Origin of the sequence: Bacteroides sp. LFL-34 (genome assembly GCF_027257075.1) — a bacterium.
Taxonomy (GTDB): domain Bacteria; phylum Bacteroidota; class Bacteroidia; order Bacteroidales; family Bacteroidaceae; genus Bacteroides; species Bacteroides ovatus.
In genome coordinates this window covers 1-57,671 of the sequence record NZ_JAPQKZ010000020.1, presented here as the reverse complement: position 1 = coordinate 57,671, position 57,671 = coordinate 1, and the positions used below count along the sequence as shown (strand labels likewise).

The following is a 57,671-nucleotide window of genomic DNA, read 5'->3' as shown; positions in this document are numbered from 1 at the left end:
TGTTCGGCGGTAATGCGAATAACAGCGCGAATGCCGGGCTTTCGTACGCGAATACGAATAACACGGCTACGAATACGAATGCGAATATCGGCTCTCAGCTATACTGATTTTTTTGTAAAGCTAATAAGGACAAAGACCGCGCCGGAAGGCGGAAAATATTAACCATTAACGGGGTTTGGTAGGGAAACCGAAGAACACCATTTAATCAGCAAAGAAATTACTATGAAAAGGTTAGGCAACCTTTACGACAAAATAATAAGTTTGGATAATTTGCACCTTGCGGACGAACGCGCCCGCAAGGGCAAACTACATTCCTACGGCGTAAAGTTACACGACCGCAACAAGGAAGCCAACCTTTTGTCTTTGCACGAAGCACTGAAAGCAGGAACTTACAGAACTTCGGAATATAGTACCTTTACGATATACGAGCCTAAAGAACGCGAGATTTTCCGTTTGCCATACTTTCCCGACCGGATTGTACATCACGCCGTAATGAACATTTTAGAGCCTATATGGGTGTCTATTTTCACGGCGGACACTTATAGCTGCATCAAAGGGCGTGGCATACAAGCGGCGGCAAATAAGTTAAGGCACGTTATCGACAGAGATAAGGCAGGCTGCGCGTATTGCTTGAAAATAGACATACGCAAATTTTACCCTTCCATAGACCACACCGTACTAAAATCCATTGTTCGCCGGAAGATTAAGGACACACGGCTACTCAACCTTTTGGACGAAATTATAGACAGTGCGGAAGGCTTACCGATTGGCAACTACCTTAGCCAATATTTAGCAAATCTTGTACTTACCTACTTCGACCATTGGGTAAAGGAAGTAAAGCGGGTAAGGTACTATTTCAGATACGCCGACGACATTGTAGTATTACATAGCGACAAAAAGACGCTTCACGCTTTGCTGGCAGAGTTTGAAAGCTATTTGGCGGCTAACGTAAAGCTGGAAATCAAACAGAACAAACAAGTCTTTCCGGTGGCACGCGACCACCGCGACAGCTTCGGGCGTGGTATTGATTTCTTGGGCTATGTATTCTATTTGAACGAAACACGGCTTAGGAAGCGTATCAAACAGAACCTTTGCCGTAAGATAGCTAAATTACGGAAACGGAAGAAACCGTTAAGTGAGGATGAATTTAAGCAGACGTTAGCCGCGTGGTGGGGTTGGGCTAAATACAGCGACAGCGAATATTTAATTAACAAGTTAAACAAAATTACACCTTATGAAATCAAGTTCAGACGTTAGACCCGCGATTATTTTACCGTTGGGTAATGGTTCTTACCACTATAACTACAACATAGTGGAAGAAAAGGTAGAAGACCCGGAAACGGGCGAAAAGACCGTTTACAACTACGATACGGTACAGGTTTGGCAGAAGCCGGACTACGAAAACCTTACACGTGCGGTTATCCGTAGCGAAATAGACGAAACCGAAGAATTTTCTTTGATTAACGACTATTACGCCGCACAGTTGGGTATAGAAACGGACGAAGACCGCAAAGCGAAAGCAGTAGCGGACTATAAAGCACACCTTAGCAGGGTTATTGCTATCAAAACTATGGTAAAGAACGATTTATTAACGGAAGGTTACTAATATGTTGGAATTGATACAGCAAGAAGACTGGCACGGTTTGACGGTTTACGTGGCGGTACGTGTAGCCATTGTGCTGATTTGCTGGGTATTCTTGGCGATGGCTACTTTCATAGATATGTACTACGGGCGCAAGGCGGCGAAGGCGGCAGGGGAAGGACTGCGAAGCAGGAAATACCGCCGGACGTTCAACAAAATCGGGGACTACATACGGGTTATGGTATTCGCCCTCATGTTTGACTTTTTAGCCGGATTGTTCACGTGGTACGTCGCTCCATTTGCTACCGTTGTCTATACTATCAGCGCGGTATTGATAGAATTTATTTCCGTACGCGAGAAGCTGCAAAAAATCAAAGTAAACGCGGCGGAAGTACCGGACATAATACGGCAGATTGTGCAGGCGGCAAGCGCAAAGGACGCGGAAAAAATTGTAGAGTTGATAACGAATAAACATTCAGAAAATGGCACGGATTGAAATATTATCCCCCTTTATTTTAAGTTGGGAAGGTGGATTTACCAACCACCCGGCAGACAAAGGCGGAGCAACTAACAAAGGGGTAACTATCGCCACTTGGAAAGCCGTAGGGTACGACAAAGACGGTGACGGCGATATAGATGTGGAAGATTTGCGTTTGATAACCGAAGAAGACGCGGTTAGTCGCGTGATGAAGCCGCACTATTGGGACAGATGGAAGGCAGACCGGATAAAAAGCCAGTCCGTCGCCAACTTGGTAGTGGATTGGGTTTGGGCTTCGGGAAAGAACGGCATTACCGGGGTACAGCGAATTTTAGGGGTAAGCGTGGACGGCATAGTAGGCGAAAAGACCTTAGCCGCGATGAACGGAAGGAACGCCCGCGAACTGTTTGCAGACATAAAACGCGCCCGTATTTCCTTTATTGAAGGAATTATAAAGCGCGACCCTTCGCAGATGGTTTTCAAGAAAGGGTGGTTATCCCGGCTTAATTGTATAAACTACGGAAGCCTTACCCTTAACAAGAAGGGGAAGGACAAAGTTCTAAATTTCACAGACGTATGAGAAGATTTGTTTTAGCCATGCTTTCCCTATTCTTGCTTCTGTTGGTTTTCGGGTGCGCAAGTACCCGAAGTACCCGTAAGGGAAAGCTGGCGGCGGAAAGCCAGCTAACAGCAACTACGGAAGGAAGCCGGAGAACGGAAGACCGGACAACCACCAACACTACGGCTACTACCGGAAGCAACGAGAAGCAAAACATAGTTATAGAGTTTACAAAAGTTGAGTATTACCCGGAAGGACAAAAGCCGAACCGCTTTGCAGAACAGTTTCAAAAAGCCGACAGCGCGTTTAATGAAGACATGCGTAAGGCATTGGAAATGGCAAACGGAGAGCCAACCCGGAAAGCCAGCGAAACGGCAGAAGGGCAATCAGATACCCCCCTGCGGCATAATACGGATTTGTTCCCGGCTATTGAAGGATTGAAGAAACCGCCTAACGTAAAGTCGCTGACTACCGGACGCATCGTTATAAACGGCGATAAGCAAAAAAAGACAGAAACAAACGTTACTACCGCTACGGAAACGGAAGTTACCGAAACGCAGAAGACGACGGCGGAAGCGGAAACAAAGGAAACCGCGCAGACCGAAGAAGAAAAGTACCCGAAAACGAACCCGTTTCTTTGGGTACTTAGCGGGATAGGGTTAGCGGCGGTTCTTGCGGCGGGCTTTTACATTCGCTATAAAATTGTTAAAAATAGAAGGTAAGCCGAGAGTTCCGGCAGCAAAACAGACAAAAAACACCCGGAAAAGTGAATAACGGGTACTTTTCCGGGTGCTTTTTATAAAACTTCCTTATTATAAGTGTTATACGCGGTGCGTACGGGACTCGAACCCGTGACCCCATGCGTGACAGGCATGTATTCTAACCAACTGAACTAACGCACCAAATTTTAATTGGATTAACTCATTTATATTTCTCTCTGCTTCTTAGTGAAAGAAGCGGTGCGTACGGGACTCGAACCCGTGACCCCATGCGTGACAGGCATGTATTCTAACCAACTGAACTAACGCACCAGAATTTCAATTTATTAATCTGCATCTCTCTCGATTGCGGGTGCAAAGGTAGTTGTTTTTTGTAAACCTGCAAGCGTTTTGAGAAAAGTTTTTTTCAAGAAAAAACAAGAAAAATGCTTAGTGTCTCATTTTGAGTACTTTTGTAATGAAAAAAAATATTCGTTTTTCTTCTCTTCGGATAGTGACGGTATCTGATCGTTATAGTGACGCTATCACGATGGAATACCGTCACTATCCGAAGGCAATGGCGTCACTATCCTAAAGTTTGTCATTCTTTTCATTGAAAATAACTCTCGATATCTTTCTATCTGTAAGAAATCACCGTTTTTATATCAACTTTCTGCTTGAATAATTCGTAATTTTGCAATAAATCGTTATTTTTGCGGACTAAAATTAGAAAGGTAGAAAATAATCTGCCTAGAATCGTTAATTAGTAGAAAGAATGATGACAACAGCCAAACTGTTATTGCACTGTCCCGACAAACCGGGAATCCTAGCGGAAGTGACAGACTTTATTACGGTAAACAAAGGAAATATTATCTATTTGGATCAGTATGTAGATCATGTAGAGAACATCTTCTTCATGCGTATTGAATGGGAACTGAAAGATTTTCTGGTTCCACAGGAAAAAATTGAAGATTATTTCAGAACACTCTACGGGCAAAAATATGAAATGGATTTTCGTCTTTATTTCTCTGATGTAAAACCACGTATGGCTATTTTCGTATCCAAGCTGTCACACTGTCTTTTCGATATGTTAGCCCGGTATACGGCAGGAGAGTGGAATGTAGAGATACCTCTTATTATAAGTAATCATCCGGATTTGCAGCACGTGGCAGAACGTTTCGGAATTCCTTTCTATCTGTTCCCTATCACCAAGGAGACGAAAGAAGAACAGGAGCGCAAAGAGATGGAATTGCTTGCCAAACATAAGATTACATTTATTGTATTGGCACGCTATATGCAGGTGATCTCCGAACAGATGATTAATGCTTATCCGAATAAGATTATCAATATTCATCATTCTTTCCTTCCTGCGTTTGTAGGGGCGAAGCCTTATCACGCAGCTTTCCAGAGAGGGGTGAAAATTATTGGTGCAACTAGTCATTATGTAACGACAGAGCTGGATGCCGGACCGATTATTGAACAGGATGTAGTGCGCATTACTCATAAAGATGCTATTGAAGACCTCGTAAATAAAGGAAAGGATTTGGAAAAAATCGTTCTTTCGCGTGCAGTGCAGAAGCACATCGAGCGCAAAGTTTTGGCTTATAAAAATAAAACAGTAATATTTAGCTGATGAAAGTAGCAGTTGTAAAATACAATGCCGGCAATATTCGTTCTGTGGATTATGCTTTAAAGCGGTTGGGGGTAGAAGCGGTGATTACTGCTGATAAAGAAGAACTCCAATCGGCCGATAAAGTTATTTTTCCCGGAGTGGGAGAGGCGGAAACTACCATGAACCACTTGAAGGCAACGGGACTGGACGAACTGATTAAGAATCTCCGTCAGCCTGTATTTGGAATTTGTCTCGGCATGCAGTTGATGTGCCGGCATTCCGAAGAAGGAGAAGTCGATTGTTTGAATATCTTTGATGTGGATGTGAAACGTTTTGTCCCGCAGAAACATGAGGATAAAGTGCCGCACATGGGATGGAACACCATTGGAAAAACGAATAGCAAATTGTTTGAAGGGTTCACCGAAGAAGAGTTTGTCTATTTTGTGCATAGCTTCTATGTGCCGACCTGCGACTTTACTGCTGCTACAACTGACTATATTCACCCGTTCAGTGCTGCGCTCCATAAAGATAACTTTTATGCTACCCAGTTCCATCCGGAAAAAAGTGGTAAGACAGGAGAGAAGATTCTGACAAACTTTTTAAACCTCTAAGATACAAATAGTAAATAGATGATAGAAATTATTCCAGCCATTGATATTATTGATGGAAAGTGCGTACGCCTTTCCCAGGGAGATTACGATAGTAAAAAGGTGTATAATGAGAACCCGGTGGAAGTTGCAAAGGAGTTTGAAGCGAACGGTGTTCGCAGGCTTCATGTGGTAGACTTGGACGGTGCTGCTTCTCATCATGTCGTTAACTATCGGGTGTTGGAACAGATTGCTGTACGCACTTCTCTTGTCATAGATTTTGGTGGAGGAGTAAAGAGTGATGAAGATTTGAAAATTGCTTTTGAGAGCGGTGCGCAGATGGTAACCGGAGGAAGCATTGCAGTGAAAGATCCGGAATTATTCTGTCATTGGCTGGAAATATACGGCAGTGAGAAGATTATTTTGGGGGCAGATGTAAAAGAACATAAGATAGCCGTCAATGGTTGGAAAGATGAAAGTGCCTGTGAACTTTTTCCATTTCTCGAAAATTATATAGATAAAGGTATACGAAAAGTAATCTGTACGGATATTAGCTGTGACGGAATGTTGAGTGGCCCTTCTATCGATTTGTATAAAGAGGTGTTGGCAAAATTCCCTGACCTTTATCTGATGGCTAGTGGCGGGGTGAGCAAGATGGATGATATTGTAGCCTTGGATGAGGCCGGTGTTCCCGGAGTTATTTTCGGTAAGGCATTATACGAAGGACATATCACCTTACAAGATTTGAGAATCTTTCTGTAATGAGCGTATCGGAATAAATAAGATACCTTTATTATAAGGAAGATAAGAATCGAGCTTCAGGAATATAGGTTATAAATTGTTGAACAATAAATAAAATAGGATTGTGTTAGCAAAAAGAATAGTACCTTGTCTGGATATAAAAGACGGACAAACCGTGAAAGGAACGAATTTTGTCAACTTGCGCCAAGCCGGTGATCCGGTGGAGCTAGGTCGTGCTTACAGTGAACAGGGAGCGGATGAACTTGTTTTCCTGGACATTACTGCAAGCCATGAAGGACGTAAGACTTTTACGGAATTGGTAAAACGGATTGCTGCTAATATCAATATCCCATTTACCGTAGGTGGTGGAATCAATGAATTAAGTGATGTAGACCGTCTGCTGAATGCAGGGGCAGATAAGATTTCTATCAATTCTTCCGCTATCCGCAATCCCCGGTTGGTTGACGAGATAGCAAAGAATTTCGGCTCACAAGTTTGTGTGTTGGCTGTAGATGCCAAACAGACCGAAAACGGTTGGAAATGTTACCTGAACGGAGGACGCATCGAAACGGATAAAGATCTGTTCGAGTGGACTAAAGAAGCACAGGAACGCGGAGCAGGAGAAATACTCTTCACAAGCATGAATCACGATGGTGTAAAAGCCGGTTATGCAAATGAAGCACTTGCCGCTTTAGCGGATCAACTCTTTATTCCCATCATAGCTTCGGGAGGTGCGGGCTGTAAGGAGCACTTCCGTGATGTCTTTTTACAGGGAAAGGCAGATGCTGCATTGGCTGCCAGTGTTTTTCACTTCGGAGAAATTAAAATTCCCGAATTAAAATCGTATCTTTGCGGCGAAGGAATTACCATCAGGGGGTGAGGCACCCCGGCCGGGTTTTCCTGCGGATGGATTATATAGTCAGATAAATATAGGAACTGTCTGCAAAAGAATTCCGTAGGCGAATAGGTAGTAATTGTAAATTGGAATAGTAATTAGAACTTATATAAAAATGGAATTGGATTTCGATAAAATGAACGGACTCGTTCCGGCTATCATACAGGACAACGAGACACGTAAGGTCTTGATGCTGGGTTTCATGAATAAAGAAGCTTATGATAAAACGGTGGAAACCGGAAAAGTTACATTCTTTAGCCGTACGAAGAATCGTTTATGGACAAAAGGTGAAGAAAGCGGTAACTTCCTTCATGTTGTATCTATAAAGGCTGATTGCGACAATGATACATTATTGATTCAAGTAGATCCGGTAGGTCCTGTGTGTCATACAGGCACAGATACTTGTTGGGGGGAGAAAAACGAAGAACCAGTCATGTTCCTGAAAGCATTGCAGGACTTCATAGACAAGCGTCACGAAGAGATGCCCGAAGGTTCTTATACGACCAGTCTGTTTGAGTCGGGAATCAATAAGATAGCTCAAAAAGTAGGTGAGGAAGCTGTGGAAACAGTGATCGAAGCAACGAACGGTACTGACGAACGTTTGATCTACGAAGGAGCCGACCTCATTTATCACATGATTGTATTGCTTGCTTCAAAAGGCTATCGCATCGAAGATCTTGCACGTGAACTGCAGGAAAGACATAGCAGTACCTGGAAGAAGCATTAATAAGTAAAGATTAGAAATTAAAAATTAAAACGGGAGTCGGCATGGATGACGGGGCGTTGATACAATATAAGAACGTAGAAATCCATCAACAGGAACTCTGTGTGCTAAGTGATGTAAATCTGGAATTGCACAAAGGAGAGTTTGTCTATTTGATCGGAAAAGTAGGCTCGGGAAAAACGAGTCTGCTTAAGACTCTTTATGGCGAACTGGACGTAATTGACGGTGAAGCGGAAGTGCTGGGTTATAATATGCGATCTATCAAACGTAAGCATATCCCGCAACTGCGCCGCAAGTTAGGCATTGTATTCCAGGATTTTCAGCTGCTTACAGACCGTACTGTATATAATAACCTGGAATTTGTGCTTCGTGCCACAGGCTGGAAAAACAAACAGGAGATACAGGATCGTATTGAAGAAGTGCTTCAACTGGTGGGAATGTCCAACAAAGGTTATAAACTTCCGAACGAACTTTCCGGTGGCGAACAGCAGCGCATTGTGATTGCACGTGCCGTACTCAATTCTCCGGCTATCATCCTGGCGGATGAACCAACCGGAAATCTGGATGTGGAAACAGGTAAAGCCATCGTTGAATTGTTGCACAATATCTGCGAATCCGGCTCATCGGTAGTGATGACGACGCACAATTTGCAACTGTTGAAAGATTATCCGGGCAGGGTATATCGTTGTGCCGACCATCAGATTGTAGATGTGACTGATGAATATATGCCCAGACAGAGAACAATAGAAATAGATTTAAATATAGATAACTAAAACAGTAACGAAAATGAAAGTTTTAAAGTTTGGAGGAACTTCCGTAGGTTCTGCTCAGCGCATGAAGGAAGTAGCCAAATTGATTACCGATGGTGAACAGAAGATTGTTGTTCTTTCTGCTATGTCAGGAACAACAAACACATTGGTGGAAATTTCGGACTATCTGTATAAGAAGAATCCGGAGGGTGCCAACGAGATTATTAATAAGCTGGAAGCAAAATATAAACAGCATATTGATGAGCTTTTTGCAACCCAGGAATATAAACAGAAAGGTCTTGAAGTTGTCAAATCCCACTTCGACTACATCCGCTCCTATACTAAAGACCTTTTCACTTTGTTCGAAGAGAAAGTGGTTTTGGCACAGGGAGAGCTTATCTCTACGGCGATGGTAAACTTTTACCTGCAGGAATGCGGTGTGAAGTCCGTGTTGCTTCCGGCTTTGGAATTCATGCGTACTGATAAGAACGCAGAACCGGACCCCGTATATATTAAGGATAAATTGCGTGCTCAATTGGATCTTTATCCGGATACGGAAATCTACATTACGCAAGGTTTCATCTGCCGCAATGCTTACGGTGAGATAGACAACCTGCAACGTGGTGGTAGCGACTACACCGCTTCTCTGATCGGAGCAGCAGTGAACGCTTCCGAAATCCAGATCTGGACAGATATCGACGGTATGCACAATAACGACCCGCGTATTGTTGACAAGACCGCTCCGGTACGCCAGCTGCACTTCGAAGAAGCAGCCGAGTTGGCTTACTTCGGTGCAAAGATTCTGCACCCTACTTGTATCCAGCCGGCTAAATATGCCAATATCCCTGTCCGCTTGTTGAACACAATGGATCCGGAGGCTCCGGGCACACTGATTTCTAACGATACGGAAAAAGGCAAGATTAAGGCAGTAGCTGCAAAAGATAACATCACTGCTATTAAGATTAAATCCAGCCGCATGTTATTGGCTCATGGTTTCTTGCGTAAGGTGTTCGAAATCTTCGAAAGCTATCAGACATCTATCGATATGATCTGTACGTCAGAAGTCGGTGTATCTGTTACGATAGATAACACGAAACATCTTAATGAGATTCTGGACGACCTGAAGAAATACGGAACAGTAACCGTTGATAAAGAAATGTGTATCATCTGCGTTGTAGGTGACCTTGAATGGGAAAATGTCGGTTTTGAAGCAAAAGCACTCGATGCGATGCGCGATATACCGGTGCGAATGATCTCGTTTGGAGGAAGTAACTATAACATCTCCTTCCTCATTCGGGAGTGTGATAAGAAAGTAGCTTTACAATCGTTGAGCGATATGCTTTTCAACGGCAAATAATTCCACAAATAATACGAGCGCTTTTACCGAACTGATAAAAGCGCTCTTTTTTAACCAACTAAACAAGTTTTTCGAATTATGAAGGGAATATTTCCAATCGATAAATTCCGCACTTTGCAGACACCTTTCTATTATTACGATACCAAAGTGCTGCGCGATACATTGTCGGCTATTAACCATGAGGTTGCCAAATATCCTAATTATTCAGTGCATTACGCTGTTAAAGCAAATGCTAACCCGAAAGTACTTACCATCATCCGTGAGAGCGGAATGGGAGCCGACTGTGTGAGCGGTGGAGAAATTCGTGCCGCTATCCGTGCAGGATTTCCGGCCAATAAAGTTGTTTTTGCAGGAGTAGGTAAAGCAGACTGGGAAATTAACCTCGGGCTGGAGTACGGCATCTTCTGTTTCAATGTAGAGTCTATTCCCGAACTGGAAGTAATCAATGAATTGGCTGCTGCTCAAAATAAGGTGGCTAATGTTGCTTTCCGTATCAATCCGGATGTAGGCGCACATACTCACGCAAATATCACTACCGGTTTGGCGGAAAACAAATTCGGTATCAGCATGCAGGATATGGACAAGGTGATAGATGTGGCGCAGGAGATGAAAAACGTAAAGTTTATCGGGCTTCATTTCCACATTGGTTCACAGATTCTGGATATGGGCGATTTTGTAGCTCTCTGTAATCGTGTCAATGAATTGCAGGATAAATTGGAAGCTCGCAGAATTCTGGTAGAACACATTAATGTAGGAGGTGGTTTGGGAATTGACTACGGACATCCCAATCGTCAGGCTATTCCGAACTTCAAGGATTACTTTGCTACCTATGCCGGACAACTGAAATTACGTCCTTATCAGACCTTGCATTTTGAATTGGGACGTGCAGTTGTAGGACAGTGCGGTTCCTTAATCTCTAAGGTTTTGTATGTAAAACAAGGCACACGGAAGAAATTTGCCATCCTGGATGCAGGTATGACCGATCTTATCCGTCCGGCTCTGTATCAGGCATTCCATAAAATGGAAAATATTACTTCCGAAGAACCATTGGAGGCATACGATGTAGTAGGACCGATCTGTGAATCGTCGGATGTTTTCGGAAAAGCAATTGACCTGAACAAAGTGAAGCGTGGTGACTTGATAGCCCTTCGTTCTGCTGGTGCTTATGGTGAAATAATGGCTTCCGGATACAACTGTCGTGAACTGCCGAAAGGATATACTTCCGACGAACTGGTGTAAGTAAAAAATGAACCACTACAATCAAAATGTGAATGTAGTTTAAAAATATAGGGTGCATGGAACAATTTTAACTGAAAGCTTGTTATTTTTGTAATGAGTTCAAAAAGAAACTACATTAACAACTTAATAAAAAATACGATTATGATTTCAGAAAAATTACAGAATGCAATTAACGAACAGATTACTGCTGAAATGTGGTCTGCTAACCTGTATCTAGCAATGTCTTTCTATTTTGAGAAAGAAGGTTTCAGCGGTTTTGCTCATTGGATGAAAAAGCAATCCCAGGAAGAAATGGGACACGCTTATGCAATGGCAGATTATATCATCAAACGTGGAGGAACTGCTAAAGTAGATAAAATAGATGTTGTTCCTAACGGATGGGGTACACCTCTCGAAGTGTTTGAACACGTTTACAAGCATGAATGTCATGTTTCTCAATTGGTAGACAAGCTGGTAGACGTAGCTGCTGCTGAAAAGGATAAAGCAACACAGGATTTCTTGTGGGGATTTGTTCGCGAACAAGTAGAAGAAGAAGCTACAGCACAAGGCATTGTTGACAAGATCAAGAAGGCTGGTGATACCGGAATTTTCTTTGTAGATTCACAATTGGGACAGCGTTAATGATGCTACTCTGAAAAAATAGTTCTTTATATAGATAGAAGCTGCCTGAATTTCTGTTCAGACAGCTTCTTTTTTTTCACTTATTAGGCTTATATGTTCGAAAATAAACTACCTTTGTATTACGAGTCAGAGAAAAATTAATCCCGATTATTATAAATGAATGGTGTGAATAGAGGAATTTTTAGATTGCTCCCTGTATTTTTATTGCTCTTTTTGGGGGTGAGTAGTTGTTCTCAAAAAGAAGAACGGCGTATTCTGGTTATCCACTCTTATGAGGAGACTTATGCGGCTTATCCGGAATTTAACCGGATGATAGCGGAGCAATTTGAAAAAGAGAAAATTGATGCTGATATTCGTACCGTTTATTTAGACTGTGAATCCTACTGGGAAGAGCCGGAACTTGAGCGGATGCGCTTTCTGGTTGATTCCGTATCGAAAGATTGGCGGCCGGAAGTGATTCTGGTGAATGAAGACTAGGCTACTTATTCATTGATGAAATGCGGAATTCAGTTGGCGAAAGAAGTGCCTGTAGTTTTTGGTGGTGTCAATTATCCGAATTGGGGATTACTGAAACATCATCCCAACGTGACAGGCTTCCATGACAAGATAGCCTTTAATGAGAATATCAGTGTGGCAAAAGAGCTTTTCGGTGAGCACGTTCGTTTGTTTACCATGCTTGATACTACCTATATCGACAGACAAATCAGAAGAGATGCAAAGGAGCAGTTTAAAGGATATAAAGTGACCGGATTCATAGATAATCCCGAACTTTCTCCTGAAGAACAGATACGTTTGGCACAGGAAGAAGGCTATACCCGTTTCATGGCTATTCCTTTGCGTAATGCCAGAAACCATTCGAATGCTACTTTTATGTGGGTTTTGAACAGGAGTTACCGCGATCAATGTTATATCCAGTTGAAACGTGATTACACCACTATTAATATTGGGAGTATCTGTGGTAGTCCTAGTCTGACAGCCATCAATGAAGCCTTTGGGTTTGGTGAGAAGTTGTTGGGTGGATACATCACTTCGCTGCCTATTCAGGTAGAAGAAGAGGTGAAAACTGCCGTTCGCATATTACATGGCGCAAGCCCTTCGGATATACCCATTGTTGAAAGCCGGAAAGAGTATGTCGTAGACTGGAATACAATGACGCAAATTGGTTTGAGTAAGGAAAGTATTCCTGCTAAATATCGTATTATCAATATTCCGTTCAGAGATGAATATCCATTTTTGTGGGGAGCCTTAGTCGCTTCATTTGTTCTTTTCCTGATTTTACTTTTTGCTTCTCTTTGGTGGCTATATCTTCGGGAACAGATGAGGAAAAAACAGGCTCTTATAGCATTGGCTGATGAAAAAGAAACATTGTCATTAGCCATTGAGGGTGGAATGACGTATGCTTGGAGATTGGATAAGGGTTGTTTTGTTTTTGAAGATGCATTCTGGGCGTCGCAAGGGTTAAATCCTAGACAACTATCGTTTAAGGAATTCATGAGCTTTATTCATCCCGATCATTGGGAGGGAGTGAAGTTCAACTGGCGAAATCTGAAAAGTGCTCATAAAAAAATTGTGCAGGAGCTTTGTAACTTCGACGGTAAAGGCTATAGTGGTGGGAGTTTCGTTATACTACTAAACAGCTTTCGGGTGGTGAATATAAAACAGCAGGTTTGCTGCTCAACATACAAGATATAAAAGATCGTGAAGAGGAACTGGAAGCTGCACGCTTACTCGCTGAAAAGGCAGAATTGAAACAATCATTCCTGGCAAATATGAGCCATGAGATACGTACTCCACTTAATTCGATTGTGGGTTTTGCCAATATTCTGGCATTGGAAGATGGATTGAGTTCCGTAGAACGCGAAGAATACATCGGCGCTATTAATAAGAACAGCGAGTTGTTGCTCAAATTGATTAACGATATTTTGGAGCTTTCTCGTATCGAATCAGGCTATATGTCTTTCTCGTTTAAGAAATGTAGGGTGAGAGAGCTGATTGATGACATTTATATGACTCACCAGGTATTGATTGCTCCACGCCTGGAATTCCTGAAAGAAGTGGATAATATACCTTTGGAAATTAATGTGGATAGAGAGCGCTTGATACAAGTTCTAACAAATTTCTTGAATAACGCCAGTAAATTTACGGAAACCGGATATATCAAATTAGGGTATATTTATCTGCCGGATGAGGGGCATGTGCGGATTTATGTAGAAGATACTGGGAGAGGTATTCCACGCGAAGAACAACGGATGATTTTCAGCCGTTTCTACAAACAGAACGAATTTTCACAGGGAGCAGGATTGGGGCTTTCTATTTGTCAGGTAATTATAGAAAAACTGGGTGGAAGGATTGAACTCAAATCCGAAGTAGGCAAGGGAAGTCGCTTTACGGTCATCCTTCCTTGCCGGGTAGTGTCTTGATAAAACTTAATAGGAGGGATTGTCAACCGTGTTATTTTTTGTTTTTCCCTTTCTCCATCGTTCCCAAGTAAATCTCCAGTGAACGGGTGGAAATCTGTATTTCGCGGAAAGATACGCCTAGAGAGGCTATCAACAGAATCAGTGCCAGTCCGAATACGTAAGCAGAAAATAATTGCAGTCCGATATAAATAAGAAACATACTGACTACGCAAAGAAAAAGACTTGCAATACCCAGTCCTTGCATTGTACGGGTCAGGTTCAACCGTTTCCGTAAATTCTCGATTTGAGCTTCAGTGATATCCGAAGGGTTCTCCACGTAGCGGTCACGCAGTTGGCGCACAAGTTGGGCATACGATAAGAAACGGTTGGTGTAAGCCAACAAAATCAATGAAACTGCCGAGAAAAGTAGGGCAGGAGTAGTGAGGGTCAGTTCTTCCATAATCTATTTTTTGTAGTCAAGTAGCGGTTCAAAATTCATTTTATAAAAGAGAATTTAGGTGCAGATAACATAGATTTCACGTATTATACGTTTTTTAGAATGAAGCTTGTTATAAAGCAACTGTGTAAGATACGTGAAATCTGTGTGATCCGTGTAATCCTCGCCTAAAATATAGATTCCGCAAGGAAACCTTGCTTCGGAGTTATTCCGCTTTCAATACGTTGAGCTCTTTACCTACCTTGATAAAGGCAGCGATACACTTGTCAAGATGTGCTTTTTCGTGTCCTGCAGAAATCTGTACACGGATGCGGGCCTGATCTTTCGGCACTACCGGATAGTAGAAACCTGTCACATAGATTCCTTCTTCCTGCATACGTGCAGCATAAATTTGAGACAGTTTCGCATCATACAGCATTACCGCACAAATAGCACTTTGCGTCGGTTTAATATCAAATCCGGCAGCCGTCATCTTATCACGGAAATAGTTTACATTTTCAACCAACTTGTCATGCAGGGCATTGCTCTCTTTCAGCATCTTGAAAACTTCAAGACTTGCACCGATGATACCTGGAGCCAATGAGTTGGAGAACAAATACGGGCGACTGCGTTGACGGAGCAAATCAATGATTTCTTTACGTCCGGTGGTAAATCCTCCCAGTGCACCGCCGAAAGCCTTACCCAACGTTCCGGTATAAATATCTACACGTCCGTGAGTCTTATACAACTCGCTTACGCCATGACCAGTGGCACCTACCACACCGGCAGAGTGAGACTCGTCCACCATTACTAACGCATCGTATTTCTCGGCAAGATCACAAATCTGATCCATCGGAGCTACATTACCATCCATTGAGAACACACCGTCCGTAACAACAATACGGAAACGTTGTGCCTGCGCTTCTTGCAGACATCTTTCCAAGTCTTTCATGTCAGCATTGGCATAACGGTAACGTTTCGCTTTGCAAAGACGTACCCCGTCAATGATAGAAGCATGGTTTAGCGAGTCCGAGATAATGGCATCCTCTTCAGAGAAAAGTGGTTCGAATACACCGCCGTTAGCATCGAAGCAGGCAGCATACAGAATCGTGTCTTCAGTCTGGAAATAGTCCGAGATGGCAGTTTCCAGTTCTTTGTGTATATCTTGTGTTCCACAAATGAAACGGACGGACGACATTCCGTATCCACGGTTGTTCATCATTTCCTGCGAAGCCTTGATTAATCGGGGATGATTGGACAATCCTAGATAGTTGTTTGCGCAGAAGTTTAATACTTCCTTACCTTTTACAGTGATGGCAGCTTGCTGCGCACTTTCAATCAGTCGTTCTTCTTTATAAAGTCCGGCTTCCTTGATTTCAGCCAATGTTTGGCGGAGATATTCTTGCATTTTACCGTACATAGTGTTTGGGTGATTAAGTTATATTGCAAAGGACACAATTTTTCTTGGAATAACAATGTCTTTTTGATTAAAATCTGAAAAAAAAGTGCTTACTTTGCGCACTATTTAAGCTTGATATTCTAAGTCAGAAGAAAAAATGGAACACATTTTGATTATTGGAGCTACCGGACAGATAGGGTCGGAGCTAACGATGGAGCTACGTAAACGTTACGGAAATGCAAATGTAGTAGCTGGTTATATTCCGGGTGCAGAACCTAAAGGGGAATTAAAGGAGTCGGGACCGTCGGCTATTGCTGATGTAACGGACGGCGAGGCGATTGCATCTGTAGTAAAAGAGTATCATATCGATACAATTTATAACTTGGCTGCTCTGTTGTCCGTAGTTGCCGAGTCGAAACCCAAGCTGGCTTGGAAAATAGGCATCGATGGATTGTGGAATGTGCTGGAAGTGGCACGTGAACAAGGGTGCGCGGTGTTTACTCCGAGTTCTATCGGTTCGTTTGGCGCTAGTACGCCTCACACGAAAACACCGCAGGACACCATTCAACGTCCCCGTACCATGTATGGAGTCACTAAAGTAACGACAGAGTTGTTGAGTGATTACTATTTTAATAAATACGGTGTCGATACTCGTGCTGTCCGTTTTCCGGGCATTATTTCGAATGTGACCCCTCCGGGAGGAGGTACGACCGATTATGCTGTCGATATTTACTACTCGGCAGTGAAAGGAGAAAAGTTTGTGTGCCCCATTAAGCAAGGCACTTTAATGGATATGATGTACATGCCGGATGCGCTGAATGCAGCAATCACACTGATGGAAGCTGATCCGGCAAGATTGATACATCGCAATGCTTTCAATATCGCTTCCATGAGTTTCGATCCGGAAACGATATATCAAGCTATCAAGAAGCATGTGCCGCAGTTTGAGATGATTTATGATATAGATCCTTTGAAGCAGCGTATAGCCGATAGCTGGCCCGATAGTCTGGATGATACCTGTGCTCGTGAAGAGTGGGGATGGAAGCCGGCCTACAATTTGGAAAGCATGACGGTGGATATGCTTGAAAAGTTAAGAGAGAAACTGAAATAATGAAAAAACTAATTGCAGGGGTCATACTGCTCGGTATATTGAGCTCTTGTGGAAACAAGAAAACAAATATTGACCCCTTCGCATCTATTACTAAAGAGGTGGATTCAGTCCGGCAGATAGCCGATTCTAGCCACCATGATAAATCGCCGGAAGATCCGCAGCCTATACAGGCGGATGAATCTTTCGATGATTTTATTTACAATTTTGCTTCCGATGATGTGTTACAGCGTCAGCGTGTGAAATTTCCATTGCCCTACTACAATGGAGATAAGAAGTCAAACATTGAGGAACGCAACTGGAAGCATGATGACTTGTTTACCAAACAGCATTATTATACACTGCTGTTTGATAGAGAAGAAGACATGGATTTAGTAGGAGATACCTCCCTCACTTCTGTGCAGGTAGAGTGGATGTTCGTGAAAACACGAATGGTGAAAAGATACTATTTTGAACGTATCAAAGGTGCATGGATACTGGAGGCAATCAACCTGCGGCCCATTGAACAAAGTGATAATGAAAACTTTGTTGAGTTTTTCGGACATTTTGCAACGGATAGTCTTTTTCAGAGTCAGCGTGTGCGGGAGCCGTTGGCTTTTGTAACCAGTGATCCGGACGATGATTTCTCCATTTTGGAGACAACCCTCGATCTTAATCAGTGGTTCGCCTTCAAACCGGTACTTCCTGTCGACCGCCTTTCTAATATTAATTACGGACAGCGGAATGACGATGATTCGCCCACGAAAATCCTGGCGTTGAAAGGTATCGGAAATGGTTTTTCCAATATCCTTTATTTCCGCCGGAAAGCCGGAGAATGGGAATTGTATAAGTTTGAAGATACAAGTATCTGATACAGGTTAAGATGCACTATAACAGTATAACTTATAACTAAAAATATATGTATTCTCTTTTGCCCTACAATACATTCGGCATCGATGTCAGTGCCGCTCGTTTTTTAGAATATTCTTCGGTTGAAGAACTGAAGAAGCTGATTGTGCAAGGTGCCATTGTGACACCTTTTTTGCATATTGGTGGCGGCAGTAACCTGCTGTTTACCAAAGATTACGACGGGTTGATACTCCATTCCCGCATTGAAGGAATCGAAGTGACGGAGGAAGATGAACACTCTGTGTCGGTACGAGTGGGAGCGGGAGTAGTATGGGATGACTTCGTTGCATATTGCGTAGAACATGGATGGTATGGAACGGAGAACCTGTCGCTCATCCCCGGTGAGGTCGGAGCGAGCGCGGTACAGAACATCGGAGCTTATGGCGTTGAAGTGAAAGATCTGATAACAGCTGTGGAAACGGTGAACATTCAAGCTGAAGAACGCGTTTATTCGGTGGAAGAGTGTGGATATACCTACCGCAACAGTATCTTTAAACGCCCGGAAAACAAGTCGGCTTTTGTCACCTATGTCCGTTTCCGACTTAGTAAAAAAGAACATTATACGTTAGATTATGGAACCATTCGTCAGGAGCTTGAAAAATATCCGGCATTGACGCTTTCTGTTGTACGGAAAGTGATAATTGATATTCGTGAGAGCAAGTTGCCCGACCCGAAGGTAATGGGAAATGCCGGCAGCTTCTTTATGAATCCCATTGTGCCGAAAGAAAAACTGGAAGCCCTGCAGCAGGAATATCCCCGGATACCTTACTATGAGCTGGCAGAAGATCGGGTGAAAATTCCGGCAGGATGGATGATCGACCAATGCGGCTGGAAAGGTAAGGCCTTAGGTCCGGCTGCCGTACATGATAAACAAGCGCTGGTGTTAGTGAATCTTGGTGGAGCAAAAGGTAGCGATATTCTTGCGCTTTCAGATGCAGTCCGAGCCTCTGTTCATGAGAAGTTTGGCATTGATATCCACCCGGAAGTTAACTTAATAAATTGAGAAGTAACAAGTGAAAGTAAGAATCATTGGAAGTGGAACATCGACGGGAGTACCCCAAATCGGCTGTACATGTCCGGTTTGTACTTCTACCGATCCGAAAGATAACCGATTGCGTGCATCTGCTATTGTTGAGACAGATGATGCGCGAATTTTGATAGATTGCGGTCCGGATTTCCGGACACAGGTATTGCGTCTTCCTTTTGAGAAGATAGATGGTGTGCTCATTACGCATGAACATTATGACCATGTGGGTGGGTTGGACGATTTGCGTCCGTTTTGCCGGTTTGGTTCAGTGCCTATTTATGCGGAAAATTATGTGGCACAAGGCTTGCGCTTGCGTATGCCCTATTGTTTTGTTGACCATCGTTATCCGGGAGTTCCCGACATTCCTTTGCAGGAAATCTCGGTGGGACAGGCTTTTTCAGTTAACCACACGGAGGTGCTTCCTTTACGTGTGATGCATGGCCGATTGCCTATTCTGGGATATCGTATCGGGCAATTAGGTTATATCACTGATATGCTGACCATGCCCGAAGAATCCTATGAACAATTGGCGGGAATAGATGTTTTGGTAGTGAATGCACTTCGGATTGCCACGCATCCTACTCATCAGAATTTGGAAGAAGCCTTGGCAGTGGCGCAGCGCATTCAGGCAAAGAAGACGTACTTTATACACATGAGTCATGATATGGGCTTGCATGCGGAGGTTGAAAAGAGCCTTCCGGAAAATATTCACCTGGCATTCGACGGATTGGATATCTATCTTTGATTATCGGTGAAATTTTTAGCAAAAGTTTTGTTTTCTTTGTAGAAATTATTATTTTTGCACCTAGCCGATAAACAGCGAATATTATGAAACTTCGTACGATAGTGAAAATAGCGATCACGTCTTCTGTTGTACTTTTGTGCTCAGGTTTCGCATTGTACTCTTTTTTTAGACTGTCGGCGGCCGAAGGGCAGAAAGATTTTGATCTTTATGAACTGGTTCCATCCACCACTTCAGCCGTATTTGTTACCGATGATGTGCTCGAGTTTGTAGCGGAGGTCGATGATCTGACTTGTAGTAAAAATCAGCAATATATTTATGTGTCCAAACTTTTTTCTTATCTGAAACAAAGCCTTTATGCCCTCTCGGAAGATACTCCCCATGGCTTGAGTCGGCAAATGAATCAGATGCTGATTAGTTTCCACGAACCGGATAACGAACGGAACCAGGTACTTTATTGCAGATTGGGAAATGGGGATAAGGAATTGGTAAACAGGTTTGTGCGTAAATATATATCTTCGCTTTATCCACCGAAAACGTTTGTTTACAAAGGAGAGGAAATAATCATTTACCCGATGGCAGATGGTGATTTTCTAGCCTGCTATCTGACGTCTGATTTTATGGCATTAAGTTTTCAGAAAAAACTGATTGAAAACGTTATTGATGCATATAAGAGTGGTAAATCATTGGCAGATGATCCTACCTTTACAGGAGTGCGTGCTCCAAAAAAAAGTGCAGCGACCGCCACAATCTATGCCCGTATGAAAGGGATGATGGGATGGACGGAATTTGACATGAAGATGAAAGATGATTTTATCTATTTCTCCGGCATCACTCATGATGCAGACACTTGTTTTGCATTTATAAAACAACTTCGCCAGCAGCAATCAGTCAAAGGCTTCCCGGGTGAAGCACTGCCCTCCACTGCTTTCTATTTTAGCAGACAGGGGATTACGGACTGGGCGTCTTTACTTTCTTATGGAAATGCGCAGGAGCAGAACGGGGCAGTCCGCACGAGTGAAGTGCAGAATAGAGATAAGGAATTTTCCCGCTATCTGATGGAAAATGCCGGGCAAGACCTGGTTGCCTGTCTCTTCCAGCGTGAAGATACGTTGCAGGATGCAGCGGCAGTCTTGAGCCTGTCTGTGGCAGATGTGACGGAAGCTGAAAGGATGCTTCGTACCCTTGTCAATACTGCTTCGGCAGATGAAGGAAGAAAAACTCCCCGTATTACTTTTGGTTATACTGTAAATAAGGCATACTTGGTCTATCGGTTGCCTCAAACAACATTGTTTAAACAACTGACCAGTTTTGTGGAGGCCACTTTGGATGTGTATGCGGCGTTCTATGACGGGCGTTTGTTGCTTGCTCCTGATGAGAATGCTCTGTCACAATATATTCGCCAACTGGATAAAGGCGAAGTGCTTAATGGAGTAATGGCCTATCAGGCAGGCATGGATCACTTGTCTGATTCATACCACTTTATGTTGATGGCGGATTTTGACCACATATTTCGGCAATCAGAAAACCACGTTCGTTTTGTACCGGATTTTTTTCTGCGTAACGCCGATTTTTTCCATAATTTCACCCTCTTTGTTCAGTTTGCCTGTACAGACGGAGTGGTATATCCTAACATTGTTTTGAAATATAAATCAGAATAAAAAATGACCGTTTGTTTACAATCGTTTTTCTAAAAAAAACTCCCGACAGAATTTAATCCTATCGGGAGTTTTTTATGCTTATTCGTCCGGCGAATGGCTTTCGGTTTAAAATGGCAGATCGTCTTTGGCATCCCCCGGAGTAAATTCCGGCATAGCTGACGGAGGTGGGGGAGGAACGGGAGAACCGGAAGCCATCGGAGCACCTGCACCAACACGTTCTACTTTCCATGCACGGATACTATTGAACCAACGATCGTTCCACTGACGGGCGTCAACGTCGAATGATACAGTTAGTTCTTCGCCCATTTGAATGTTGAACTGCTCAATTTTGTCTGCGCCAAATACGTCGAAGCACATCTTGCGCGGATATTGGTCGTGGTTTTCGATAACGTACTCTTGTGATTTCCACTCGTTGCCGCTAGTTTTTGAAACTCCGCCTCTCGGGGGGAGGATAGCGATGATTTTTCCTGTAAATTCCATTGCGATAATTTTAAATTCTGGGGCGAAGTTACAATTTTTTAGTAATATCCCTCACACAATGCCTGTTTTTTTCTTTTGTTTTATTGGGCAGCCCAAATCTTTTTTCGTAACTTTGTGCGATAGAACATTTAAAACTTAAATACACGAAAATATATGAAATTTATCGTTTCAAGTACTGCTCTTTCCAGCCATTTACAGGCCATCAGCCGTGTGATTAATTCAAAAAATGCGCTGCCAATTCTCGATTGTTTCCTCTTCGAATTGGAAGACGGAACATTGTCTGTGACTGTATCCGACAGTGAAACAACGATGGTGACTACTGTAGAAGTGAATGAAAGCGATACAAACGGGCGTTTTGCCGTAGTAGCGAAAACATTGCTTGATGCACTGAAAGAAATCCCGGAACAACCACTTACATTTGAAATCAATCCGGATAATTATGAAATAACAGTGCAGTACCAGAACGGAAAATACAGCCTGATGGGGCAGAATGCGGATGAATTCCCGCAATCGGCTACACTGGGTGATAATGCAGTCCGTGTAGAAATGGAGGCAAGTGTACTTCTGGGAGGCATCAACCGTTCGGTATTTGCTACTGCCGATGACGAACTTCGTCCGGTGATGAACGGTATTTATTTCGATATTACCACAGAAGACATCACAATGGTTGCTTCAGACGGTCATAAACTGGTGCGTTGCAAGACATTGGCAGCTAAAGGTAACGAGCGTGCAGCCTTCATCCTTCCAAAGAAACCGGCTACTTTGCTTAAGAATCTTTTGCCGAAAGAACAAGGCACAGTGACGATCGAATTCGATGAACGCAATGCTGTATTCATGCTCGAAAGCTACCGGATGGTTTGCCGCCTGATTGAAGGACGTTACCCGAACTACAACTCGGTAATTCCGCAGAACAACCCGCACAAAGTGACCGTAGACCGTCAACAGTTGGTAGGAGCTTTGCGTCGTGTGTCTATTTTCTCGTCGCAGGCAAGCAGTTTGATTAAACTCCGTATGCAGGAAAACCAGATTGTGATTTCCGCACAAGATATTGACTTCTCTACTTCTGCCGAAGAAACACAAGTTTGCCAGTATGCAGGTGCAGCAATGAGCATCGGTTTCAAATCGACATTCCTCATCGATATCCTGAACAATATTTCAGCAGACGAAGTAGTCATCGAACTCGCAGATCCTTCACGTGCCGGAGTAATCATCCCGGTAGAGCAGGAAGAAAACGAAGACCTGCTGATGCTGCTGATGCCGATGATGCTAAATGATTAATAGTAATCACCGCAAAATAACACAGAGTTCTACAGAGCAATAAATACATAAAAACACTCTGTGGAACTCTGTGTTACTCTGTGGTGGAAAAAATAATTAGAAATGAAATTAAACCTGAAAAATCCCATTGTTTTTTTTGATTTAGAAACAACCGGAACCAATATCAACACAGACCGAATTGTTGAAATCTGCTATCTGAAAGTATATCCGAATGGAAATGAAGAAGCAAAAACATTACGTATCAATCCTGAAATGCATATCCCGGAAGCATCTTCTGCTATACATGGCATTTATGATGCCGACGTAGTCGATTGCCCTACTTTCAAAGAAGTGGCGAAAAACATAGCCAGGGACATTGAAGGTTGCGATTTGGCAGGATTTAATTCCAATCGTTTTGATATTCCTGTCCTTGCCGAAGAGTTCCTTCGCGCCGGAGTGGACATTGATATGACGAAACGCAAATTTGTAGACGTACAGGTGATCTTCCACAAAATGGAACAACGCACCCTGTCTGCTGCCTATAAATTCTATTGCGACAAGAATCTGGAAGATGCACACACTGCCGAAGCAGATACACGGGCCACTTACGAAGTGCTGAAAGCACAGCTCGACCGTTACTCCGATCTTCAGAATGATATTGCGTTCCTGGCAGATTATTCAAGTTTCAGCAAGAATGTAGACTTTGCCGGACGCATGGTGTACGATGATAATGGGGTGGAAGTGTTCAACTTCGGAAAATATAAAGGAATGTCTGTAGCCGAGGTTTTGAAGAAAGATCCCGGATATTACAGTTGGATTTTGAATAGTGATTTCACGTTGAACACTAAGGCGGCATTGACAAAAATCCGTTTGCGTGAAATGAGTAATTTGATTACAAAATAATGCTAAAAGGAAAAAAAATAATTCTTGGAATTACCGGCAGTATTGCCGCGTACAAGGCGTGCTATATCATTCGCGGACTGATAAAACAGGGAGCGGAAGTGCAAGTCGTAATTACTCCGGCGGGAAAAGAATTTATTACTCCCATCACTCTTTCGGCTTTGACCAGCAAACCGGTCATCAGTGAGTTTTTTGCCCAGCGTGACGGAACGTGGAATAGCCACGTCGATCTCGGATTGTGGGCGGATGCTGTATTGATTGCACCTGCCACTGCCTCTACTATCGGTAAAATGGCCAATGGAATAGCCGACAATATGCTCATAACAACTTATCTTTCGGCAAAAGCTCCCGTGTTTGTTGCTCCGGCAATGGACCTCGATATGTTTGCCCATCCCGCCACCCAGAAAAATCTGGATATACTGCGTTCCTACGGTAATCACATTATCGAGCCGGGAACAGGAGAATTAGCCAGCCACTTGGTAGGAAAGGGACGTATGGAAGAGCCGGAAAACATCATCCGGGTATTGGATGAATTCTTTGCTTCGAGTGACGAACTATCCGGGAAGAAAGTGATGATTACAGCCGGACCGACTTACGAGAAGATTGATCCGGTGCGTTTCATAGGCAATTATTCTTCCGGAAAGATGGGATTCGCATTGGCAGAAGAATGTGCCCGTCGTGGAGCACAGGTGACATTGATAACAGGTCCTGTGCAGCTCAAAACGAAACATTCCCGTATCCAGCGTGTAGATGTGGAATCAGCAGAAGAAATGTATGCGGCTTCACAGATCTATTTTCCAGATGCTGATGCAGGTATTCTTTGCGCGGCAGTAGCCGACTACCGTCCGGAAACAGTGGCCGACAAGAAGATTAAGCGGGAGAAAGAAGAGGAACTAACCCTCCATCTTCAGGCAACACAAGACATCGCTGCCAATTTAGGAGCACTGAAAGGGAAAAATCAGTTATTGGTTGGCTTTGCCCTCGAAACCAATAATGAGCAGCAGAATGCCGAAGGAAAGCTCGAACGCAAAAACTTCGACTTTATTGTGCTCAATTCGTTGAATGATGCTGGAGCCGGTTTTCGCCATGATACCAATAAAATAAGTATCATCGACAGGAAAGGTCGTACAGACTATCCTCTGAAGCCGAAGACGGAAGTAGCCCAAGACATCATCGACCGTCTGGTAGCCACTCTGTCTTCCGGTTTTTAATTTTTAATCTTTAATTAAAATAGAAGGTGTTACGTTCACTATACATTCAGAATTACGCATTGATAGAAAAACTGGATATCAGTTTTGAAACAGGCTTTTCCGTTATAACAGGTGAAACGGGAGCCGGAAAATCAATTATTCTGGGAGCTATCGGACTCCTGTTAGGACAGCGTGCCGATGTGAAAGCGATTCGCCACGGAGCTTCCAAATGTATCATAGAGGCACGTTTCGATATATCTGCCTATGGTATGCGTCCGTTTTTCGAAGAAAACGAGTTGGAATATGATGAAGAGTGCATTTTGCGTCGTGAAGTGCAGTCTTCCGGTAAGAGCCGGGCATTCATCAACGATACTCCTGCTTCGTTGGCACAAGTGAAAGAGCTGGGCGAACAGCTGATAGATGTACATTCGCAACATCAGAATCTGCTGCTTAATAAAGAAGGATTTCAGTTGAATGTGCTTGATATTCTGGCACATAATGACGCTGCATTGGCGAAATATCGTCTGTGTTATGACGAATGGAAACAGACAGATCGCGAACTCGCTGAATTAGTGTCACTGGCAGAGAAAAGTCGCTCCGATGAAGATTATATCCGCTTCCAACTCGAACAGCTCGAAGAAGCCTGTTTGGTGGAAGGCGAACAGGAAGAACTGGAGCAGGAAGCTGAAACATTAAGTCATGCAGAAGAGATAAAAGCCGGACTTTACCGGGTGGAGCAGTCGTTTGCTTCGGATGAAGGTGGCTTGCTTTCTTATCTGAAAGACAGTCTGAATACACTGAATAATCTGCAAAGAGTATATCAGCCGGCCAAGGAACTTACCGAACGTATGGAGAGCGCTTATATCGAACTGAAAGATATTTCGCACGAAGTCTCTTTACAAAGTGACTCCGTTGAATTCAATCCGGTTCGTCTGGACGAAGTGAATGAACGGTTGAATCTGATTTATTCCTTACAGCAGAAACATCGGGTACAAACCCTTGATGAATTGATAGCGCTAACGGATGAATACCGCAGCAAATTGTCGGACATCACTTCCTATGATGAGCGTATCGCCGAACTGACTGCTCGCAAAGAGGAACAATATAAACAAGTGAAACAACAGGCAGAAGTGCTGACCAAAGCCCGTACGAAAGCTGCTCGTGAAGTAGAAAAACAGCTGGCTGTCCGGTTGATTCCATTAGGAATGCCGAATGTTCGTTTCCAGATAGAAATGGGACTGAAGAAAGAGCCGGGATTGCAAGGAGAAGATACAGTCAACTTCCTGTTTTCCGCCAATAAGAACGGCACCTTGCAGAATATCTCTTCCGTAGCTTCAGGAGGTGAAATCGCTCGTGTCATGCTTTCTATCAAGGCGATGATTGCCGGAGCCGTCAAGCTGCCGACTATCGTATTTGATGAAATAGATACCGGAGTCTCCGGTGAAATAGCCGACCGTATGGCGGACATGATGCAGGAGATGGGCGACCGCAACCGTCAGGTAATCAGTATCACCCACCTGCCGCAGATTGCTGCCCGTGGGCGTGCTCATTATAAGGTATACAAGAAAGATAGCGATACGGAAACCAACAGCCATATCCGCCGTCTCACTGACGAAGAACGGGTAGAGGAAATAGCTCACATGCTTAGTGGTGCCACTCTCACCGAAGCTGCCCTTAGCAATGCCAAATCCCTGCTTGCCCGCAACTGATAAATAGTGAATAGTAAATAGTAAAATAGTAAATCAACCAGATGTTAGATAAAAGTGAAATGATTTTCGGCGTTCGTGCCGTGATAGAAGCCCTTCAGGCTGGAAAAGAGATAGATAAGATCCTCGTGAAGAAAGATATTCAAAGTGATCTTTCCAAGGAGCTTTTTGCAGCTTTGAAAGGTACGCTGATACCTGTTCAGCGTGTTCCGGTAGAGCGTATCAACCGTATTACCCGGAAAAATCATCAAGGAGTGATCGCCTTCATTTCTTCTGTGACTTATCAGAAAGCGGAGGATCTTGTTCCTTTCTTGTTTGAGCAAGGAAAAAATCCGTTTTTTGTTATGCTCGACGGAGTGACCGATGTACGCAATTTCGGGGCGATTGCACGTACCTGCGAATGTGCGGCTGTCGATGCCGTGATTATTCCTGTCCGGGGTAGTGCGTCGGTCAATGCTGATGCCGTAAAAACATCGGCAGGAGCGCTACATACTCTTCCGGTATGCCGTGAACAGAACCTCCGTTCGACTCTGCAATATCTGAAAGATAGTGGTTTCCGCATTGTGGCTGCTACCGAAAAAGGAGATTATGACTATACCAAGGCCGATTATACAGGTCCCCTCTGCATCATAATGGGAGCTGAGGATACAGGAGTTTCTTATGAAAACCTTGCCCTCTGTGATGAATGGGTGAAAATTCCGATGCTGGGCACTATCGAATCCCTGAATGTCTCTGTAGCTGCCGGTATCCTGATTTACGAAGCTGTGAAACAAAGAAACAATGACTGATATGAAGAAGATTTTAATTCTACCTTTGCTGCTTTTCTTCCTGGTACAAGGAAGCATGGCACAAACCCCAAAATGGGTAGAGAAGGCAAAACGTGCAGTCTTCTCAATAGTGACTTATGACAAGAATGATAAAATGCTGAATACGGGAAACGGATTCTTTGTATCCGAAGACGGATTGGCTTTATCAGATTATACTCTTTTTAAAGGAGCTGAACGTGCGGTAGTGATTACTTCCGAAGGCAAGCAGATGCCGGTCAGCCTAATACTTGGAGCGAATGACATGTATGATGTCATTAAGTTTCGTGTGGCTATCACCGAGAAGAAAGTGCCTGCGCTGGTCGTTGCTAAAACAGCCCCGGCGACAGGAGCCGATGCGTGGATGCTTCCTTATTCTACACAAAAAAGTATCGCTTGCGTTACTGGTAAGGTGAAAGATGTTTCCAAAGTAGCCGGAGAATACCATTATTATACATTGAGCATGCATATGAAAGATAAGATGGTGAGCTGTCCGGTGATGAATGCGGAAGGTCAGGTATTTGGTATTGCGCAGAAATCATCCGGTATCGATACGGTGACTACTTGTTATGCGGCGGGAGCAGCTTTTGCCATGTCGCAGAAAATCAGTGCTCTTTCTTTGGGAGACGCTGCCTTGAAAAGCATTGGTATCCGGAAAGGTTTACCTGAAACGGAAGATCAGGCATTAGTATATCTGTTCATGGCCTCTTCGAGCCTCTCGGGCGAGGACTATGAAAAGCTGTTGGATGACTTCATTCGCCAGTTCCCTGCCAATGCAGATGGTTATCTCCGTCGTGCCAATTATTATGCATCTAAAGGTAAAGACGATCAGACCTGGTATGATAAAGCCGTTGCCGACTTTAATCAAGCTCTGAAAGTAGCCCAGAAGAAAGATGATGTATATTATAATATAGGTAAGCTAATGTATGCTTATCAATTATCGAAGCCGGAGAAAACTTATAAAGACTGGACGTATGACACCGCTTTGAAGAATGTCCGTCAGGCAATCGCTATTGATCCGCTGCCAATTTACATTCAAATGGAAGGCGATATACTGTTTGCCCAACAAGACTATGCCGGTGCTTTGGCTGCTTATGAAAAGGTAAATACCAGCAATATTGCTTCTCCGGCCACTTTCTTTAGTGCTGCCAAGACGAAAGAACTGCTGAAAGGGGAACCGAAAGAAGTGGTAGCCTTAATGGATAGCTGTATTACCCGTTGCCCGCAACCGATTACGGCCGACTTTGCTCCATATTTGTTGGAACGTGCGCAGATGAATATGAATGCCGATCAGGCGCGAAATGCAATGCTCGATTATGATGCTTACCATACGGCAGTCAAGGGAGAAGTGAACGACGTGTTCTATTATTATCGCGAACAGGCAGCTTTGAAAGCACGTCAGTTTCAACGCGCTTTAGACGATATTGCCAAGGCCATCGAGATGAATCCGACAGACCTCACCTACCAGGCAGAGCATGCAGTTGTAAACCTCCGTGTAGGACGGTATGAAGAAGCCATTCAGATTTTAAATAATATATTGAGGACTGATCCTAAATATGGTGAGGCTTACCGTTTATTGGGACTTTGCCAGATACAGCTGAAGAAGACAGATGAAGCTTGCGGCAACTTTAAGAAAGCGAAAGAATTGGGTGATCCGAACGCAGATGAATTGATAACCAAATACTGCAAGTAAAAAGATTATCTTCTTGAAGATAAAAAATGAATCCCTGCCAACTCGAAAATTGGCAGGGATTCCTCGTTTTTGGGGACGTTGTATAAAAAACTCTCTCTCTTTTTTATTTTTCCCCACTTCACTTGTTAAGTTCAGGTTGTAGGTTTTAATGATATATGGTTTGATTTCCCTTTTTCCCCTCTTTTATAAGTTAAATGCATGGTTATTGAAAATACTGCATGGCTTCACTTATTTTTTTTAGAAATAATTCGAATTTCTATCTAAAACAGTAAGTAAATTTAAAATCGTGGTTCATTTTATCTATAATCTTACTATATTCCGCACGTTTTTAATAACACGTATGAGATAAGTTATAATTTATGGAAAAAAATCGATTTACTATTTGTGCAAACAATTACATCGACTGTTTGCGACAAGAGGGTCGTTATTCTACGGCCCATGTGTATAAACACGCTATTCGTTCTTTTTCGCAGTTTTGTGGAACTCAATCCATCACGTTTAGTAAGATAAACCGTGAAACTCTAAAGAGGTATAGTAACTATCTGATGGCTTCCCGTTTGAAGCCCAATACGATTTCTACGTATATGCGTATGTTGCGTAGTATCTACAATCGTGGTGTCGATATGCATCAGGCTCCTTATGTACATGGTTTGTTCCGGGATGTTTTTACCGGGGTGGACACACGTCAGAAGAAAGCTATCCCGATCGGCGAACTTCACATGCTATTAAACAAAGATCCTCAATCGGAAAAGCTTCGCCGGACGCAGGCCATTGCCAATCTGTTATTTCAGTTTTGTGGAATGCCTTTTTCTGATTTAGCCCATTTGGAAAAGTCCAATCTGGAGCGGGGGCTTTTGAAGTACAATCGTACCAAGACCGGTACTCCTATGAGTATAGAAGTGCTGGAGTCAGCGCAGAATGCAATTGGGGGATTGTACAATAAATCTGACGCCCGGAGTTCTGGCTATCCTGATTATCTTTTCCGGATATTAAGCGGAGCGTACAAGCGGAATGAAGAAGGAGCCTATCGTGAGTATCAGTCAGCTTTGAGACGTTTTAATAATGAGTTGAAAAGCCTGTCCAGAAAATTAAGGCTACATTCGCCCGTCACGTCGTATACGCTTCGTCATTCTTGGGCTACGACTGCTAAGTACAGAGGTGTACCTATCGAAATGATTAGCGAATCACTAGGACACAAATCTATTAAAACAACACAGATATATTTAAAGGGTTTCGAATTGGAAGAAAGAACAAAAGTAAATAAATTGAATTATTCTTACGTTTGCAATTTTAAAATGCTCTGATTTATATTATTAAAGCATTATGGATTAGGGACTTAATGCTGGTGTTACTTCTTAGGTAACGGAATTATATTCGCTACAAAGATAGGTAAAAATATTAATAGCAAACAAACAATAAACTTCTTTTTTTCCTTTTTCTCTAAAATATGCAACATAAATCTATCTGAACATGAAGGATAACATCTTCATGCTCAAAGGCTTTTTATTACCTAAATTCAAGAATGTTTTATATTGAATGTTAGGTGCCCGCTTTTATATTCCCTCATAATCGTTTTTTTTCTTTTTTCACAGCGATGTGTATTCTATATGTGTGTTGTCCGTTACCTAAGAAGTAACGGATGAACATGGGGTAAAAAAATATGATTTTAACGAAACCGAAATCAGTAAATGCCGGGCCTAGTAGTGGGACAGGGGAAGGCGTAGCACACTCAAAACGCTGGTATGTAGCACTCGTTCGAATGCATCACGAGAAAAAAGTTGCCGAGCGTTTGTCTAAGATGGGAATTGATTCTTTTGTTCCCGTTCAACAACAAATCCATCAATGGAGTGACCGTCGTAAGATGGTTGATACAGTCTTACTCCCAATGATGGTTTTTGTACATGTCAATCCAAAAGAACGTATGGAAGTCCTTTCATTTTCTACGGTCAGCCGTTATATGGTGATGCGTGGAGAGAGTACTCCTGCCGTTATTCCTGACGAGCAGATGGCCCGTTTCCGTTTCATGCTCGATTATTCCGAAGAAGCAGTCTGTATGAATGATACTCCACTAGCGCGTGGTGAGAAAGTTCGTGTCATAAAAGGTCCTTTGAGTGGACTTGTTGGCGAACTTGTGACTGTAGGCGGGAAGAGTAAGATTGCCGTTCGTTTAAATATGCTTGGCTGTGCTTGTGTAGATATGCCAATCGGTTATGTAGAACCCACAAAGATCACCAATGACAACACGAAGAAAATTTAACGTATTTCTATTCATTCTGTTGCTGGGAGTTTTTTCTCCTTTAATGGCTCAAAATATGAGCGACTCCCAAGTTCTTGAATATGTCAAGGATGGCATCCGCCAGGGTAAAGAACAGAAACAACTAGCTTCTGAACTGGCACGTAGAGGTGTGACCAAAGAACAGGCAACTCGTGTGAAGCAACTCTATGAGCAGCAAAACAATGTCAATGCTTCCAATGCAACGGGTACCGACATCAATGAATCACGCCTTCGTGAGGAAATGAAAGAAAACACTTCCGATATGCTGGAAGACCACCCGAGCACTCAAGACCTCGCACTTGGGAACCAGGTTTTCGGACGAAATATTTTCAACACCCGTAACCTTACTTTTGAACCCAGTGTCAATATCGCCACCCCCTTGAACTATCGTCTGGGTCCCGGTGATGAAGTGATTATCGATATCTGGGGAGCCAGCCAGAACACTATCCGCCAACAGATTTCTCCTGACGGCACGATCAACATTCAGAAAATAGGTCCTGTCAACCTGAACGGACTAACTATTGCTGAAGCCAATGACTATCTCAAAAAAACATTAAACAAGATATATAATGGTCTTAATAATGCGAATGATCCCACCTCTGACATCCGTCTGACTTTGGGCAGCATACGTACTATCCAGATCAATGTAATGGGTGAGGTTGTCCAACCGGGTACTTACTCCCTCTCTTCTTTTGCCACAGTCTTTCATGCACTTTACCGTGCGGGTGGAGTCAGTGACATAGGAAGCCTTCGCAATGTGCAGCTGGTACGTAACGGCAAAAATATCGCCACGATCGACGTCTACCAATTTATCATGAAAGGAAACATTCAGGATGACATTCGTCTTCAGGAAGGCGATGTAGTAATAGTCCCCGCCTATGACGTATTGGTTAAGATCGACGGAAAAGTGAAACGCCCGATGCGTTTCGAAATGAAAAAGGATGAAAGTCTATCCACTCTTATCAGCTATGCCGGTGGCTTTGAAGCCGACGCCTACACCCGTTCCTTGCGTGTCGTACGTCAGAACGGACAGGAATATGAAGTAAACACAGTCAAAGACCTTGACTATAGTGTCTATAAAATGCGAAACGGTGATGTTGTGACCGCCGAAGCCATCCTTAATCGTTTCATCAATAAACTTGAAATCCGTGGAGCCGTTTATCGTCCCGGCATCTACCAGTTGAATGGAAAACTGAATACTGTCCGTGAACTGGTAAACGAAGCCCAAGGCCTGACCGGTGATGCCTTCTTGAACCGTGCCGTTCTCTACCGCCAGCGTGAGGACTTGACTACCGAAGTTGTTCCTGTAGACATTAAAGCTATCATGGACGGTACTTCCCAAAACATCATCCTGATGAAAAACGATATCCTTTATATTCCTAGTATTCATGACCTGGAAGACAGGGGCAACGTCGTAATCCATGGTGAAGTAGCCAAACCTGATTCTTATCCTTATGCGGATAACATGACCCTTGAAGACTTGATCATTCAGGCAGGTGGATTGCGTGAAGCCGCTTCTGTGGTTCGTGTAGATGTATCCCGTAGAATTAAGAATCCTCGTAGTACAGTGGATAACGATACTATCGGCCAGATATATACATTCTCCCTAAAAGAAGGCTTTATTGTAGATGGAACCCCTGGCTTTGTACTTCAACCTTACGATGAAGTTTATGTACGTCGTAGTCCGGGTTATCAAGCTCAACAGAATGTGGTTGTTGAAGGTGAAATACTGTTCGGAGGCTCTTATGCAATGACCAGTCGTGAAGAACGTCTTTCGGACTTAATCAATAAAGCTGGAGGTGCAACGAATTATGCCTACTTACGTGGTGCCAAATTGACTCGTGTGGCCAATGCGAGTGAAAAGAAACGCATGGGTGATGTGGTCCGCTTGATGAGTCGACAGTTGGGTGAAGCTATGATGGACTCATTAGGTGTTCGTGTGGAAGATACCTTTAGTGTTGGTATTGACTTGGAGAAAGCATTAGCTAACCCTGGAAGTACAGCAGATATTGTCTTGCGTGTGGGTGATGTAATTTCTATTCCGAAAAATAATAATACAGTAACGATCAATGGTGCCGTAATGGTCCCGAATACGGTTTCTTATATGGAAGGAAAGAATATAGACTATTATCTGAATCAGGCTGGTGGTTATTCTGAAAATGCAAAGAAGAGTAAGAAATTTATAGTTTATATGAATGGCCAAGTGACTAAAGTGAAAGGTAGTGGTAAGAAACAGATCGAGCCGGGATGTGAGATAATTGTGCCTAGTAAGGCTAAGAAAAGGACTAATATGGGTAATATTTTAGGGTACGCTACTACATTCAGCACATTGGGAATGATGGTTGCTTCTATTGCTAACTTAATAAAGAAATAACGAATTCCTTTTATGACTACTTTGATAGAACAAAAATCTGAAAAAGATATAAAACAAAAACGGAATAATCATACGGATGAAGAGATCGAAATTGATTTGATGGGTGTTCTTCGTAGGATTATGGGTATTCGTAAGAAGATTTATAAGGCAGCCGGTATCGGACTGATAATTGGCGTTATTATAGCAATCAGTATTCCTAGGCAGTACACGGTTGAAGTGACTCTTTCTCCGGAGATGGGAAGTGCTAAAGGTGGTGGTCTATCTGGTTTGGCAGCTTCTTTCTTGGGAAGTGACGTTACTATGGGTGATGGCAGTGATGCTTTGAATGCTTCTTTATCTGCAGATATTGTATCTTCCACTCCTTTCTTATTGGAACTTTCCACAATGAAAATACCTGTATTGAAAAATGAAATGATGACCTTGAATGCTTATCTGGATGAGGAGTCTTCTCCTTGGTGGAGTTATGTAATTGGATTTCCTGCTATGGTAATTGGTGGAGTAAAGTCTTTGTTTATTGAAGGTGAGGATGAATTCATATCTTCTGATAAAGTAAGTCAGGGTACAATTGAATTATCAAAGAAAGAGTTGGGTAAGATTGGTGTTTTAAAGAAAATGATTGTTGCCTCTGTAGATAAGAAAACATCCATGACTTCCGTTGCCGTAACCTTGCAAGAACCCAGAGTGGCTGCTGTTGTTGCAGATTCGGTTGTGAAAAAGTTGCAGGAATACATCATTGACTATCGTACTTCCAAGGCGAAAGAAGACTGTATCTACTTGGAGAAACTTTTCAAAGAACGTCAGCAGGAATATTATGCTGCCCAAAAGAAATATGCTGATTATTTGGATTCTCATGATAATATCATTTTGCAAAGTGTTCGTGCCGAACAGGAACGTTTACAGAATGATATGAGTCTTGCTTACCAGATATATAGCCAAGTTGGAAGTCAACTTCAGGTCTCTAGAGCCAAAGTTCAGGAGGAAAAGCCTGTGTTTGCTGTTATAGAGCCTGCAGTAGTGCCGCTGACTCCTTCAGGAACCGACAAAAAGATATGTGTGCTGGCATTTGTATTTCTGTCTGTTTGTATTGTTATATTCTGGCATTTATTGGGAAAAGATATCTTGAATAAGTTTAAAGAAATCCGGGCTTAAATATCCATTAGTAAAGTGTTATGGCATCAACTAACCAGATAAATAAAGTTGTAGAGTCTATTGTAGTTTTGGGAGACCTAATTATCCTGAACCTGTGTTTGTCTCTGCTCCTTTTCTTTTGGAAGAAAGCGTTTATAAATTTGCCGTTTTCTTGTACTGTTTCTTTTATGATGGCTTCTCTTACTCTCTGCTATCTGGCTTGTTTCGGATCTCGTGGGAGGGTTTGGGACAGTAGGGGGATTCGTGCAGATCAGCTCGTATTACGTGTATTGAAGAACATTATAGCCTTTTCTATCTTTTGGGCATGTATTATGACTTTTAGTGGAATTTCTATTTTTTCTCCTCTTTTCTTTGTCTCTTATTTTTTTATTCTCTTTCTTGTTTTAAGTATTTACCGCATTATTATTCGTCATTTGCTGATAGTTTATTGCACGAAAGGTAAACATAGGCGCTATGCTGTATTTATAGGTGGAGGTAATAATATGCAGATGTTATATGAGGAAATGGAGAGTTCTTTGGCATCTTCTGTTTATGAGGTAGTCGGTTATTTTGATATTAAATCGAATGACACTATTTCCTCCCAATGTCCTTATTTGGGTAGTCCTGATGGTTTCTCGGACTTTATGTCCGTACACACAGGAATTAAGCATGTTTTTTGTTCTTTGTCAATGGAGGAAGGACGCTATAACTTTTCTATCATGAATTATTGTGAGAACCATTTACTTTATTTTCATGGTGTTCCTAATGTTTGTAAGGGTTTTCCCCGTCGTATCTGGCATAGTATGGTTGGTAATATGCCAATTTTGAATTTGCGTTATGAACCTCTAGGTAAGATGGAGAACCGTATATTAAAACGGATATTCGATATTGCTTTATCTGGTATTTTTCTGGTTACTGTTTTTCCTTTTGTTTATCTCATTGTGGGAAGTATCATAAAGTTTACTTCTCCCGGTCCTATACTTTTTAAACAAATGCGTACCGGTTTGAATGGCGTCGATTTTGTGTGTTACAAATTCCGTTCAATGAAAGTAAATGATGAAGCTGACAGTAAACAGGCAACGGCTGATGATCCCCGGAAAACTCGTTTTGGAGACTTTCTTCGACGTTCTAATATTGACGAACTTCCACAGTTTATAAATGTTTTTAAAGGTGAAATGTCAATAGTCGGTCCTCGTCCTCATATGTTGTCTCATACGGAGATTTATGCTCGGTTAATTGATAAATATATGGTTAGACACTTTATTAAGCCTGGAGTGACCGGATGGGCGCAAATACACGGTTTTCGTGGTGAAACCAAAGAACTTTCACAGATGGGAGGACGTGTGAAGGCTGATATCTGGTATATGGAGCATTGGACAATATTCCTAGATTTATATATCATTTATAAGACTATAGCAAATGTGGTCATTGGAGAAAAGAATGCGTATTAAGATTGATGATCAATTTAAATTAGTCAAATATATTGAGATAATACTACTTACCCCTGTTTGCAATAGCATATAGAGAACCTATAGAAAATTGTCTATTTTCTATGGGATATTTTTAAAGATATATTTTTAGAAGTAGATATAGAAACAGGGGCTTATAATTTTTTCCTGTATATGAAAGCTGTAATTTTTGCAGGTGGCTTGGGTACTAGATTGTCCGAAGCAACCAATTTAATTCCTAAGCCGATGGTTGAAATAGGAGGAAAACCTATCCTTTGGCATATCATGAAGACTTATAGTCATTATGGTATTAATGAGTTTATTATTTGTTGCGGTTATAAGCAATATGTAATAAAAGAATATTTTGCCAATTATTTTCGGCACAATAGTGATATGACAGTTGATTTATCTAATAATTGTGTTGAAATTTTGGATAACCATTCAGAAGATTGGAGAGTGACTATGGTTGATACAGGGTTGAATACCCAAACAGGTGGTCGCTTGAAGCGGGTACAGAAATATATTGGTGCTGAACGTTTCGTTCTTACTTACGGTGATGGGGTAGCAGATATTAATATAGCAGAGAGTATTAAAGAACATGAATTATCAGAATGTGCCATTTCATTGACGGCTTATAAACCTGGAGGAAAATTTGGTGCGTTACAAATTGACTTGGAAAGTAACAAAGTGCTCTCTTTTCAAGAAAAACCAGATGGTGATCGCAATTGGATAAATGCAGGTTACTTTGTTTGCGAACCTGAAATTTTAGAATATATTCCCGAAAATGATGATACTGTTATTTTCGAGCGTAAACCTCTCGAAAATTTAGCAAAAGATGGTAAAATGCATGCTTATCGTCATACTGGTTTTTGGAAACCGATGGATACACTGCGTGATAATGTAGAATTGAATGAGATGTGGGATAAGGGGCTAGCTCCTTGGAAAGTTTGGTAAATAATGAGTATAGATATATTTAACAATTTCTATAAAGGAAAACGTGTTCTTGTAACTGGACATACTGGTTTTAAAGGTAGTTGGCTTTCTATTTGGCTTCATGAACTTGGTGCAGAGGTAGTTGGTGTAGCGAAAGATCCATATTCAGAAAAAGATAATTATGTTTTATCGGGAATAGGAAAGAAAATTAAAGCTGACTTACGTGCCGATATTTGTGACAGTCAACGAATGAAAGAAATCTTTCAGACATACCAACCTGAAATTGTTTTTCATTTAGCTGCTCAACCTTTAGTGCGTCTAAGTTATGATATTCCTGTTGAAACATACGAAACGAATGTGATGGGAACAATAAACATTTTAGAGGCTATACGAGTAACAGATAGTGTGAAGGTCGGTATTATGATAACTACGGACAAATGCTATGAGAATAAAGAGCAGATTTGGGGATATCGTGAAAATGAACCGATGGGAGGATATGATCCTTATTCCAGTAGTAAAGGGGCGGCAGAGATAGCCATTGCCTCATGGCGCAGAAGTTTCTTCAATCCTGACCAGTATGATAAACATGGCAAGAGTATTGCTAGTGTTCGAGCAGGTAATGTGATTGGTGGAGGCGATTGGGCATTAGATCGTATTATTCCAGATTGCATTAAAGCTCTTGAATCCGGTAAGAATATTGATATTCGAAATACTAAATCTGTCCGTCCATGGCAGCATGTATTGGAACCATTGAGTGGCTATATGCTTTTAACTGCAAAAATTTGGGAAGAACCAACAAAATATTGTGAGGGATGGAACTTCGGACCTCGTGCGGAAAGTATTACCTCTGTATGGGATGTGGCAAATGATGTAGTCAAGAATTATGGTAGTGGTGGGCTCAATGATATCTCCATCCCCAATGCTCCTCATGAAGCTAGATTTTTAATGCTTGATATTAGTAAAGCTAAGTTTCAACTAGGCTGGGAACCACGTATGAATATTCATCAATGTGTTGCTCTTACTGTTGACTGGTATAAAAGGTATACATTTGAGAATGTATATAGCTTGTGTGTTGATCAGATTAAGCAATATTTAATCAAATGAAAAAAGTAATAGTTGTAGGTGCTAATGGCTTTTTAGGGAGGGAATTATGTAAGAAACTGGCATCCAAAGGTATTGCAGTTGTTGCTTTAGTTGCTAAAGGAGGTGATTACTCTTTTGCAAAAAGCTTGCATAATGTCAACTGTATCGAATTTGATTTATCGCGGATTGTTGATTGGGATGGAATTGAGGAGATAAAAGGTGCTGATACAATGTTCTATATGGCTTGGGCGGGTGTTAGCTCAACTTATAAAAATCAAGTCGAAATTCAAGTTTCAAATATATTGTATGGAATACAAGTGATGGAGTTTGCCCATCGTAATGGAATTTCTAGAGTAATTTTTCCAGGTTCTGCATCCGAATATGCTTGTGGTAATGAAGTTATTAATGGGCGCAGTATTCCATCGCCTTCTGATTTGTATAGTGCTTCCAAGGTAGCAACCAAGTTCTTGTGTCAAACCTATGCAAGACAAAATGGTATTTCGTTAATTTGGGCTGTAATTACAAGTATTTATGGTCCTGGTCGTAATGATGAAAATTTGATAACCTATTGTATTAAGACATTGTTAAAAGGTGAAAAACCATCTTTTACAGGGCTTGAACAGCAGTGGGATTACTTGTATATTGACGATTTAATTGATGCGCTAGTTGCTGTTGGTGAAAAAGGAATAGGAGGAAAGACATATCCTATTGGGAGTGGTGAAAATAAACAAATAGTAGAATATGTCAAGATTATACGTGATATGATTGATCCTACCTTGCCTTTAGGAATTGGAGATATACCTTATAAAAATAAAACTATTGATAATCAGATACTTGATATATCAGAATTAAATGAAGATACAGGATTTACAGCAAGGTATAGTTTTGAGTCTGGAATAAAATTGACAATAGATTACTATAAAAATGCGATTAAGTAATTTTGATTATATTATAGCTGGTGCAGGTTTGAGTGGAAGCACATTTGCACGATTGAGGGCTGAAAAAGGCTCTAAAATTCTAGTGATAGACAGGCGATCCACTGTAGCTGGTAATCTTTATGATGAAACTAATATGTATGGCATATTAGTTCAGCAGTATGGACCACATATTTTTCATACTAATAGTGAGGAAGTATATTCATTTATAACTAAATATCATAAATGGAATCCCTTTAAATTAAGGTGTTCTGTTGATATGTGTGGACAACAAACACCTTCTCCTTTCAATTTTAAAACCATAGATCAGTTTTATGCTACAGATAAAGCTGAATTAATTAAGGAAGCTTTGCTATTAAAGTATCCTAATCAAAGTACTGTAACAATCGTGGAATTATTGAACAGTGAAGAGCCTCTTATTAAGCAGTATGCACAAATGCTTTTTGATAATGATTACAGTCTTTATACAGCAAAGCAATGGGGTATTAAAGCTAGTGAAATCGATATCAATGTATTGAAACGAGTTCCAGTTCGCTTAGATTATAAAGAGATGTATTTCTCTGATAAGTACGAGTGTATGCCAGAGGGTGGTTTTACTTCCTTCATTAAGGACCTTTTGGATCACGATAATATTGAATATATAAACAATGAGGATGCACTTAAATATATATCTTTGAATGATCAAGACCATAGGATTGAATTCCATGGTTTAGAAGTGTCCACTAATTGTAAATTAGTATATACAGGTGCTATTGATGAACTTTTTAATTATGAGTTTGGAAAATTACCATATCGCTCTTTAACATTTAAATATGAGACTTTGAATGAGGAGTTATTTCAAGCAACTCCAGTAGTGGCTTATCCTCAGGTTGAAGGATATACCCGTATAACAGAATACAAGCAGCTCCCTAAACAAAATATTTTAGGGATTACAACTATTGCTTATGAATATCCTATGATGTTTGAGGAAGGTAAAGCGGATGAACCATATTATCCTGTTCCAACAGATGATACAGCTATGCTTTATTCTAAATACAAAGCAAAAGCTGGGAATTATGATAATCTAATACTATGTGGGCGGCTGGCTAATTATAAATATTATAATATGGATCAAGCAATCCTTGCAGTATTACGTTTGACATAAATATAAATCAATTGTTAAATTACTTAAGTTATTAATATACTCATATTATAAACAACAAAAACATGTTTAAACTATCTATTTGTCAACCAACTTATAATCGTGTATATTTTATTAAAGATACAACTACCAAGATAATTGAACAAATTCTTTCTGAACATAGAGAGAATGATGTTCAGCTGTGTTTTTCTGATAATGGCTCTACTGACGGAACTAAAGATATCATTGAAGAAATGAAAAGAAAATATCCTACTATTAACTTTAAAATAAATTATTTTGGTGAAAATCGTGGTTTGGATGCTAATCATGAACAAGTAATGAAAATGGCTGATGGAGAGTGGTCTATTCTTAAAGGTGATGATGATTATTTAATGGATGGAGGACTAAATAAGATATTCAATTTATTAGATCAAAATCAAGATGTGGATGTGATTGTATCAAGCCCCATTGGCATGTCTCCTGAACTAAAGCCATTACAACCTATTTATTTCCTTCGTGAAGAAGTAGAGTCTTTAAAGGTGAACTTTAAAGATGAGATGGCAATGCGTAATTATTTTTTATTATGTAACAACATACTAGGATTAGGAACGTTTATTTCGTCAGTTATATACAGAACTGAAGCCGTTAAAAATGTAGAAGCGCCTGTAGCTTTGAAAGGTTGTTTTTATATGAGCTTGTTTTTCTATTGGAACTTCTTATCTAAAGGAAAAACATTGATGTACTCAAAAGAATCGTATTTATATGCAATGATGCCCTATGCTTCTCCCTATGCTTCAGGTGTTAAACGTGATGCCATTGATTTTCGAGCAATCTATGAAGTGGGAGACCGACTTCTTCCTGAAAATCTTAAATATGATTTTTATCAAGTATGTAATCGTATGTATAAATACTATTCATATATACCACGAGATCAAAGAAAAGATTTTGATAAGTATCTAAAGCCATATTTATTAAAAATGAAACATCCAATGGCTAATGAAATTATTAGAAATACATCTTCAATGATTTACCTTAAATTATTTATTGCTTCATTATTGTCAAGTAAACAGGTTTGTAGACTTAAGAACACTTTTAAGTAATTATATATGCTCTTAAATATACAGAAGGATAATAATGATGAGTTCTACAATTTGTGTATGGCGATTTTCATAAAGACTATTTAATTAAATTTTATTTAACCTGTTTTGGAGACTATTGTTAGGTGTTTCTCTCATGTGGATAGTTATTCGCATAGACGAGTTATTACAGAAGAATAGGATTGTAAATGCTTTATTGTTGGGGCACTTTAAATAACATGATTAGCCCCATTTTACTTTAGAATGTCAAATAATTCTGCAGATAATAAGCGTATAATGAAGAATACCGTATATCTATATATACGATTGTTCTTATCAATGGCTATTGGCCTATACACTAGCAGGGTAGTGCTGGAGATACTTGGAGTAGATGACTTTGGTCTCTATTCTTTGGTAGGAGGCTTTGTTTCTATGTTGTCTATTCTGACAGGAACTTTTTCAGGTACGGCTGCTCGTTTTATTACCTATGAAATAGGTATAGGAAATCCTGAAATTTTGAAAAGAACAATATCTACAATTATAAATTTGCTTATTATTATTGCTATTGGTGTATTTATTATTGGACTTGTTGGGGGGACATACCTAATAAGTACATATCTCAATATACCGCCAGAGCGAATGAATGCGGCTTACTTTGTTTTTTATTGTTCTTTATTTGTATTCTCAATGACACTTCTTGCAGTGCCGTATCAAGCAATCATTATAGCTCATGAACATATGAATTTTTATGCCATAATGAGTATATTTGAATCTGTTGCTAAGTTGATTGTAGTTTTGTTTTTGCCTTATGTTTCGTTTGATCGTTTATATTTCTATGCCTTTCTTCTGGCTTTGATAAGTGTGATATCTCGTGTTGTTTATGGAATATATTGCAATCGTCATTTTAAAGAATCAAAATATCATTTTATTCTGGATAAACATATATCCAAACAAATGACTTCCTTTTCTGTATGGATGGGGATTGGAACAGCATCAGGTATTTTAAAAGATCAGGGCCTGAATATTATTATAAATATATTTTATAGCTTAACAGTAAATGCGGCACGTGGTATCTGTATGCAGGTGATGTCTGTTTTTAGTAGTTTTGCTTCAAATATAGGACTTGCAATATCACCACAAATAACAAAATCTTATAGTCAAGGTGATATTAAACGTAGTATCAGCTTGACTTTCGCTTCTGCTAAAGCACAGGGGTATCTTGTTCTTGTAATGATGATCCCATTTTTATTAGAGTCACATTATATACTTACAATATGGTTGAAATCGTTTCCTGTATACACTCAGGAGTTTGTATGTTGGGGAATACTGATAAGCTTTATACATGCGATTACAGGTGCTTTTGGCCCAATTTATTTGGCGATGGGACGTATTCGGAATTTACAGCTGGCAGGCAGTCTCCTTAATTTTATGTATTTGCCTGTTTGTTATCTCTGTTGTGAGAGGGGAATCAATGTTATTATTTGTATGCAACTGGGGTTCGGGCTAGAAATACTTTTATTTTTTATGAGCTATTTCTATCTTAAAAAAGTGATGAGTTTTCCTTTCTGGCATTTTTTGGGTAGAGTTGTTATGCCTATGCTTTTGGTAGGGATAATTACATTATGTGCTGTTTATTGCGTTAGGATTGTATTGAAAGATGAATCTTTTACTCGTTTGATCCTGTCCACCGTAACTTCATTTGTGATCTTCTCTATTTCGGCTTATTTTATAGGAATTGATGATTCAGAGAGAAAAATAGTAAGAGCAGCGTGGGTAAAACGGTTCGGTAAGTATAGGAATAATATAAATAATTTTACTGTATAATGGATGTTGTTGTTATATTTAATGGTTTGGGAAATCAAATGTCTCAGTATGCGTACTATTTAGCTAAGAAGAAAGTAAATCCTAACACAAAAGTAATATTTGATATCATGTCAAAGCATAATCACTATGGATATGATTTAGAACGGGCATTTGGTATAGAGGTGAATAAAACATTGTTGATAAAGGTTTTACAAATTATCTATGTATTAAGTAGAAAATTTAGACTATTCAAGAGTGTTGGTGTTCGAACAATCTATGAACCTCTCAATTATGACTACACGCCGTTATTGATGCAGAAAGGACCTTGGGGGATCAATTACTATGTGGGTGGATGGCATTCCGAAAAAAATTTCATGAATGTACCTGATGAAGTCAAAAAAGCATTTATGTTCCGTGAACAACCTAATGAGGATCGATTTAATGAATGGCTTCAGGTTATTCGTGGTGATAATAGTAGTGTTTCTGTCCATATTCGACGGGGAGATTATATGAATATAGAACCGACTGGTTATTATCAATTGAATGGTGTAGCTACATTGGATTACTACCATGAAGCAATTGATTATATTCGGCAATATGTGGATACTCCTCATTTCTATGTTTTTTCTAATGATTTGGATTGGTGCAAGGAGCAATTCGGAGTAGAGAATTTTTTTTATATTGAGTGTAATCAAGGTGTAAATTCATGGCGTGATATGTATTTGATGAGTGAATGTCATTATCATATTAATGCGAATAGTACATTCTCATGGTGGGGAGCTTGGCTATGTAAATTTGAAGATTCAATTACTGTTTGTCCTGAACGCTTTATAAGAAATGTTGTAACAAAAGATTTCTATCCTGAACGGTGGCATAAAATAAAATCTTGTTGATATGGATAATATTACATCAAGAACTATTGAGCGGTTACGTTTCCCGATGACTGTATTAGTTTTATTTATTCATGTTCTACCATTTGCAGCATCTCAAGGTGGCATAGAATATACATTCCCTTTTAATACCGATTCATGGTCTCATAGGTTTATTTATTTCTTTAATTGGATATTTCCTCGTGTGGCGGTCCCTATGTTTTGTATCATATCTGGCTATTTATTTTTTCAAGGATTGAATACTGTTGATTGTTTTAAGGAAAAGTATAAATTAAAATTAAAATCAAGAGTAAAAACGTTATTGATACCTTATTTATTATGGAATATTATATTTGAAATTTGGAGACTTTTTATGATATCGTCTGATAAGTTGGAACTTCTCCCTAAAAGTTTTTTCTTATTGTGCAAAGAGATTTTTAATTCATTTTGGGGTATGTATGCTCCTTCTGATGCACCTCTTTGGTATGTTCGTGATTTGATGGCTGTTATGGTGTTGGCTCCTATCATTTTTTTTGTGATAAATAAATGTGGTAAATATGTTGTTATAGTTTTGACTTTTATCTGGTTATTAGGTTTGTGGCCTAGATTGCCTATTGTGCCTGGTATAGATATTATACTATTTGTTACATGGGGAGCATATTTTGCCATGAAAGGGATAGAGCCCTTTAGAAAAATGGCATCACTTACAGGATATTGGCCTGTTTATATAATTTCGTTATTATGGGCTGTTTGGGAATATGATGAATTAGCATATAACTTTCCAATTAGATTAAGTATCTTATTAGGGCTATCTTTGGTCTCTGCATTATTCTTATATATTGATAAACATGAAATGAATGTTCCAAAGATACTAACTGCAAGTTCTTTTTTTACATATTGTCTTCATTGGATTTATGTTGCTCCTTTAACATCATGTGTAGTATTTATGATACAACCAGAAAGTGAAATAACAGTAGTTTTAATTTATTTTGCGTGCATCTTTTTGACGTTAATAATATCTTTATTATCATTCTTAATATTGCGTATTCTTTCTCCACGGCTACTATTATTATTTACAGGTAGCCGAGGATAAATATTCTGTTTGATTTAAAATAGTTACATCATGCTGAAAAATATTATTAAAAAGCTAATCGCTTACATATTTCGTCCAGAATATAAATTTGCTAAGAGAGGAGATAAATGTTTTATAGGCTCGAATTGTATAATCAATTCGGCATCTATGATTGAATTAGGCAATCATGTATCTATTGGTCCTAATGCTGTTTTGTATTGTATTTATAAAAAAATAATTTTTGGAAATAATGTTCTTTTAGGCCCTAATGTTACTATGGTGAATGGGGATCATAATATGAGGAAAATAGGAGTTCCAATAATTGATAATAATGAAAAAGAGGCAAGTGATGATGCTGATATCATAATAGAAGATGATGTGTGGATTGGTGCAAATGTTACGATTCTAAAGGGTGTTACAGTAGGTCGTGGAGCCGTGATAGCTGCCGGTGCAGTTGTAACTAGATCAATACCACCTTATTGTGTTTCAGGAGGAATTCCAGCACATGTGTTGAATATAAGATTCACTATAGAACAAGTAAAGCAGCATGAGGGAATTCTTTATAGTGAAAAAGATCGCATGAAGGACGGACAACTACAGCACCTTGCTTCGTTTGCAACAAAGTAATTATGAATATATAAAGAATAAACAGTAGTATATTATGTCAAAACCAAGATTGATCGCATTTTATCTTCCACAATATTACCCTACGAAAGAAAATGATGAATGGTGGGGAAAAGGATTTACGGAGTGGACAAATGTAGGTAGGGCGAAGCCTCTATTTAAAGGGCATTATCAGCCTCGTGTTCCTGCAGATTTGGGATATTATGATTTAAGAGTTCCAGAAGTTCGAATTCAACAAGCGGAAATGGCAAAGAATGCTGGCATTGAAGGGTTTTGCTACTGGCATTATTGGTTTGCCGGTAAACGAATGCTAGATAGAGTTTTTGGAGAAGTAGTAGAAACAGGTAAGCCTGATTTTCCTTTTTGCTTATGCTGGGCTAATCATTCATGGTATGCAAAGACATGGGACCCTAATAAGCCTTCTAAATTATTGATAGAACAAACTTATCCAGGTATTGAAGATTATGAAGAACACTTCTACGCCATGTTGCCTGCATTTAAAGATAGGCGTTATATTAGAATAAATGAAAAAATACTATTTGCCGTCTATGATCCATTGAATATCCCAGAACCGCAATTATTTATTGAGACATGGAATCGGTTGGCTAGAGAAAATGGATTGGAAGGTTTCTATTTTATGGGATTTACTATTAAGGATAGCTTGAAGCAAGAAATCCTTAAGGTAGGCTTTGATAGTGTATTGGTGGATTTTGTATTTGGAGCTAGTGAAAAAAGTGGAACTCTTCCGAATATATATATAAAAAAAATATTAAGGAAATTATTAAGGAAACCAATAACGATTGAGTATAGTCAATATTCTCAATATTTATTAAATAATTACATAGTTAATGAGAATGTTTATCCTTCTATATGCCCTAACTATGATCATTCACCGCGAAGCAAATTTCGTGGAACTATAATCGTTAATAGTACTCCCCAAAAATGGAAGAAACTTTGTCATGAGATGTTTTCAAAAGTATCTGTGCGTTCTGCAGAGGACAATCTGGTTTTCATAAAAGCTTGGAATGAATGGGGGGAAGGAAATTATTTGGAACCAGATTTAAAATATGGGACTCAATTTTTAGATGTGATTAGAGACGTTTTAGAAAAGGTTAAATAGAATCATAAAATTTGTATGTAAGAAAAAGATTGTATAATGCTCTATTCCTGTACACTATTGGGATTGTTAATTCTATGAAAAAGATAATATCAATTATAATTGCTACATATAATGCAGAAAAGACTCTTAAGCGCTGCTTGAATAGCATTGTTTCTCAAAAAAAAGACCAGTTGGAATTATTAATTATCGATGGATGCTCTACAGATCGGACAATGGATATTGTCAGAGAGTTTGCAGAGAGTATTGATGTTATTGTTTCGGAAGTAGATAAAGGGATTTATGATGCGTGGAATAAGGGCATCCGTTTGGCTACGGGGGAATGGATTATGTTTTTGGGTGCTGATGACTATTTATTGGAAGGTGCTATGAATGTATATTGGAATTATCTAAAAAAGCAGACTTTGGATGGTATCGATATAATAACGGCGCAAAGTAAATTAATTGATGCTAAAGGGAAATATAAGAGAGTATTCGGGAATCCATATAATATAAAAGAATTTCGATGTTGTATGAAAATTTCTCATGGTTCGACATTACATAATAGAAAGTTATTTGATGAATTGGGGAATTTTGATATCTCATTTAAAATTTGTGCAGATTACGAATTTTTGCTTCGTAAGAAATTGAATGCTAGGTATATTGAAACACCTACTATAGCCATGCAAGTGGGAGGAGTTAGTAATACAATCAGAGGGCTTTGGGAGAGTTTTAAAGTTAAGCGTTATTGTAAGTCAATTCCTCTTTTGTTGAATGTATATTATTTGACAAAAGGTGTCATTGGATATTACATGCGGAAAATTAAGATAATTAATTAAGATATATTAGTGATGAGAAATAAAATAATAGGATACGTTTCTGCTGAAGACCCTTTCCGAGACAAAAAGGCATGGAGTGGTACGAAATATAAAATAAGGGAAGCTCTCCAAAATGCTGGTTATGAAGTGGTATGGATTTCTTGTAAACCAAGTAAAATATGTTTTATATTTTTGAAAATATTACTTAAAATGCTTTTTGGGAAAAAAGCCATAGTAGAACATAATCGGTATTATTTTAAGCTTTGCGCCAAACATATAAATATGAATAAAGTACGATTGTGCGACTATATTTTCTTTCCTGGTGGGGCGCAAATTAGTGCTTTTGTTAATTTTGAGAAACCGATAATTTATTATACAGATGCAACCTTTCATATTATGATAGATTATTATTGGCATGGTTTGTCCTCATGGTTGATTACTCAAGGGGAACACTATGAAAAAGAAGCGATTAAGAATGCGTTTATTAATATTCGTTCTTCTCAATGGGCAGCAGCTTCTGTTATCAACGATTACGATGGGTGTCTCCAGAGAAATTATGTTCTTGAGTTTGGAGCAAACTTTGATGACAAGGATCTTTTGCATGCTACTCCTTATAAAAGTGGAGCTTTGAATATCTTATTTTCAGGTGTAGACTGGATTCGTAAAGGAGGGGAAGTTGCTGTTAAAACGGTGCAACTTTTAAATAAGCGTGGGATTAACTCTTGTCTGTTCATTGTAGGGCTTTCCGAAATACCTCTAAAATATGCGAATCTTCCATTTGTTCGAATAATGGGATTTCTGGATAAGAATAATCCGGAGCATTACCGAAAGTATGTAGATATAGTGAAGAACTCTCATTTACTTTTATTACCAACTAATGCGGAATGTTCTGCTATTGTTTTTAGTGAGTCCTCTGCATTCGGTTTGCCTATTTTTACTTATGATACGGGAGGGACAGGGAATTATGTAATAGATGGTGTAAATGGTTATAAACTTCCTCTAGCAGCACGCGAACAGGAGTTTGCGGATGCTATTGAAAAGAGCTTGGAATCAAATGAATTTCTTCAATTACATAAGGGAGGAATAACGCTTTTTAATGAAAGACTAAATTGGAGCACTTGGTCAAAGAGATTCAGGAAAATAATGGAAGAAAACAATCTTTAATCCAGAATTATTTACGAATGCATTTAGCCTTGTGTTTAATATGAAAATGCGTCTTTCTATCACATTGAAATTATCGCTTGTTTGGTTTGTGTTGGCAGGAATGGTTCTAGGTCGATATACTGAACCCGCATTTCTAATAATAGCAACTTTATTTATAATGCTCCAACTTAATAAAGTATATGTAAGTACTTCTTGTTTGTTTGTAGGCACTCTTTTTTTCTTTCATTCATTGTCAATGGTTGTGTATAATGGCTATGATACTGGAAAACTATTTCAGCAGATTGTGCTATTGTTTACTTGTGTGTTTTGTTATTATCAGATTTTTCGGTATTGTCAGATACCTGTTTCTGAATGGTTCCGTAGATATGTGAGTTTAGTTTATATTTTGTCCATTATAGGCATTGTTCAATTTGTCATTATGTCAGCGACTCAAATAGATATCTTTCCTTATACATTAGATGGCACGATGACACAGAATACGGGTAGGTTGCATGCAATGTTAATGGAACCAGGATCTTTCACTGCTTTTTCTATACCAGCCGCTGCATATGTTTTTTTGGCTCCGGGATTTATGAAATATAATCGAATGAAGTCTCTAGTCATTGGGATCGCTTTAATACTGACATTGACCACCAGTATGATTGTTGCAGTTGTGATTATCCTATTTCTTAAGTTCTACTACTATTTTAAATATTTAAGAATTGGTCTTGTGGTATGTTTCATTGTGGGTGTGTGTTGGTGTATTAATAATAGGGATATTTTATCATCTTCTGAATATTTCGTGAATCCACAATTAAGAGCTATTCAAGAGAAGATAACACAAACCTTATCTATGGTTGAATATGCGGAGCCTGAAGATTTTGAGCACTTAAATACGAGTTCGTATGTGATATTGACTAATTATTGGATTGCTTTCAATGCTCCCTGTCGCATTTTGGGTACAGGGTTGGGTACACACGCCCAGAATTATGAGCGTATGTATAAATCAGACTTTGGTGGATATGGATTGAATAAAGATGATGCTTATTCGATGTTTGCCCGGCTGTATTCTGAATTTGGAGTGTTAGGACTTTGTCTTTATGCTTTTTTTCTAATAAGGTATTATAATAAGGATAATATTATAAGCCTCTGTCTTATTGTATTTTTTATTTCTTATTTGATAAAAGGCGGTCATTATATGCTCTATGGGACAGCTTTCTTTCATATTGTTTATTATTTTATTTCTCCTTACAAAATAAACTGTTTCAAAAAAATATAGATGCTTAAAAATATAGTAATTGTTAATGATTGTGCACATATAGAGGGAGGGGCTGCAAGTGTTGCCATAAATTCTGCTATTGGGTTAGCGAAACATTATTCTGTATATCTATTTTCTGCCGTTCAGCCTATTGATAGGAGGTTGGAGGAGGTCGGCGTGCGCGTTATATGTATTGGGAAAAAGGACATATTGCATGATGAGAATCGGATTCGTGCAATATCTAAGGGATTGTGGGATAACGAAACAAAGCGAGTGTTTGAACGCCTTTTAGCTACGTTGAGTCCCGTAGAGTCTATTATACATTTTCATACGTGGACAAAAGCGTTAACCGCTTCGCTCTACGCTGTTACAGCCAAAATGGATTTTAAGACGGTGATAACACTTCATGATTTTTTTTGCTTTTGTCCCAATGGAGGGTTTTATGATTATCAACGTAATGAGATTTGCTTTAGGAAACCGATGAGTTATTCATGTTTGACTTGTAACTGCGATGTCCGAAGCTATCCGCAGAAAATATGGCGAAGTATAAGAATGGCGATTCAGAATCATGTAATGGCAAAAAATAAGAAAATATATTTCATATCAATCTCGGCGTTGACTCGAAAGATTTGTATGCAGCTGATGAATGATAGTCGTAAAATATATACGATTGCAGATCCTGTAGAAATAAATGAGAATCAATTACCTAATAAATTATTAAATAACGATGTTTATTTGTTTATGGGCAGATTATCTCCTGAGAAAGGAATTGGGCTGTTTTGTCAAGCTGTAACGGATTTGAATCGGAAAGGAATAGTATTGGGTGAGGGATATTTGAGAAGCGAATTAATGGAAAAATATCCTAATATACAATTTGTTGGGTGGGTTGCAGGTAAAGATAAACAAGCCTACTTTAAAAAAGCAAAAGCTTTGGTCTTCACTTCGTTATGTTATGAAACGTTTGGTTTATCTGTGGCGGAAGCTAGGTCTTATGGAATTCCTTGTATAGTTCCAGATTCTTGTGCTGCAAGTGAACAGGTTATTGATGGAGAAACAGGTTATTTATTCAAAACAGGAAATTTGGATTCTTTAAAAGAGGTGCTTGTCAAATATGAGAATGCTGATATCCAAGTAATGCAAAATAATATTGTAAATAATTTTATTGCAGACGATTGGAGCTTGATATCTCATATAAAGAATCTAGTACAAGTATATAATGAAATAATTACAGAATCGTGAATAAGTTAAAGTCTACTCATTTCTGCTAGGTATATATCATTAAAGGTATAGTGATCGTTTCGGTATTTTTCGTTGTAGGTGTTTTTTCTTAAAAGCAGAAAAACGATTTTCCCCTGTCAGATTTATCAAAGGGAAGATGAATCGCTTTTATCAATTGTTGTTGTACTTTCATATTCTAGTAGTATTGTTACAAAATGTGTGGCTGAATATTGTTTTTTATGATGCAGTGGCTGATTATGGTAGAAAATATATGGAGTATGGGATAGAAAATGGAACAGTAGGTAAGGCATGGGCGTGGTAAGGAGTCATTTTATATTATAGCTTTACACTTTGTTGGCTTTAAACTCTGTACATTGATGCTAAGTGTATTTGATATAAAATTATAGTTGTTGAGCCTCATGGCACCAGCTGGTAGAAATATTTTACAAACATTGCTATGTTTATGCTTTGGTATAATTATTCTCTTTAATATTTATTGAGATGGTTAGGAGAGGATAGAAAGCTCTGGGGAGAGCTGTCTATTTATTTAAATAATGTCGAGCTAATAACAATTTCTTATATTATTTTTAATGATAACAGTTTCTATTGTAACTTATAAAACAGACTTGGTAGAACTTGCTAAGTGCTTAACTTCTTTGCTTTCTCCCTTGATATCTAAAGTGTATATAATTGATAATTCAAGCCAGCAGTATATTGCCGATTTTTGTAAAGAATATGCTAATGTAGAATATATCGGCAGTAGAAATGTGGGGTATGGTGCAGGACACAATCAAGCTTTGCGTAAGGTTTTGAAGTCAAAGAGTAAATATCATTTGATACTAAACTCAGATGTCTATTTTGACCCGAGTGTGTTGGAGCAGTTGGCTGATTATATGGATTTAAATGAAGATGTAGCTCAAGTACAACCTAATATTATATATCCCGATGGAAGAATGCAATATACCTGTAGATTATTGCCAACACCAGTTGATCTTATTTTCCGTCGATTTCTACCAAAGAAAATGATAGAAAAAAGAAATAATCGATATATACTTAAGTTTAATGATCATACACAGGCTATGAATATCCCTCATCATCAAGGAAGTTTTATGTTTTTCCGTATTGAATGTTTCAATAAGACTGGTTTGTTTGATGAACGATTCTTTATGTATCTTGAAGATATTGATCTTACTCGAAGAATACATAAGTATTATCGAACAATGTTTTGGCCAGGGGTTACTATTGTTCATGCTCATCGTGCTGCTTCATATAAAAGTAAAAAGATGCTTATAATTCATATTCGGAATGCGATTAAATATTTCAATAAATGGGGATGGGTATTTGATAGCGAACGAAAAAAATGGAACAAGCGGTTATTAAAAGAATTGTTATGAGTGATTAGGTGATATAATTGATGTGTATAAAAATAAGAAATGGTATAAAATAAAATGTTGAGATGTAATAAACACGTGAGTGTTTCGTATGTGAGATGAAAAAAATGTAGGTCCCTAGCTTCATGCTGTAAACAGTATGATTCTCCTACATTGTGGATTGGAAATCGTACGACGGTACATTTCTGATCTACGCCCTGACATCGGAGGTTAAAGCCGATGTGAATTTCCCACTATATCAACTGTCTGTGAAGATCGTTGATATTTTTATTACTCCCATTATACTGGATAATAATATCGGTTTTCTTTGTTTATATGTTGAAATTTTTGTAACTTTATAGCATATAAAACAGTAATAAAGAAACAATGGAACATTCAGACTTTGTAGTGAAATGTTATAATAAACAAGAGTTGGCCCAGATGTATTTTCCTGATTTGACGATTCGTGCTTCAGTCAATAAACTCCGGAGGTGGATGCGGAGATGCAAGCCGCTGATGAATGAGATACTATCTACTGACTTTCATCCGAAGACAAAGGCATTTTCTGTGAGAGAAGTGCGGCTTATTACCTATTACTTGGGAAAGCCGGGGGAACTGTAAATGATATAAACATAAAAAAGAACTACGGGAGACTGCACTTTCGCGAGCTCCCGTAGTTCTTTTTATATATTCATATACTCTTTTCGACTGTCAAAACAGGGACAAGCCTTATGAATCGAAGCACTAAGTTGATAATGTCCCAGGATTTGCGCATCCGGATACTGATGTTTGAGAATCGTCAACAAGTCAAGTAGCGCGAAGCGCTGCGCCTGTGTTCTCGTATCCGCCGGACGACCTTCTTCATCCAACCCACCTTCATAGCAAATTCCAATACTATGCCGGTTGTACTATTTAACCCTATTTATGTATCTTGTTACTATAATCAATAAAAAAGCCGATTACCATTTCTGATAATCGGCTATGAAATATGCACTTTTAAACTTTGGTTACATAACCTATGGTTTTAAGTGATTAAACTTTTATTTACCTAACTCTTTATTTATTGCATCCTTCAAAAAGCTTTTTACATTTTCCTCTCCAGTTATCCCTTCAATTCTTTGTATGGTAGTTTCTGAAATTTTGGACAATGCTTCACAAACAGGCTTGTAACCCATTTCGCTTGATAAGTCTATGACGACATTAATAGCATAGTTCTTAGCAACAAATTTATCTGTAAAATTAGACATAGCATCCAAAAAAGTTCTAGCTCTTTCAAAGTTATACTCTATATTTACAGTTTCACCTTTCATTAGCTTACTTAATTTTTTTGAGGTAAACTTGTGCTTATCCCAACATAAAATAAGACTAATTGTACTAATCGGAAATCCTCTTAAAGATAAGGAGTTTGCAAATTGCAAAAGTTCATTCTCTGGCTTAGCCAGAGTAGCACCAGCAATATAATCCTCACCTTTCCACTTTTCTACTTCGACATTAGCTTCTGCTAACAACTCTTTTGTTGAAGCTTTAGCATAGCTTTCAAAAAGATATATTTCTTCATCAGAAACACTTTTCTCTATTGCTGCTGAATATCTATGTTGCCCGTCAACAATAACAATATATTTGTCAGCTTCTTCACTAGGAATAGGCTTTCCGTCACTTGTCATTAATGAGCAACCGTCTTTAACAGCTTTTGTGCCTTTGACATACATCAATGGTACAAGAATACCATATTTATCAATAGATGCAGTCTTAGACTTTACATTTTTATTAGACACTTGTCTGTTTCCTTGAATGAAACAAACGTTAATACTAGCATTCTTAATATCTTTTAATGTAGATATATTCATGAAAATATTGTTTTTAATAAAAAATAGACGTTGTGTCTCTGTCTTAAAAAGGTTACAGGTCACGAGTTACCCCAATGGATAACATTTAAAGTGCTTTTGACACAATAAAGCGTTGCTGCTAGTGACCTTTTTAAGTTAAGCATTTCAAAGAGCGCATATTTCGGGGTGCAAAATTACATATTATTTACAATATAACAAGACTAAGGATAAAAAAACAGCAAATGAATTTCTTCAAATGCTGTTTTACTCAATATTTACTAATAATTCATTTGTTTATTATTATATCATACCAATCTTTTAGTCTTATTGGTTCATTTAAAATAGCTTACTCAACTCCTCCAAAGTACAAGGAGTGCCTTTTCGTATTTATCATTTTTCATAATGCATAAAATAAGGATATTCTTGCATTAATAATATGATTAACATAGGTTCTTCCCATTCAATATCTAAAATTCCTTCTTGATACCATTTCCATACATTTTTACCCGATTTATCATTTTTCCAAACTTCCATATTGAATTTGAATTCTGGAATAACTCCCTCTAATACGAGTTCTTTATATAGTATATTCATTGCCTCCATATTTCGGTTATAGGAGTATTGCCTTAATATTCTATATAGTATTTTATAATTAATGTTTTCTTTCATTTATCATTCTCCTTATTGTTTAAAGTCCCCACTCCAATAGGTAAAATAGTCTTGTATATATCTTTATTATTCCAATCTGGTGGTTGTAATTTACTAGTATCGCCTTTTTATAAATCTTAGAAAATAATCATATCTTTGCATAGATAATCATAAACATAGCCCCTCGCAAACATTATGAGATAATTAATAGTCCACGAGATTAATTAGTTATTCACGGTTCTAGCGGGAACTGGATTACTTTTATTTCTACAAAGTTACTAATTTTTAATAAGTTAACCCAATGATATGTGTTAAAATTAGTTACCACGCTTAATTGTTTAATATCTTTGTAAGCTCTTTTAAATTATGTTCTAAAACCTTCCTATTAGCAATAACCCCAACCTCATTAACTATTATTGCATCTAACTCCGCATTATCTGGATTATCTGCTAAATACTTGTACTCTTCTATCATGTCCCAATTTAAATGTGGGACAGTTAATATAAACGAGACTTCTTTATTTATCCCAAGTGAGCAAGCTGCATCATAGGGATGCTTTGATGTTATATATATCCATTTGTTCATATTTATTCATTTCTTATATTCTTGGAAAGTCATCTATTATTGGTCCTCCACCTAACTCATTCAATATTTCTCTCGGAATATACTTAATAAGCTCCCAATCAGACCTATCATTCTCTCTTCTAAAAGCATATTCGCTTTCCTTATCGTAACATACCATTATAGTACTGTGCCCGTTCCTAAATAGTGCCATAACATTAACCTGCTTATTCTCTATAGTTATTGCCCCACATTTTAATATAGGATGCTTTTGCACTCTAATCCATTTATTTGTTTCATTCATAGCCATTTACCATAGTGTTAATGATAGGAATACCTAATCTTCATATATAATACCTTCAATTTCTGGTAAATATCCATATATAATACCTTTTGCTTCTTTTATGAGTACTTCCTCATAGCTAAAGTAAATAGACCGACGCATATAACCATGATTGTATCTTTCTACTAAATCATTCAATAGCATTATCTTAGCTTTAGATATTTCTTTAGGGTTTACGTTTAACTTTATCAATAAAGTTTCTGTAGTTATCATTTTTCATAGTTCATAAACTTAACATATAACCTTGACAAGACTTGTATAAGTTCTTTTTCTTCAGCATCACATTTATCCCACATGGAATCTTTAAAGAACATCCAAGCTCCATGCTTAGCCCCAATTTCATTCCATAAATCAACATCAAATTCAAATTCTGGAATGATATTGTTACTTACAAGTTCTTCATATAGAATCTTAGCTGCCTCCAAATTATTAGTATGATAATAACGAGTTGCGATGCTGTATAAAAGTTTATAATTGATGTTTTCTTTCATTTATTATTCCCATAAAATAAGGATATTCTTGCATTAATAATATAATTAACATAGGTTCTTCCCATTCAATATCTAAAATTCCTTCTTGATACCATTTCCATACATCTTTACCCGATTTATCATTTTTCCAAACTTCCATATTGAATTTGAATTCTGGAATAACTCCCTCTAATACGAGTTCTTTATATAGTATATTCATTGCCTCCATATTTCGGTTATAGGAGTATTGCCTTAATATTCTATATAGTATTTTATAATTAATGTTTTCTTTCATTTATCATTCTCCTTATTGTTTAAAGTCCCCACTCCAATAGGTAAAATAGTCTTGTATATATCTTTATTATTCCAATCTGGTGGTTGTAATTTACTAGTATCGCCTTTTTATAAATCTTAGAAAATAATCATATCTTTGCATAGATAATCATAAACATAGCCCCTCGCAAACATTATGAGATAATTAATAGTCCACGAGATTAATTAGTTATTCACGGTTCTAGCGGGAACTGGATTACTTTTATTTCTACAAAGTTACTAATTTTTAATAAGTTAACCCAATGATATGTGTTAAAATTAGTTACCACGCTTAATTGTTTAATATCTTTGTAAGCTCTTTTAAATTATGTTCTAA

Annotated in this window: 56 protein-coding genes, 2 tRNA genes and 2 pseudogenes; 47 read left to right on the top strand and 13 right to left on the bottom strand. The window is 39.2% G+C overall.

The features are described from left to right. The first annotated feature begins 222 nt into the window (after positions 1 to 222). Genes N5O98_RS13400 through N5O98_RS13380 form a run of 5 tightly spaced genes read left to right on the top strand, consistent with a single transcriptional unit; the run spans position 223 to position 3,341 of the window. Positions 223 to 1,257 (top strand): reverse transcriptase/maturase family protein, encoded by a 1,035-nt coding sequence (locus N5O98_RS13400; RefSeq protein ID WP_038610239.1) that lies wholly within the window; start codon positions 223 to 225, stop codon positions 1,255 to 1,257. Next, positions 1,235 to 1,606 carry a hypothetical protein gene (locus tag N5O98_RS13395; RefSeq protein ID WP_038610242.1) on the top strand — a complete coding sequence of 124 codons (372 nt, stop codon included), beginning with the start codon at positions 1,235 to 1,237 and terminating at the stop codon, positions 1,604 to 1,606. The genes N5O98_RS13400 and N5O98_RS13395 overlap by 23 nt, the downstream gene beginning before the upstream one ends. A gap of 1 nt (position 1,607) precedes the next feature. After that, complete coding sequence (locus N5O98_RS13390) at positions 1,608 to 2,078, top strand: phage holin family protein (protein WP_016274332.1); 471 nt, start codon at positions 1,608 to 1,610, stop codon at positions 2,076 to 2,078. Next, positions 2,065 to 2,640, top strand: coding sequence for a glycoside hydrolase family 108 protein (locus tag N5O98_RS13385; RefSeq protein WP_038610245.1), 576 nt, complete (start codon positions 2,065 to 2,067; stop codon positions 2,638 to 2,640). Before N5O98_RS13390 ends, N5O98_RS13385 begins: the two co-directional genes overlap by 14 nt. Then, on the top strand, positions 2,637 to 3,341 hold the full coding sequence (locus N5O98_RS13380; protein WP_038610247.1) for a hypothetical protein: 705 nt from the start codon (positions 2,637 to 2,639) through the stop codon (positions 3,339 to 3,341). Before N5O98_RS13385 ends, N5O98_RS13380 begins: the two co-directional genes overlap by 4 nt. A 106-nt stretch (positions 3,342 to 3,447) precedes the next feature. Here N5O98_RS13380 and N5O98_RS13375 read toward each other — a convergent pair. Next, positions 3,448 to 3,521, bottom strand: a tRNA-Asp gene (locus N5O98_RS13375). Positions 3,522 to 3,576: 55 nt separating this feature from the next. Then, positions 3,577 to 3,650, bottom strand: a tRNA-Asp gene (locus N5O98_RS13370). A gap of 442 nt (positions 3,651 to 4,092) precedes the next feature. Here N5O98_RS13370 and purU point away from each other — a divergent pair. From purU to N5O98_RS13320, 10 genes and pseudogenes are all read left to right on the top strand, one after another. Next, positions 4,093 to 4,950: a formyltetrahydrofolate deformylase gene (gene purU, locus N5O98_RS13365; protein WP_004297049.1), complete on the top strand. Its 858-nt coding sequence runs from the start codon at positions 4,093 to 4,095 to the stop codon at positions 4,948 to 4,950. Beyond that, positions 4,950 to 5,540: an imidazole glycerol phosphate synthase subunit HisH gene (gene hisH, locus N5O98_RS13360; RefSeq protein ID WP_004297048.1), complete on the top strand. Its 591-nt coding sequence runs from the start codon at positions 4,950 to 4,952 to the stop codon at positions 5,538 to 5,540. The genes purU and hisH overlap by 1 nt, the downstream gene beginning before the upstream one ends. 18 nt (positions 5,541 to 5,558) lie before the next feature. After that, the gene (gene hisA, locus N5O98_RS13355; RefSeq protein WP_004311504.1) at positions 5,559 to 6,278 is read left to right on the top strand and encodes a 1-(5-phosphoribosyl)-5-[(5-phosphoribosylamino)methylideneamino]imidazole-4-carboxamide isomerase; all 720 of its coding nucleotides are present in this window, start codon (positions 5,559 to 5,561) and stop codon (positions 6,276 to 6,278) included. Positions 6,279 to 6,381: 103 nt separating this feature from the next. Further along, the gene (gene hisF, locus N5O98_RS13350; RefSeq protein WP_004311503.1) at positions 6,382 to 7,137 is read left to right on the top strand and encodes an imidazole glycerol phosphate synthase subunit HisF; all 756 of its coding nucleotides are present in this window, start codon (positions 6,382 to 6,384) and stop codon (positions 7,135 to 7,137) included. Positions 7,138 to 7,267: 130 nt separating this feature from the next. Further along, positions 7,268 to 7,879, top strand: a complete 612-nt coding sequence (gene hisIE, locus N5O98_RS13345) for a bifunctional phosphoribosyl-AMP cyclohydrolase/phosphoribosyl-ATP diphosphatase HisIE (RefSeq protein WP_004304029.1) — start codon at positions 7,268 to 7,270, stop codon at positions 7,877 to 7,879. A 41-nt stretch (positions 7,880 to 7,920) separates the two neighbouring features. Then, positions 7,921 to 8,649: a cell division ATP-binding protein FtsE gene (locus tag N5O98_RS13340; protein ID WP_004304028.1), complete on the top strand. Its 729-nt coding sequence runs from the start codon at positions 7,921 to 7,923 to the stop codon at positions 8,647 to 8,649. A gap of 13 nt (positions 8,650 to 8,662) precedes the next feature. Continuing rightward, on the top strand, positions 8,663 to 9,982 hold the full coding sequence (locus N5O98_RS13335; RefSeq protein WP_004304027.1) for an aspartate kinase: 1,320 nt from the start codon (positions 8,663 to 8,665) through the stop codon (positions 9,980 to 9,982). A gap of 78 nt (positions 9,983 to 10,060) precedes the next feature. After that, a complete protein-coding gene (gene lysA, locus N5O98_RS13330) occupies positions 10,061 to 11,221 on the top strand; it encodes a diaminopimelate decarboxylase (RefSeq protein ID WP_004304026.1) in 1,161 nt (386 codons plus the stop codon). 141 nt (positions 11,222 to 11,362) lie between these two features. Next, a complete protein-coding gene (locus N5O98_RS13325) occupies positions 11,363 to 11,842 on the top strand; it encodes a ferritin (protein ID WP_004304025.1) in 480 nt (159 codons plus the stop codon). Positions 11,843 to 11,998: 156 nt separating this feature from the next. Next, positions 11,999 to 14,262: pseudogene (locus N5O98_RS13320) on the top strand (ATP-binding protein). 31 nt (positions 14,263 to 14,293) lie between these two features. Here the strand turns inward: N5O98_RS13320 and N5O98_RS13315 are convergent. Both N5O98_RS13315 and kbl read right to left on the bottom strand, forming a co-directional pair. Continuing rightward, the gene (locus N5O98_RS13315) at positions 14,294 to 14,701 is read right to left on the bottom strand and encodes a DUF2721 domain-containing protein (protein ID WP_004304023.1); all 408 of its coding nucleotides are present in this window, start codon (positions 14,699 to 14,701) and stop codon (positions 14,294 to 14,296) included. Positions 14,702 to 14,903: 202 nt separating this feature from the next. After that, complete coding sequence (kbl, locus tag N5O98_RS13310; protein WP_004311498.1) at positions 14,904 to 16,097, bottom strand: glycine C-acetyltransferase; 1,194 nt, start codon at positions 16,095 to 16,097, stop codon at positions 14,904 to 14,906. Positions 16,098 to 16,233: 136 nt separating this feature from the next. Here kbl and N5O98_RS13305 point away from each other — a divergent pair, with 136 nt between their 5' ends. The 5 genes from N5O98_RS13305 to N5O98_RS13285 all read left to right on the top strand — a co-directional run bounded on the left by N5O98_RS13305 (position 16,234) and on the right by N5O98_RS13285 (position 21,502). Then, positions 16,234 to 17,187 carry an NAD-dependent epimerase/dehydratase family protein gene (locus N5O98_RS13305; RefSeq protein ID WP_004311497.1) on the top strand — a complete coding sequence of 318 codons (954 nt, stop codon included), beginning with the start codon at positions 16,234 to 16,236 and terminating at the stop codon, positions 17,185 to 17,187. Further along, a complete protein-coding gene (locus tag N5O98_RS13300) occupies positions 17,187 to 18,035 on the top strand; it encodes a DUF4348 domain-containing protein (RefSeq protein ID WP_004297036.1) in 849 nt (282 codons plus the stop codon). The genes N5O98_RS13305 and N5O98_RS13300 overlap by 1 nt, the downstream gene beginning before the upstream one ends. Positions 18,036 to 18,082: 47 nt before the next feature. Then, complete coding sequence (gene murB, locus N5O98_RS13295) at positions 18,083 to 19,075, top strand: UDP-N-acetylmuramate dehydrogenase (RefSeq protein ID WP_004297035.1); 993 nt, start codon at positions 18,083 to 18,085, stop codon at positions 19,073 to 19,075. Between the two features lie 10 nt (positions 19,076 to 19,085). Then, complete coding sequence (locus N5O98_RS13290) at positions 19,086 to 19,844, top strand: MBL fold metallo-hydrolase (RefSeq protein ID WP_004311496.1); 759 nt, start codon at positions 19,086 to 19,088, stop codon at positions 19,842 to 19,844. An 83-nt stretch (positions 19,845 to 19,927) separates the two neighbouring features. Further along, positions 19,928 to 21,502, top strand: a complete 1,575-nt coding sequence (locus tag N5O98_RS13285) for a DUF3352 domain-containing protein (RefSeq protein ID WP_004311495.1) — start codon at positions 19,928 to 19,930, stop codon at positions 21,500 to 21,502. 105 nt (positions 21,503 to 21,607) lie between these two features. Here the strand turns inward: N5O98_RS13285 and N5O98_RS13280 are convergent, their stop codons facing one another. Continuing rightward, positions 21,608 to 21,982 carry a DUF3127 domain-containing protein gene (locus N5O98_RS13280; protein WP_004311494.1) on the bottom strand — a complete coding sequence of 125 codons (375 nt, stop codon included), beginning with the start codon at positions 21,980 to 21,982 and terminating at the stop codon, positions 21,608 to 21,610. A 153-nt stretch (positions 21,983 to 22,135) separates the two neighbouring features. On the opposite strand from N5O98_RS13280, the gene dnaN reads away from it, so the two are divergent. The 27 genes from dnaN (at position 22,136) to N5O98_RS13145 (ending at position 53,795) form a co-directional block, all read left to right on the top strand. Beyond that, a complete protein-coding gene (gene dnaN, locus N5O98_RS13275) occupies positions 22,136 to 23,260 on the top strand; it encodes a DNA polymerase III subunit beta (RefSeq protein ID WP_004297029.1) in 1,125 nt (374 codons plus the stop codon). Positions 23,261 to 23,362: 102 nt separating this feature from the next. Then, on the top strand, positions 23,363 to 24,142 hold the full coding sequence (locus N5O98_RS13270) for a 3'-5' exonuclease (RefSeq protein ID WP_004297028.1): 780 nt from the start codon (positions 23,363 to 23,365) through the stop codon (positions 24,140 to 24,142). Next, positions 24,142 to 25,350 (top strand): bifunctional phosphopantothenoylcysteine decarboxylase/phosphopantothenate--cysteine ligase CoaBC, encoded by a 1,209-nt coding sequence (coaBC, locus tag N5O98_RS13265; protein ID WP_118161533.1) that lies wholly within the window; start codon positions 24,142 to 24,144, stop codon positions 25,348 to 25,350. The genes N5O98_RS13270 and coaBC overlap by 1 nt, the downstream gene beginning before the upstream one ends. A 26-nt stretch (positions 25,351 to 25,376) precedes the next feature. Beyond that, on the top strand, positions 25,377 to 27,038 hold the full coding sequence (gene recN / locus N5O98_RS13260; protein WP_022199383.1) for a DNA repair protein RecN: 1,662 nt from the start codon (positions 25,377 to 25,379) through the stop codon (positions 27,036 to 27,038). 41 nt (positions 27,039 to 27,079) lie between these two features. After that, positions 27,080 to 27,823 carry a 23S rRNA (guanosine(2251)-2'-O)-methyltransferase RlmB gene (rlmB, locus tag N5O98_RS13255; RefSeq protein ID WP_004297025.1) on the top strand — a complete coding sequence of 248 codons (744 nt, stop codon included), beginning with the start codon at positions 27,080 to 27,082 and terminating at the stop codon, positions 27,821 to 27,823. A 1-nt stretch (position 27,824) separates the two neighbouring features. Then, complete coding sequence (locus N5O98_RS13250) at positions 27,825 to 29,531, top strand: serine protease (protein ID WP_022199384.1); 1,707 nt, start codon at positions 27,825 to 27,827, stop codon at positions 29,529 to 29,531. Between the two features lie 359 nt (positions 29,532 to 29,890). Next, on the top strand, positions 29,891 to 30,835 hold the full coding sequence (locus tag N5O98_RS13245; RefSeq protein ID WP_004321252.1) for a tyrosine-type recombinase/integrase: 945 nt from the start codon (positions 29,891 to 29,893) through the stop codon (positions 30,833 to 30,835). A gap of 356 nt (positions 30,836 to 31,191) precedes the next feature. Next, on the top strand, positions 31,192 to 31,788 hold the full coding sequence (locus N5O98_RS13240) for a UpxY family transcription antiterminator (protein ID WP_004325374.1): 597 nt from the start codon (positions 31,192 to 31,194) through the stop codon (positions 31,786 to 31,788). Then, positions 31,766 to 34,180 carry an SLBB domain-containing protein gene (locus tag N5O98_RS13235; protein WP_171036014.1) on the top strand — a complete coding sequence of 805 codons (2,415 nt, stop codon included), beginning with the start codon at positions 31,766 to 31,768 and terminating at the stop codon, positions 34,178 to 34,180. Before N5O98_RS13240 ends, N5O98_RS13235 begins: the two co-directional genes overlap by 23 nt. 12 nt (positions 34,181 to 34,192) lie before the next feature. Next, positions 34,193 to 35,329 (top strand): chain-length determining protein, encoded by a 1,137-nt coding sequence (locus tag N5O98_RS13230; RefSeq protein ID WP_004309189.1) that lies wholly within the window; start codon positions 34,193 to 34,195, stop codon positions 35,327 to 35,329. Positions 35,330 to 35,349: 20 nt separating this feature from the next. Continuing rightward, positions 35,350 to 36,759 (top strand): undecaprenyl-phosphate glucose phosphotransferase, encoded by a 1,410-nt coding sequence (locus tag N5O98_RS13225; protein WP_004309190.1) that lies wholly within the window; start codon positions 35,350 to 35,352, stop codon positions 36,757 to 36,759. 171 nt (positions 36,760 to 36,930) lie between these two features. Then, complete coding sequence (rfbF, locus tag N5O98_RS13220) at positions 36,931 to 37,710, top strand: glucose-1-phosphate cytidylyltransferase (protein ID WP_004309191.1); 780 nt, start codon at positions 36,931 to 36,933, stop codon at positions 37,708 to 37,710. Positions 37,711 to 37,713: 3 nt separating this feature from the next. Further along, positions 37,714 to 38,793, top strand: coding sequence for a CDP-glucose 4,6-dehydratase (rfbG, locus tag N5O98_RS13215; RefSeq protein ID WP_004309192.1), 1,080 nt, complete (start codon positions 37,714 to 37,716; stop codon positions 38,791 to 38,793). Beyond that, positions 38,790 to 39,710, top strand: coding sequence for an NAD-dependent epimerase/dehydratase family protein (locus N5O98_RS13210; protein WP_004309193.1), 921 nt, complete (start codon positions 38,790 to 38,792; stop codon positions 39,708 to 39,710). The genes rfbG and N5O98_RS13210 overlap by 4 nt, the downstream gene beginning before the upstream one ends. Then, a complete protein-coding gene (gene glf / locus N5O98_RS13205) occupies positions 39,697 to 40,851 on the top strand; it encodes a UDP-galactopyranose mutase (protein WP_004309194.1) in 1,155 nt (384 codons plus the stop codon). The genes N5O98_RS13210 and glf overlap by 14 nt, the downstream gene beginning before the upstream one ends. A 62-nt stretch (positions 40,852 to 40,913) precedes the next feature. Continuing rightward, positions 40,914 to 41,927, top strand: a complete 1,014-nt coding sequence (locus N5O98_RS13200; RefSeq protein WP_004309195.1) for a glycosyltransferase family 2 protein — start codon at positions 40,914 to 40,916, stop codon at positions 41,925 to 41,927. Positions 41,928 to 42,200: 273 nt separating this feature from the next. Then, positions 42,201 to 43,727 carry a lipopolysaccharide biosynthesis protein gene (locus tag N5O98_RS13195; RefSeq protein ID WP_022200029.1) on the top strand — a complete coding sequence of 509 codons (1,527 nt, stop codon included), beginning with the start codon at positions 42,201 to 42,203 and terminating at the stop codon, positions 43,725 to 43,727. Beyond that, a complete protein-coding gene (locus tag N5O98_RS13190; protein ID WP_004313284.1) occupies positions 43,727 to 44,599 on the top strand; it encodes an alpha-1,2-fucosyltransferase in 873 nt (290 codons plus the stop codon). The genes N5O98_RS13195 and N5O98_RS13190 overlap by 1 nt, the downstream gene beginning before the upstream one ends. Position 44,600: 1 nt before the next feature. Continuing rightward, positions 44,601 to 45,668: an acyltransferase family protein gene (locus N5O98_RS13185; protein WP_004309199.1), complete on the top strand. Its 1,068-nt coding sequence runs from the start codon at positions 44,601 to 44,603 to the stop codon at positions 45,666 to 45,668. A 30-nt stretch (positions 45,669 to 45,698) separates the two neighbouring features. Further along, the gene (locus N5O98_RS13180; protein WP_008777184.1) at positions 45,699 to 46,274 is read left to right on the top strand and encodes an acyltransferase; all 576 of its coding nucleotides are present in this window, start codon (positions 45,699 to 45,701) and stop codon (positions 46,272 to 46,274) included. A 34-nt stretch (positions 46,275 to 46,308) separates the two neighbouring features. Beyond that, positions 46,309 to 47,391: a glycosyltransferase WbsX family protein gene (locus tag N5O98_RS13175; protein WP_004309201.1), complete on the top strand. Its 1,083-nt coding sequence runs from the start codon at positions 46,309 to 46,311 to the stop codon at positions 47,389 to 47,391. A 74-nt stretch (positions 47,392 to 47,465) separates the two neighbouring features. Further along, entirely contained in the window at positions 47,466 to 48,206 is a 741-nt protein-coding gene (locus N5O98_RS13170) for a glycosyltransferase family 2 protein (RefSeq protein WP_008771196.1), read from the top strand. A gap of 12 nt (positions 48,207 to 48,218) precedes the next feature. After that, complete coding sequence (locus N5O98_RS13165; protein ID WP_004309203.1) at positions 48,219 to 49,349, top strand: glycosyltransferase family 4 protein; 1,131 nt, start codon at positions 48,219 to 48,221, stop codon at positions 49,347 to 49,349. A 40-nt stretch (positions 49,350 to 49,389) separates the two neighbouring features. Beyond that, entirely contained in the window at positions 49,390 to 50,607 is a 1,218-nt protein-coding gene (locus N5O98_RS13160; protein ID WP_004313286.1) for a hypothetical protein, read from the top strand. Continuing rightward, the gene (locus N5O98_RS13155) at positions 50,608 to 51,825 is read left to right on the top strand and encodes a glycosyltransferase family 4 protein (RefSeq protein ID WP_004313287.1); all 1,218 of its coding nucleotides are present in this window, start codon (positions 50,608 to 50,610) and stop codon (positions 51,823 to 51,825) included. Positions 51,826 to 52,394: 569 nt separating this feature from the next. Next, a complete protein-coding gene (locus N5O98_RS13150) occupies positions 52,395 to 53,198 on the top strand; it encodes a glycosyltransferase (RefSeq protein ID WP_004309206.1) in 804 nt (267 codons plus the stop codon). Positions 53,199 to 53,561: 363 nt separating this feature from the next. Beyond that, on the top strand, positions 53,562 to 53,795 hold the full coding sequence (locus N5O98_RS13145) for a DUF4248 domain-containing protein (protein ID WP_004296628.1): 234 nt from the start codon (positions 53,562 to 53,564) through the stop codon (positions 53,793 to 53,795). Positions 53,796 to 53,857: 62 nt separating this feature from the next. Here N5O98_RS13145 and N5O98_RS13140 read toward each other — a convergent pair. From N5O98_RS13140 to N5O98_RS13105, 8 genes and pseudogenes are all read right to left on the bottom strand, one after another. Further along, positions 53,858 to 54,082: pseudogene (locus N5O98_RS13140) on the bottom strand (N-acetylmuramoyl-L-alanine amidase); the annotation flags it as partial. Between the two features lie 132 nt (positions 54,083 to 54,214). Beyond that, positions 54,215 to 55,021, bottom strand: coding sequence for a hypothetical protein (locus N5O98_RS13135; protein ID WP_032855765.1), 807 nt, complete (start codon positions 55,019 to 55,021; stop codon positions 54,215 to 54,217). Between the two features lie 369 nt (positions 55,022 to 55,390). Next, the gene (locus tag N5O98_RS13130) at positions 55,391 to 55,669 is read right to left on the bottom strand and encodes a hypothetical protein (RefSeq protein ID WP_070751528.1); all 279 of its coding nucleotides are present in this window, start codon (positions 55,667 to 55,669) and stop codon (positions 55,391 to 55,393) included. A 309-nt stretch (positions 55,670 to 55,978) separates the two neighbouring features. Next, entirely contained in the window at positions 55,979 to 56,233 is a 255-nt protein-coding gene (locus tag N5O98_RS13125) for a hypothetical protein (protein ID WP_008777313.1), read from the bottom strand. Positions 56,234 to 56,246: 13 nt separating this feature from the next. Further along, complete coding sequence (locus N5O98_RS13120) at positions 56,247 to 56,519, bottom strand: hypothetical protein (protein WP_118161607.1); 273 nt, start codon at positions 56,517 to 56,519, stop codon at positions 56,247 to 56,249. A 27-nt stretch (positions 56,520 to 56,546) separates the two neighbouring features. Then, positions 56,547 to 56,765, bottom strand: a complete 219-nt coding sequence (locus N5O98_RS13115) for a hypothetical protein (RefSeq protein WP_118161606.1) — start codon at positions 56,763 to 56,765, stop codon at positions 56,547 to 56,549. Further along, entirely contained in the window at positions 56,762 to 57,043 is a 282-nt protein-coding gene (locus N5O98_RS13110) for a hypothetical protein (protein WP_118161605.1), read from the bottom strand. The genes N5O98_RS13115 and N5O98_RS13110 overlap by 4 nt, the downstream gene beginning before the upstream one ends. Then, positions 57,021 to 57,317 carry a hypothetical protein gene (locus tag N5O98_RS13105; RefSeq protein ID WP_118161604.1) on the bottom strand — a complete coding sequence of 99 codons (297 nt, stop codon included), beginning with the start codon at positions 57,315 to 57,317 and terminating at the stop codon, positions 57,021 to 57,023. Before N5O98_RS13105 ends, N5O98_RS13110 begins: the two co-directional genes overlap by 23 nt. Positions 57,318 to 57,671: the final 354 nt, after the last annotated feature.

What these genes read in the sequence shown, in the direction of transcription:
- N5O98_RS13400 (WP_038610239.1), top strand. Translation starts at nt 223, where the DNA reads ATGAAAAGGTTAGGCAACCTTTACGACAAAATAATAAGTTTGGATAAT.
- N5O98_RS13395 (WP_038610242.1), top strand. Translation starts at nt 1,235, where the DNA reads ATGAAATCAAGTTCAGACGTTAGACCCGCGATTATTTTACCGTTGGGT.
- N5O98_RS13390 (WP_016274332.1), top strand. Translation starts at nt 1,608, where the DNA reads ATGTTGGAATTGATACAGCAAGAAGACTGGCACGGTTTGACGGTTTAC.
- N5O98_RS13385 (WP_038610245.1), top strand. Translation starts at nt 2,065, where the DNA reads ATGGCACGGATTGAAATATTATCCCCCTTTATTTTAAGTTGGGAAGGT.
- N5O98_RS13380 (WP_038610247.1), top strand. Translation starts at nt 2,637, where the DNA reads ATGAGAAGATTTGTTTTAGCCATGCTTTCCCTATTCTTGCTTCTGTTG.
- purU (WP_004297049.1), top strand. Translation starts at nt 4,093, where the DNA reads ATGATGACAACAGCCAAACTGTTATTGCACTGTCCCGACAAACCGGGA.
- hisH (WP_004297048.1), top strand. Translation starts at nt 4,950, where the DNA reads ATGAAAGTAGCAGTTGTAAAATACAATGCCGGCAATATTCGTTCTGTG.
- hisA (WP_004311504.1), top strand. Translation starts at nt 5,559, where the DNA reads ATGATAGAAATTATTCCAGCCATTGATATTATTGATGGAAAGTGCGTA.
- hisIE (WP_004304029.1), top strand. Translation starts at nt 7,268, where the DNA reads ATGGAATTGGATTTCGATAAAATGAACGGACTCGTTCCGGCTATCATA.
- N5O98_RS13340 (WP_004304028.1), top strand. Translation starts at nt 7,921, where the DNA reads ATGGATGACGGGGCGTTGATACAATATAAGAACGTAGAAATCCATCAA.
- N5O98_RS13335 (WP_004304027.1), top strand. Translation starts at nt 8,663, where the DNA reads ATGAAAGTTTTAAAGTTTGGAGGAACTTCCGTAGGTTCTGCTCAGCGC.
- lysA (WP_004304026.1), top strand. Translation starts at nt 10,061, where the DNA reads ATGAAGGGAATATTTCCAATCGATAAATTCCGCACTTTGCAGACACCT.
- N5O98_RS13325 (WP_004304025.1), top strand. Translation starts at nt 11,363, where the DNA reads ATGATTTCAGAAAAATTACAGAATGCAATTAACGAACAGATTACTGCT.
- N5O98_RS13315 (WP_004304023.1), bottom strand. Translation starts at nt 14,701, where the DNA reads ATGGAAGAACTGACCCTCACTACTCCTGCCCTACTTTTCTCGGCAGTT.
- kbl (WP_004311498.1), bottom strand. Translation starts at nt 16,097, where the DNA reads ATGTACGGTAAAATGCAAGAATATCTCCGCCAAACATTGGCTGAAATC.
- N5O98_RS13305 (WP_004311497.1), top strand. Translation starts at nt 16,234, where the DNA reads ATGGAACACATTTTGATTATTGGAGCTACCGGACAGATAGGGTCGGAG.
- N5O98_RS13300 (WP_004297036.1), top strand. Translation starts at nt 17,187, where the DNA reads ATGAAAAAACTAATTGCAGGGGTCATACTGCTCGGTATATTGAGCTCT.
- murB (WP_004297035.1), top strand. Translation starts at nt 18,083, where the DNA reads ATGTATTCTCTTTTGCCCTACAATACATTCGGCATCGATGTCAGTGCC.
- N5O98_RS13285 (WP_004311495.1), top strand. Translation starts at nt 19,928, where the DNA reads ATGAAACTTCGTACGATAGTGAAAATAGCGATCACGTCTTCTGTTGTA.
- N5O98_RS13280 (WP_004311494.1), bottom strand. Translation starts at nt 21,982, where the DNA reads ATGGAATTTACAGGAAAAATCATCGCTATCCTCCCCCCGAGAGGCGGA.
- dnaN (WP_004297029.1), top strand. Translation starts at nt 22,136, where the DNA reads ATGAAATTTATCGTTTCAAGTACTGCTCTTTCCAGCCATTTACAGGCC.
- N5O98_RS13270 (WP_004297028.1), top strand. Translation starts at nt 23,363, where the DNA reads ATGAAATTAAACCTGAAAAATCCCATTGTTTTTTTTGATTTAGAAACA.
- coaBC (WP_118161533.1), top strand. Translation starts at nt 24,142, where the DNA reads ATGCTAAAAGGAAAAAAAATAATTCTTGGAATTACCGGCAGTATTGCC.
- rlmB (WP_004297025.1), top strand. Translation starts at nt 27,080, where the DNA reads ATGTTAGATAAAAGTGAAATGATTTTCGGCGTTCGTGCCGTGATAGAA.
- N5O98_RS13250 (WP_022199384.1), top strand. Translation starts at nt 27,825, where the DNA reads ATGAAGAAGATTTTAATTCTACCTTTGCTGCTTTTCTTCCTGGTACAA.
- N5O98_RS13245 (WP_004321252.1), top strand. Translation starts at nt 29,891, where the DNA reads ATGGAAAAAAATCGATTTACTATTTGTGCAAACAATTACATCGACTGT.
- N5O98_RS13240 (WP_004325374.1), top strand. Translation starts at nt 31,192, where the DNA reads ATGATTTTAACGAAACCGAAATCAGTAAATGCCGGGCCTAGTAGTGGG.
- N5O98_RS13235 (WP_171036014.1), top strand. Translation starts at nt 31,766, where the DNA reads ATGACAACACGAAGAAAATTTAACGTATTTCTATTCATTCTGTTGCTG.
- N5O98_RS13230 (WP_004309189.1), top strand. Translation starts at nt 34,193, where the DNA reads ATGACTACTTTGATAGAACAAAAATCTGAAAAAGATATAAAACAAAAA.
- N5O98_RS13225 (WP_004309190.1), top strand. Translation starts at nt 35,350, where the DNA reads ATGGCATCAACTAACCAGATAAATAAAGTTGTAGAGTCTATTGTAGTT.
- rfbF (WP_004309191.1), top strand. Translation starts at nt 36,931, where the DNA reads ATGAAAGCTGTAATTTTTGCAGGTGGCTTGGGTACTAGATTGTCCGAA.
- rfbG (WP_004309192.1), top strand. Translation starts at nt 37,714, where the DNA reads ATGAGTATAGATATATTTAACAATTTCTATAAAGGAAAACGTGTTCTT.
- N5O98_RS13210 (WP_004309193.1), top strand. Translation starts at nt 38,790, where the DNA reads ATGAAAAAAGTAATAGTTGTAGGTGCTAATGGCTTTTTAGGGAGGGAA.
- glf (WP_004309194.1), top strand. Translation starts at nt 39,697, where the DNA reads ATGCGATTAAGTAATTTTGATTATATTATAGCTGGTGCAGGTTTGAGT.
- N5O98_RS13200 (WP_004309195.1), top strand. Translation starts at nt 40,914, where the DNA reads ATGTTTAAACTATCTATTTGTCAACCAACTTATAATCGTGTATATTTT.
- N5O98_RS13195 (WP_022200029.1), top strand. Translation starts at nt 42,201, where the DNA reads ATGAAGAATACCGTATATCTATATATACGATTGTTCTTATCAATGGCT.
- N5O98_RS13190 (WP_004313284.1), top strand. Translation starts at nt 43,727, where the DNA reads ATGGATGTTGTTGTTATATTTAATGGTTTGGGAAATCAAATGTCTCAG.
- N5O98_RS13185 (WP_004309199.1), top strand. Translation starts at nt 44,601, where the DNA reads ATGGATAATATTACATCAAGAACTATTGAGCGGTTACGTTTCCCGATG.
- N5O98_RS13180 (WP_008777184.1), top strand. Translation starts at nt 45,699, where the DNA reads ATGCTGAAAAATATTATTAAAAAGCTAATCGCTTACATATTTCGTCCA.
- N5O98_RS13175 (WP_004309201.1), top strand. Translation starts at nt 46,309, where the DNA reads ATGTCAAAACCAAGATTGATCGCATTTTATCTTCCACAATATTACCCT.
- N5O98_RS13170 (WP_008771196.1), top strand. Translation starts at nt 47,466, where the DNA reads ATGAAAAAGATAATATCAATTATAATTGCTACATATAATGCAGAAAAG.
- N5O98_RS13165 (WP_004309203.1), top strand. Translation starts at nt 48,219, where the DNA reads ATGAGAAATAAAATAATAGGATACGTTTCTGCTGAAGACCCTTTCCGA.
- N5O98_RS13160 (WP_004313286.1), top strand. Translation starts at nt 49,390, where the DNA reads ATGAAAATGCGTCTTTCTATCACATTGAAATTATCGCTTGTTTGGTTT.
- N5O98_RS13155 (WP_004313287.1), top strand. Translation starts at nt 50,608, where the DNA reads ATGCTTAAAAATATAGTAATTGTTAATGATTGTGCACATATAGAGGGA.
- N5O98_RS13150 (WP_004309206.1), top strand. Translation starts at nt 52,395, where the DNA reads ATGATAACAGTTTCTATTGTAACTTATAAAACAGACTTGGTAGAACTT.
- N5O98_RS13145 (WP_004296628.1), top strand. Translation starts at nt 53,562, where the DNA reads ATGGAACATTCAGACTTTGTAGTGAAATGTTATAATAAACAAGAGTTG.
- N5O98_RS13135 (WP_032855765.1), bottom strand. Translation starts at nt 55,021, where the DNA reads ATGAATATATCTACATTAAAAGATATTAAGAATGCTAGTATTAACGTT.
- N5O98_RS13130 (WP_070751528.1), bottom strand. Translation starts at nt 55,669, where the DNA reads ATGAAAGAAAACATTAATTATAAAATACTATATAGAATATTAAGGCAA.
- N5O98_RS13125 (WP_008777313.1), bottom strand. Translation starts at nt 56,233, where the DNA reads ATGAACAAATGGATATATATAACATCAAAGCATCCCTATGATGCAGCT.
- N5O98_RS13120 (WP_118161607.1), bottom strand. Translation starts at nt 56,519, where the DNA reads ATGGCTATGAATGAAACAAATAAATGGATTAGAGTGCAAAAGCATCCT.
- N5O98_RS13115 (WP_118161606.1), bottom strand. Translation starts at nt 56,765, where the DNA reads ATGATAACTACAGAAACTTTATTGATAAAGTTAAACGTAAACCCTAAA.
- N5O98_RS13110 (WP_118161605.1), bottom strand. Translation starts at nt 57,043, where the DNA reads ATGAAAGAAAACATCAATTATAAACTTTTATACAGCATCGCAACTCGT.
- N5O98_RS13105 (WP_118161604.1), bottom strand. Translation starts at nt 57,317, where the DNA reads ATGAAAGAAAACATTAATTATAAAATACTATATAGAATATTAAGGCAA.